The sequence below is a fragment of the Devosia sp. 67-54 genome (assembly GCF_001899075.1).
GTDB lineage: Bacteria > Pseudomonadota > Alphaproteobacteria > Rhizobiales > Devosiaceae > Devosia_A.
In genome coordinates this window covers 334437-386405 of sequence record NZ_MKVA01000003.1, presented here as the reverse complement: position 1 = coordinate 386405, position 51969 = coordinate 334437, and the positions used below count along the sequence as shown (strand labels likewise).

At 69.3% G+C, this 51969-nt stretch carries 68 protein-coding genes (2 of these 68 running past the window's edge); 16 read left to right on the top strand and 52 right to left on the bottom strand.

The annotated features are described in order from the left end of the window. The 3 genes in view from BGO82_RS04600 to ccmI are tightly spaced (at most 43 nt apart) and all read right to left on the bottom strand, a layout consistent with a single transcriptional unit that may run on beyond the window. Window positions 1-1870: the 5' portion of a heme lyase CcmF/NrfE family subunit gene (locus BGO82_RS04600; RefSeq protein WP_291304374.1), read on the bottom strand. Its footprint begins 104 nt before the window's first position; 1870 of the gene's 1974 nt are visible here — the first part of the coding sequence; its start codon is at window positions 1868-1870; its stop codon lies off the left edge, out of view. 43 nt (window positions 1871-1913) lie between these two features. Further along, on the bottom strand, window positions 1914-2357 hold the full coding sequence (ccmE, locus tag BGO82_RS04595; RefSeq protein ID WP_291304373.1) for a cytochrome c maturation protein CcmE: 444 nt from the start codon (window positions 2355-2357) through the stop codon (window positions 1914-1916). Beyond that, entirely contained in the window at window positions 2354-3457 is a 1104-nt protein-coding gene (ccmI, locus tag BGO82_RS04590) for a c-type cytochrome biogenesis protein CcmI (protein WP_291304372.1), read from the bottom strand. Before ccmI ends, ccmE begins: the two co-directional genes overlap by 4 nt. Window positions 3458-3573: 116 nt before the next feature. On the opposite strand from ccmI, the gene BGO82_RS04585 reads away from it, so the two are divergent. Continuing rightward, a complete protein-coding gene (locus tag BGO82_RS04585; RefSeq protein ID WP_291304371.1) occupies window positions 3574-4578 on the top strand; it encodes a hypothetical protein in 1005 nt (334 codons plus the stop codon). After that, complete coding sequence (locus tag BGO82_RS04580; RefSeq protein WP_291304370.1) at window positions 4575-6431, top strand: FAD-dependent oxidoreductase; 1857 nt, start codon at window positions 4575-4577, stop codon at window positions 6429-6431. Before BGO82_RS04585 ends, BGO82_RS04580 begins: the two co-directional genes overlap by 4 nt. Here the strand turns inward: BGO82_RS04580 and BGO82_RS04575 are convergent. From BGO82_RS04575 to BGO82_RS04500, 16 genes are all read right to left on the bottom strand, one after another. Then, on the bottom strand, window positions 6428-7642 hold the full coding sequence (locus tag BGO82_RS04575) for a hypothetical protein (RefSeq protein WP_291304369.1): 1215 nt from the start codon (window positions 7640-7642) through the stop codon (window positions 6428-6430). The genes BGO82_RS04580 and BGO82_RS04575 overlap by 4 nt on opposite strands. Window positions 7643-7718: 76 nt before the next feature. Further along, entirely contained in the window at window positions 7719-8189 is a 471-nt protein-coding gene (locus BGO82_RS04570; RefSeq protein WP_291304368.1) for a hypothetical protein, read from the bottom strand. 54 nt (window positions 8190-8243) lie between these two features. Next, the gene (locus BGO82_RS04565) at window positions 8244-9611 is read right to left on the bottom strand and encodes a HAMP domain-containing sensor histidine kinase (protein WP_291304367.1); all 1368 of its coding nucleotides are present in this window, start codon (window positions 9609-9611) and stop codon (window positions 8244-8246) included. Between the two features lie 6 nt (window positions 9612-9617). Beyond that, window positions 9618-10277 (bottom strand): response regulator transcription factor, encoded by a 660-nt coding sequence (locus BGO82_RS04560; RefSeq protein ID WP_291304366.1) that lies wholly within the window; start codon window positions 10275-10277, stop codon window positions 9618-9620. Between the two features lie 31 nt (window positions 10278-10308). Then, window positions 10309-10620 (bottom strand): hypothetical protein, encoded by a 312-nt coding sequence (locus BGO82_RS04555; protein ID WP_291304365.1) that lies wholly within the window; start codon window positions 10618-10620, stop codon window positions 10309-10311. Between the two features lie 68 nt (window positions 10621-10688). Further along, complete coding sequence (locus tag BGO82_RS04550) at window positions 10689-11123, bottom strand: type II toxin-antitoxin system HicB family antitoxin (protein WP_291304364.1); 435 nt, start codon at window positions 11121-11123, stop codon at window positions 10689-10691. 15 nt (window positions 11124-11138) lie between these two features. Continuing rightward, on the bottom strand, window positions 11139-11321 hold the full coding sequence (locus tag BGO82_RS04545; protein ID WP_291304363.1) for an addiction module toxin, HicA family: 183 nt from the start codon (window positions 11319-11321) through the stop codon (window positions 11139-11141). Window positions 11322-11375: 54 nt separating this feature from the next. After that, entirely contained in the window at window positions 11376-11846 is a 471-nt protein-coding gene (locus BGO82_RS04540; protein WP_291304362.1) for a peptidoglycan-binding protein, read from the bottom strand. After that, window positions 11836-12243 (bottom strand): M15 family metallopeptidase, encoded by a 408-nt coding sequence (locus BGO82_RS04535; RefSeq protein WP_291304361.1) that lies wholly within the window; start codon window positions 12241-12243, stop codon window positions 11836-11838. Before BGO82_RS04535 ends, BGO82_RS04540 begins: the two co-directional genes overlap by 11 nt. 16 nt (window positions 12244-12259) lie before the next feature. After that, entirely contained in the window at window positions 12260-15970 is a 3711-nt protein-coding gene (locus BGO82_RS04530; protein ID WP_291304360.1) for a glycoside hydrolase/phage tail family protein, read from the bottom strand. Then, complete coding sequence (locus tag BGO82_RS04525) at window positions 15970-16398, bottom strand: NlpC/P60 family protein (RefSeq protein WP_291304359.1); 429 nt, start codon at window positions 16396-16398, stop codon at window positions 15970-15972. Before BGO82_RS04525 ends, BGO82_RS04530 begins: the two co-directional genes overlap by 1 nt. Next, a complete protein-coding gene (locus tag BGO82_RS04520; protein ID WP_291304358.1) occupies window positions 16395-17054 on the bottom strand; it encodes a DUF2163 domain-containing protein in 660 nt (219 codons plus the stop codon). Before BGO82_RS04520 ends, BGO82_RS04525 begins: the two co-directional genes overlap by 4 nt. Next, window positions 17051-17674, bottom strand: a complete 624-nt coding sequence (locus BGO82_RS04515) for a DUF2460 domain-containing protein (RefSeq protein ID WP_291304357.1) — start codon at window positions 17672-17674, stop codon at window positions 17051-17053. The genes BGO82_RS04520 and BGO82_RS04515 overlap by 4 nt, the downstream gene beginning before the upstream one ends. A 13-nt stretch (window positions 17675-17687) precedes the next feature. After that, window positions 17688-18221: a phage tail tape measure protein gene (locus tag BGO82_RS04510; RefSeq protein ID WP_291304356.1), complete on the bottom strand. Its 534-nt coding sequence runs from the start codon at window positions 18219-18221 to the stop codon at window positions 17688-17690. Next, window positions 18211-18402: a rcc01693 family protein gene (locus BGO82_RS04505; RefSeq protein WP_291304355.1), complete on the bottom strand. Its 192-nt coding sequence runs from the start codon at window positions 18400-18402 to the stop codon at window positions 18211-18213. The genes BGO82_RS04510 and BGO82_RS04505 overlap by 11 nt, the downstream gene beginning before the upstream one ends. Continuing rightward, entirely contained in the window at window positions 18399-18713 is a 315-nt protein-coding gene (locus BGO82_RS04500) for a gene transfer agent family protein (protein WP_291304354.1), read from the bottom strand. Before BGO82_RS04500 ends, BGO82_RS04505 begins: the two co-directional genes overlap by 4 nt. A gap of 65 nt (window positions 18714-18778) precedes the next feature. Between BGO82_RS04500 and BGO82_RS04495 the strand changes: the two genes are divergently transcribed. Both BGO82_RS04495 and BGO82_RS04490 read left to right on the top strand, forming a co-directional pair. Continuing rightward, on the top strand, window positions 18779-19063 hold the full coding sequence (locus tag BGO82_RS04495) for a ribbon-helix-helix protein, CopG family (protein ID WP_291304353.1): 285 nt from the start codon (window positions 18779-18781) through the stop codon (window positions 19061-19063). Between the two features lie 5 nt (window positions 19064-19068). Then, a complete protein-coding gene (locus tag BGO82_RS04490; protein WP_291304352.1) occupies window positions 19069-19353 on the top strand; it encodes a type II toxin-antitoxin system RelE/ParE family toxin in 285 nt (94 codons plus the stop codon). Here the strand turns inward: BGO82_RS04490 and BGO82_RS04485 are convergent, their stop codons facing one another. The 16 genes from BGO82_RS04485 to BGO82_RS04410 form a co-directional block, all read right to left on the bottom strand. After that, window positions 19354-19767, bottom strand: coding sequence for a phage major tail protein, TP901-1 family (locus BGO82_RS04485; RefSeq protein ID WP_291304351.1), 414 nt, complete (start codon window positions 19765-19767; stop codon window positions 19354-19356). Between the two features lie 75 nt (window positions 19768-19842). Next, window positions 19843-20226 carry a DUF3168 domain-containing protein gene (locus tag BGO82_RS04480; RefSeq protein WP_291304350.1) on the bottom strand — a complete coding sequence of 128 codons (384 nt, stop codon included), beginning with the start codon at window positions 20224-20226 and terminating at the stop codon, window positions 19843-19845. After that, the gene (locus BGO82_RS04475; protein ID WP_291304349.1) at window positions 20223-20564 is read right to left on the bottom strand and encodes a phage head closure protein; all 342 of its coding nucleotides are present in this window, start codon (window positions 20562-20564) and stop codon (window positions 20223-20225) included. Before BGO82_RS04475 ends, BGO82_RS04480 begins: the two co-directional genes overlap by 4 nt. Then, the gene (locus tag BGO82_RS04470) at window positions 20561-21034 is read right to left on the bottom strand and encodes a head-tail connector protein (protein WP_291304348.1); all 474 of its coding nucleotides are present in this window, start codon (window positions 21032-21034) and stop codon (window positions 20561-20563) included. Before BGO82_RS04470 ends, BGO82_RS04475 begins: the two co-directional genes overlap by 4 nt. Before the next feature lie 212 nt (window positions 21035-21246). Further along, window positions 21247-22485 (bottom strand): phage major capsid protein, encoded by a 1239-nt coding sequence (locus BGO82_RS04465; protein WP_291304347.1) that lies wholly within the window; start codon window positions 22483-22485, stop codon window positions 21247-21249. A gap of 8 nt (window positions 22486-22493) precedes the next feature. Continuing rightward, on the bottom strand, window positions 22494-22991 hold the full coding sequence (locus tag BGO82_RS04460) for an HK97 family phage prohead protease (RefSeq protein ID WP_291304346.1): 498 nt from the start codon (window positions 22989-22991) through the stop codon (window positions 22494-22496). Continuing rightward, on the bottom strand, window positions 22991-23122 hold the full coding sequence (locus tag BGO82_RS04455; RefSeq protein ID WP_291304345.1) for a hypothetical protein: 132 nt from the start codon (window positions 23120-23122) through the stop codon (window positions 22991-22993). Before BGO82_RS04455 ends, BGO82_RS04460 begins: the two co-directional genes overlap by 1 nt. A 5-nt stretch (window positions 23123-23127) precedes the next feature. Further along, window positions 23128-23316 carry a hypothetical protein gene (locus tag BGO82_RS04450; protein WP_291304344.1) on the bottom strand — a complete coding sequence of 63 codons (189 nt, stop codon included), beginning with the start codon at window positions 23314-23316 and terminating at the stop codon, window positions 23128-23130. A 70-nt stretch (window positions 23317-23386) separates the two neighbouring features. Continuing rightward, window positions 23387-23653 (bottom strand): hypothetical protein, encoded by a 267-nt coding sequence (locus BGO82_RS04445; protein ID WP_291304343.1) that lies wholly within the window; start codon window positions 23651-23653, stop codon window positions 23387-23389. A 142-nt stretch (window positions 23654-23795) separates the two neighbouring features. Beyond that, on the bottom strand, window positions 23796-24191 hold the full coding sequence (locus BGO82_RS04440; RefSeq protein WP_291304342.1) for a hypothetical protein: 396 nt from the start codon (window positions 24189-24191) through the stop codon (window positions 23796-23798). Next, a complete protein-coding gene (locus BGO82_RS04435) occupies window positions 24188-24592 on the bottom strand; it encodes a hypothetical protein (protein WP_291304341.1) in 405 nt (134 codons plus the stop codon). Before BGO82_RS04435 ends, BGO82_RS04440 begins: the two co-directional genes overlap by 4 nt. Then, complete coding sequence (locus BGO82_RS04430; RefSeq protein WP_291304340.1) at window positions 24592-25749, bottom strand: phage portal protein; 1158 nt, start codon at window positions 25747-25749, stop codon at window positions 24592-24594. The genes BGO82_RS04435 and BGO82_RS04430 overlap by 1 nt, the downstream gene beginning before the upstream one ends. Before the next feature lie 33 nt (window positions 25750-25782). Continuing rightward, the gene (locus BGO82_RS04425) at window positions 25783-26118 is read right to left on the bottom strand and encodes a hypothetical protein (RefSeq protein ID WP_291304339.1); all 336 of its coding nucleotides are present in this window, start codon (window positions 26116-26118) and stop codon (window positions 25783-25785) included. Further along, window positions 26115-26420, bottom strand: coding sequence for a hypothetical protein (locus tag BGO82_RS04420; protein WP_291304338.1), 306 nt, complete (start codon window positions 26418-26420; stop codon window positions 26115-26117). Before BGO82_RS04420 ends, BGO82_RS04425 begins: the two co-directional genes overlap by 4 nt. Before the next feature lie 402 nt (window positions 26421-26822). After that, a complete protein-coding gene (locus BGO82_RS04415; protein WP_291304337.1) occupies window positions 26823-28061 on the bottom strand; it encodes a terminase family protein in 1239 nt (412 codons plus the stop codon). After that, window positions 28051-28500, bottom strand: coding sequence for a hypothetical protein (locus BGO82_RS04410; protein WP_291304336.1), 450 nt, complete (start codon window positions 28498-28500; stop codon window positions 28051-28053). The genes BGO82_RS04415 and BGO82_RS04410 overlap by 11 nt, the downstream gene beginning before the upstream one ends. A 268-nt stretch (window positions 28501-28768) precedes the next feature. Here BGO82_RS04410 and BGO82_RS04405 point away from each other — a divergent pair, with 268 nt between their 5' ends. Continuing rightward, the gene (locus tag BGO82_RS04405) at window positions 28769-29236 is read left to right on the top strand and encodes an AprI/Inh family metalloprotease inhibitor (protein WP_291304335.1); all 468 of its coding nucleotides are present in this window, start codon (window positions 28769-28771) and stop codon (window positions 29234-29236) included. 4 nt (window positions 29237-29240) lie between these two features. Here the strand turns inward: BGO82_RS04405 and BGO82_RS04400 are convergent, their stop codons facing one another. After that, window positions 29241-29690: a YcgN family cysteine cluster protein gene (locus tag BGO82_RS04400; RefSeq protein ID WP_291304442.1), complete on the bottom strand. Its 450-nt coding sequence runs from the start codon at window positions 29688-29690 to the stop codon at window positions 29241-29243. 162 nt (window positions 29691-29852) lie between these two features. On the opposite strand from BGO82_RS04400, the gene BGO82_RS04395 reads away from it, so the two are divergent. From BGO82_RS04395 to BGO82_RS04385, 3 genes are read left to right on the top strand one after another with little or no spacing between them, the layout of a single operon-like run. Continuing rightward, window positions 29853-32015: a PBP1A family penicillin-binding protein gene (locus BGO82_RS04395; protein WP_291304334.1), complete on the top strand. Its 2163-nt coding sequence runs from the start codon at window positions 29853-29855 to the stop codon at window positions 32013-32015. Between the two features lie 3 nt (window positions 32016-32018). Continuing rightward, the gene (locus BGO82_RS04390; protein WP_291304333.1) at window positions 32019-32591 is read left to right on the top strand and encodes a DUF1214 domain-containing protein; all 573 of its coding nucleotides are present in this window, start codon (window positions 32019-32021) and stop codon (window positions 32589-32591) included. Continuing rightward, window positions 32591-33139, top strand: coding sequence for a hypothetical protein (locus tag BGO82_RS04385; protein WP_291304332.1), 549 nt, complete (start codon window positions 32591-32593; stop codon window positions 33137-33139). Before BGO82_RS04390 ends, BGO82_RS04385 begins: the two co-directional genes overlap by 1 nt. Window positions 33140-33149: 10 nt before the next feature. Here BGO82_RS04385 and BGO82_RS04380 read toward each other — a convergent pair whose 3' ends face one another. Both BGO82_RS04380 and BGO82_RS04375 read right to left on the bottom strand, forming a co-directional pair. Next, window positions 33150-33932 carry a hypothetical protein gene (locus tag BGO82_RS04380; protein WP_291304331.1) on the bottom strand — a complete coding sequence of 261 codons (783 nt, stop codon included), beginning with the start codon at window positions 33930-33932 and terminating at the stop codon, window positions 33150-33152. A gap of 22 nt (window positions 33933-33954) precedes the next feature. Then, window positions 33955-34125, bottom strand: a complete 171-nt coding sequence (locus BGO82_RS04375) for a hypothetical protein (protein WP_291304330.1) — start codon at window positions 34123-34125, stop codon at window positions 33955-33957. A 167-nt stretch (window positions 34126-34292) separates the two neighbouring features. Here BGO82_RS04375 and BGO82_RS04370 point away from each other — a divergent pair, with 167 nt between their 5' ends. Further along, a complete protein-coding gene (locus tag BGO82_RS04370) occupies window positions 34293-35438 on the top strand; it encodes a DUF2336 domain-containing protein (RefSeq protein ID WP_291304329.1) in 1146 nt (381 codons plus the stop codon). Here the strand turns inward: BGO82_RS04370 and BGO82_RS04365 are convergent. From BGO82_RS04365 to BGO82_RS04350, 4 genes are all read right to left on the bottom strand, one after another. After that, a complete protein-coding gene (locus BGO82_RS04365; RefSeq protein ID WP_291304328.1) occupies window positions 35422-35769 on the bottom strand; it encodes a YciI family protein in 348 nt (115 codons plus the stop codon). The two genes, BGO82_RS04370 and BGO82_RS04365, sit on opposite strands and share 17 nt — an antisense overlap. A gap of 126 nt (window positions 35770-35895) precedes the next feature. Continuing rightward, window positions 35896-36231, bottom strand: a complete 336-nt coding sequence (locus BGO82_RS04360) for a DUF1491 family protein (protein ID WP_291304327.1) — start codon at window positions 36229-36231, stop codon at window positions 35896-35898. 44 nt (window positions 36232-36275) lie between these two features. After that, window positions 36276-37346 carry a peptidoglycan-binding domain-containing protein gene (locus BGO82_RS04355; RefSeq protein WP_291304326.1) on the bottom strand — a complete coding sequence of 357 codons (1071 nt, stop codon included), beginning with the start codon at window positions 37344-37346 and terminating at the stop codon, window positions 36276-36278. Then, complete coding sequence (locus BGO82_RS04350; protein ID WP_291304325.1) at window positions 37343-39157, bottom strand: PAS domain-containing sensor histidine kinase; 1815 nt, start codon at window positions 39155-39157, stop codon at window positions 37343-37345. The genes BGO82_RS04355 and BGO82_RS04350 overlap by 4 nt, the downstream gene beginning before the upstream one ends. Before the next feature lie 327 nt (window positions 39158-39484). Between BGO82_RS04350 and BGO82_RS04345 the strand changes: the two genes are divergently transcribed. The 5 genes from BGO82_RS04345 (at window position 39485) to BGO82_RS04325 (ending at window position 42203) form a co-directional block, all read left to right on the top strand. Then, window positions 39485-39787, top strand: coding sequence for a hypothetical protein (locus BGO82_RS04345; RefSeq protein WP_291304324.1), 303 nt, complete (start codon window positions 39485-39487; stop codon window positions 39785-39787). Between the two features lie 231 nt (window positions 39788-40018). Continuing rightward, window positions 40019-40738 (top strand): LuxR family transcriptional regulator, encoded by a 720-nt coding sequence (locus BGO82_RS04340; protein ID WP_291304323.1) that lies wholly within the window; start codon window positions 40019-40021, stop codon window positions 40736-40738. Between the two features lie 67 nt (window positions 40739-40805). Continuing rightward, window positions 40806-41471 (top strand): acyl-homoserine-lactone synthase, encoded by a 666-nt coding sequence (locus BGO82_RS04335; RefSeq protein ID WP_291304322.1) that lies wholly within the window; start codon window positions 40806-40808, stop codon window positions 41469-41471. Window positions 41472-41501: 30 nt separating this feature from the next. Continuing rightward, on the top strand, window positions 41502-41705 hold the full coding sequence (locus BGO82_RS04330) for a hypothetical protein (RefSeq protein ID WP_291304321.1): 204 nt from the start codon (window positions 41502-41504) through the stop codon (window positions 41703-41705). A gap of 78 nt (window positions 41706-41783) precedes the next feature. Continuing rightward, the gene (locus BGO82_RS04325) at window positions 41784-42203 is read left to right on the top strand and encodes a SufE family protein (protein WP_291304320.1); all 420 of its coding nucleotides are present in this window, start codon (window positions 41784-41786) and stop codon (window positions 42201-42203) included. 2 nt (window positions 42204-42205) lie between these two features. Here BGO82_RS04325 and BGO82_RS04320 read toward each other — a convergent pair whose 3' ends face one another. The 10 genes from BGO82_RS04320 to mbhE all read right to left on the bottom strand — a co-directional run bounded on the left by BGO82_RS04320 (window position 42206) and on the right by mbhE (window position 49585). Then, window positions 42206-42958 (bottom strand): DUF6456 domain-containing protein, encoded by a 753-nt coding sequence (locus tag BGO82_RS04320; protein ID WP_291304319.1) that lies wholly within the window; start codon window positions 42956-42958, stop codon window positions 42206-42208. Then, the gene (locus tag BGO82_RS04315) at window positions 42948-43367 is read right to left on the bottom strand and encodes a helix-turn-helix domain-containing protein (RefSeq protein ID WP_291304318.1); all 420 of its coding nucleotides are present in this window, start codon (window positions 43365-43367) and stop codon (window positions 42948-42950) included. The genes BGO82_RS04320 and BGO82_RS04315 overlap by 11 nt, the downstream gene beginning before the upstream one ends. A gap of 171 nt (window positions 43368-43538) precedes the next feature. Beyond that, window positions 43539-43964 carry a MucR family transcriptional regulator gene (locus BGO82_RS04310; RefSeq protein WP_291304317.1) on the bottom strand — a complete coding sequence of 142 codons (426 nt, stop codon included), beginning with the start codon at window positions 43962-43964 and terminating at the stop codon, window positions 43539-43541. Window positions 43965-44106: 142 nt separating this feature from the next. Next, entirely contained in the window at window positions 44107-44427 is a 321-nt protein-coding gene (gene mnhG / locus BGO82_RS04305) for a monovalent cation/H(+) antiporter subunit G (protein WP_291304316.1), read from the bottom strand. Then, window positions 44424-44690 carry a monovalent cation/H+ antiporter complex subunit F gene (locus BGO82_RS04300; RefSeq protein ID WP_291304315.1) on the bottom strand — a complete coding sequence of 89 codons (267 nt, stop codon included), beginning with the start codon at window positions 44688-44690 and terminating at the stop codon, window positions 44424-44426. The genes mnhG and BGO82_RS04300 overlap by 4 nt, the downstream gene beginning before the upstream one ends. Continuing rightward, window positions 44687-45001 (bottom strand): Na+/H+ antiporter subunit E, encoded by a 315-nt coding sequence (locus BGO82_RS04295; protein ID WP_291304314.1) that lies wholly within the window; start codon window positions 44999-45001, stop codon window positions 44687-44689. The genes BGO82_RS04300 and BGO82_RS04295 overlap by 4 nt, the downstream gene beginning before the upstream one ends. Continuing rightward, window positions 44998-46479: a proton-conducting transporter membrane subunit gene (locus BGO82_RS04290; RefSeq protein ID WP_291304313.1), complete on the bottom strand. Its 1482-nt coding sequence runs from the start codon at window positions 46477-46479 to the stop codon at window positions 44998-45000. Before BGO82_RS04290 ends, BGO82_RS04295 begins: the two co-directional genes overlap by 4 nt. Before the next feature lie 3 nt (window positions 46480-46482). Continuing rightward, window positions 46483-46860: a Na+/H+ antiporter subunit C gene (locus BGO82_RS04285; protein WP_291304441.1), complete on the bottom strand. Its 378-nt coding sequence runs from the start codon at window positions 46858-46860 to the stop codon at window positions 46483-46485. After that, window positions 46860-47264: an MnhB domain-containing protein gene (locus tag BGO82_RS04280; protein WP_291304312.1), complete on the bottom strand. Its 405-nt coding sequence runs from the start codon at window positions 47262-47264 to the stop codon at window positions 46860-46862. Before BGO82_RS04280 ends, BGO82_RS04285 begins: the two co-directional genes overlap by 1 nt. After that, entirely contained in the window at window positions 47261-49585 is a 2325-nt protein-coding gene (mbhE, locus tag BGO82_RS04275; RefSeq protein WP_291304311.1) for a hydrogen gas-evolving membrane-bound hydrogenase subunit E, read from the bottom strand. Before mbhE ends, BGO82_RS04280 begins: the two co-directional genes overlap by 4 nt. A 134-nt stretch (window positions 49586-49719) precedes the next feature. On the opposite strand from mbhE, the gene BGO82_RS04270 reads away from it, so the two are divergent. After that, on the top strand, window positions 49720-51801 hold the full coding sequence (locus tag BGO82_RS04270; RefSeq protein WP_291304310.1) for a S9 family peptidase: 2082 nt from the start codon (window positions 49720-49722) through the stop codon (window positions 51799-51801). A 101-nt stretch (window positions 51802-51902) separates the two neighbouring features. Then, a protein-coding gene (locus tag BGO82_RS04265; RefSeq protein WP_291304309.1) for a superoxide dismutase crosses the window boundary here: on the top strand, window positions 51903-51969 show its beginning. The gene runs 542 nt beyond the window's last position; only the first 67 of its 609 coding nucleotides appear in the window; the start codon lies at window positions 51903-51905; its stop codon lies beyond the right edge, outside the window.

The window sequence follows — 51969 nt, the reverse complement described above, 5'->3', positions numbered from 1 at the left end:
CGCCGAGCCAGATCAGCGTGACATAGGGCTTGTACCAGACGCGCACGGTGCGGCTGCCGTCGGCGCTCTGCTCGCCGAGCTGCACATAGAGCTGGCTGAAGCCGTAGGTCTCGATCGCCGCCTCGGTGGTCGGGGTGCCGCTGGCGGTATAGACGCGGCGCTCCGGCGTCAGGTGCCGTTCGTCGCCGCCCGCAGTCACGGTGAACTTGCCGACTTCGGCGGCGTAGTTCTCGACCCGCACGTCGTCGATGCCGTCGAAGCGCAGGGTATAGTCGCCGACGGTCCTGCTGGCCCCCGGCTGCATGGTGGTGATCAGCTCGAGCTGCCAGGCGCTGGCGGCGACGATGCCGATGACGCTGATGCCGAGACCGAAATGCGCCAGCGCCGTCGAGAAGGCCGAGCGCGGCAGCCCGACCAGCCGGTGCCAGCTGGTCCTGAGCGGCATGCGGCCGAGGCCGGAGCGGTCGACCAGCTCGGCGATGGCCCCGAACGCCGCCCAGAAGCCGAGCAGCAGGCCGAGCGGCGCCAGCGACACCTGCCCGCCGCTGAGCGCAAAGATCAGTACGGTCACGAACACGGCAAGGCCGGCCGCCCAGGCCAGCCGCTGCGTCACCGCCACGAGGTCGCCGCGCTTCCAGGCGAGGAACGGCCCGAACGGCAGCACGATCAGCAGCGGCGCCATCACCGTGCCGAAGGTCAGCGAGAAGAACGGCGCTCCGACCGAGATGGTCTTGCCGGTCGTCGCCTCGAGCAGCAGCGGATAGAGCGTGCCCACCAGCACCGCCACCAGCGCCGTCGACAGGAACAGATTGTTGAGGATCAGCGCGCCCTCGCGGCTGATCGGCGCGAACAGCCCGCCCACCCGCAGCGCCGAGGCGCGGAGCGCGAACAGCGCGAAGGCGCCGCCGATGAACAATGCGAGCAGCGCCAGGATCACCAGGCCGCGCGTCGGGTCGGTGGCGAAGCTGTGCACCGAGGTCAACACGCCCGAGCGCACCATGAAGGTGCCGAGCAGGCTCAGCGAGAAGGTGATGAGCGCAAGGAAGATGGTCCAGATCTTGAGCGCGTTGCGCTTTTCCATCACCAGCGCCGAATGCAACAGCGCGGTGCCGGCGAGCCAGGGCATGAAGCTCGCATTCTCGACCGGGTCCCAGAACCACCAGCCGCCCCAGCCGAGCTCGTAATAGGCCCAGTACGAGCCCATGGCGATGCCGAGCGTCAGAAAGCACCAGCTCAGCAGCGCCCACGGCCGCACCCAGCGGGCCCAGGCGGCATCGATGCGGCCCGAGATCAGCGCCGCCACGGCGAACGAAAAGCAGATCGAGAAGCCGACATAGCCGGTGTAGAGCAGCGGCGGATGGATGGCGAGGCCGATGTCCTGCAGGATGGGGTTCAGCTCCTGCCCTTCGAGCGGCGCCGGCGACAGGCGCAGGAACGGGTTCGAGGTGAACAGCGTGAAGCCGCCGAACGCCGCCGCCAGCAGGCTCTGCATGCTCAGCACCAGGGTCAGCAGGTCGCGCGGCAGGTTGCGGCCGAACAGGGCGACGGCGGCGCCCATCAGCACCAGGATCATCACCCAAAGGACCATCGAGCCCTCGTGGTTGCCCCACACGCTGGTCACCTTGAACAGCAGCGGCTGCAGCGAATGCGAATGTTCGTAGGCGAGCGCGAGCGAAAAATCCGAGGTGACGAAGGCCTGGATCAGCGCCACGAAGGCCGCCGCCACCAGCAGGAATTGCAGCACCGCGCCCTGCCTGAGGATCAGCGTGATCCGCTCGCTCCGCCGCCAGCCCCAGAAGCCGGCAAGCGCCGACACCGCGGCAATGGCGGTGGCAAGGATCAGCGCGAAATGGCCGAGTTCGATGTTCACGGCACGAGCCTCCAAGCCGGGGCAAAGGTGTCGAGTCCGTTCATCAGCCGCCGGCCTCGCCGCGCTGCCACTCGCCCTTGGCCTTGAGCTCGTCGACCACTTCCTTGGGCATGTACTTCTCGTCGTGCTTGGCGAGCACGTTTGTGGCGGCAAAGCTGCCGTCGCCGGCCACCGCCCCCTCCACCACCACGCCCTGCCCCTCGCGGAACAGGTCGGGCAGGATGCCGGTATAGTGCGCCAGCATGTCGGTGGTGCCGTCGGTGACGACGAAATCGTTCTTGTCGCCGTCCTTCTTCCAGGTGCCTTGCTTGACCAGGCCGCCGAGGCGTACGGGCGTGCCGGCGGCCACCGCCTTCTCGTGGATTTCGGTGGGCGAATAGAAGAACACGATCTGGTCGCGCAGCGCGAACAGGATCAGGCCCACGGCCAGCGCCAGCACCACACCCAGGCCGGCGATCACGCTGAGGCGGCGTTGCTTGCGCGTCACTTGGCCACCAGCCCGCTGTCGGCCGCCAGCACGTCGAGCTCGGTGCGCACCGCCGCATCCGGATACGCCTTGCGCGCCAGCTCGTAGTCGGCCTGCGCCGCGTCCATGCGGCCCTGCACCAGGCGCGAGCGCACCAATTGCGTCCACTCCTCGATGCTGCCGCCCTGCGCCTTGAGCCGCGCCTCGAGCCCGTCGACCATCGCCTGGATCTGCGGCGCGTTGGCGTCGAGCGCCGGCGGCGCGGCGCCTGTCTCCGGCGCGGATGGCGCCGCATTCGGGCTCAGTTGCTGCTGCGCGTAAGCGAGGCCGTTGCGCGCCGTCGCCATCCACGGCTCGTCGCCCTTGCCCAGCGCCAGAAGCGCGTTCCAGTCGCGCACGGCGGCGGTGTAGTCGCCGCTGCGCGTTTCTTCGCCGGCGATGTAATAGCGCGAGCGGATATGCTTGGGATCGAGCGCCGCCGCCTGGTGGAACAGCGCGAGCGGCTCGCCGGCGACGCTGCCCTGGTTCTGCATCATCAGCGCCTCGCCCAGATTGGTCAGGCTGTCGGCGGTCGGCGGGGCGAGCGCGTTGACCCGGCGCAGGGCATGCACCGCGTCGGCATAGCGGCCGAGCTGCATGTAGGCCGGGGCGATCACCTGCCAGCCGCGCAGATCGTCGGGCTCCTTGGCGAGCCGGGCCTCGATGGTCTTGATGGCCGCGTCGAGGTCGAGATTGGCGCCGGTCTCGGCCACCCGCTCGCTCAGCGGCTCGGCGGGCAGGTCGGGACGGCCGAGCACCCAATAGGTGCCGAGCGCCAGCACCGCGACGCAGCCGATGGCGACCCAGACGACCGCCTTCGACCCCGCCCCCATGGTCTCGACCGCTTCGCCCTTGAGCCGGATCAGCTCGCGCGCCAGCTCGCCCTTGGCGGCGACCGCCTCGGCGCTGCCCAGCCGGCCGGCGGCGAGGTCGCTTTCGATGGCCCCGAGCTGGGCCCGATAATGGCTGGTGGTTGCATCCAACACCGAGGCGCCGGCGTTGACCGGCCGTCCGGCGCCCGCGTAGTAAAGCGTGGCGCAGGCGATCGCGGTCAGAATTATGGCAAGCAACCAGATGGTCATGGCCCCGAGCGTCGGAAAAGCGGTGTCGGCCGCGGCATCTATAGAGACATTCAGGCAAAATATGCAGCACCCGCCCGCCGCAGGGCAGGCGCCGATTGCCGCAGCCGGGCGGCCCGATGACCTCCAGCTATGATTTCGCGATCTTCGGCGGCACCGCCCTGGCGGCGCTGTTGGCCGGCCTTCTGGCGCACGATCACGGCCGGCAGGTGCTGCTGATCGCCGATCCGGTGTCGCCGCAGCGCCTGCCGCGGGGGCTCGATCTGGCGCTGCCGCTGGCGACGCGGCCGCAAAGCTGGCGGCTGCTGGCACGCGCCGCGGCCGAGTTGCGGGCGCTGCTGGCGGGGCTCGAGGCCGCCGCGGCGCTCGAGCGGGTCGATGTCGGCGTGGTCGCCGATCTGCCGGCGACGGAGCACGCCCTCGCCCATTTGACGCAGGTCGCCGCCGGCTATGGCCTCGCCTCGCGCCGCGGCGTGTTCCGCGACGTGCCGCGCCTCGTCGGGCCGATCGAGCTCGGCGATTCGCGGGTGGCGGTGCTGCCGCGGCAGGCCGTGCAGCTGCGCTTCGCCCGCGGCGGCGCGGCCGAGCTCGTCGTCGCCGGCGAGGCCGCCGGCGTCGGCCAGATCGTCATCGCCGACGACGCCGCGCTGCTCGAATTCGTGCCGGAAGCGCAGCGGCCGCCGCTGCTCGCCGCAATTGCGATGACGGCGACGCTGACCAAACCGGCCAGGCGCCTCGCGGCGCCGGTGATGCTCTATCCCGATCGCGGCGTGACGCTGGTGCAGCGGCCGGATTTGTCGGTCCTCGGCCTCGTCGCCGGCGACGCCGAGATCGAGGCGCGCCTCGCCTCCACCCTCCCCGGCCCGTTCCCGCTGCGGCGGCTGGCCACCAGCCGCTTCCGCCGTGTCGTCACGCAGGACGGGGCGCCGCTGGTCGGCCGCATCCGGCCGACGAAGCTGCTGCTCGTCACCGGGCTCGGCAATGCCGGCGCCTTCCTCGCGCCGGCCATCGCCCGGCATCTGGCCGGCGTGCCGGCCGAGGGCGAAAAATCCTGGTTCGCCGCCCACGATCCGGCGCGGCCGAGCCGCGAGCCGGTCGCCGACCTCGTCGCAGGTGCCGCATGAGACTGGCGGCCGACGCCGCGCACGAGTTCGGCGGCATCGAGATCGACCGCGGCAGGCCGCTGAGCTTCCGGCTCGACGGCCGCCGCATCGCGGGCTTTGCCGGCGACACGGTGCTTTCGGCGGCGCTGGCCACCGGCATCGATACCTTCGGCACGCTGGCCAGCCAGCCGCTGGGGCTCGGCGAGCGCTTGGCGCCGCTGATCCGTATCGGCCAGAGCGAGCCGCTGCCGATGGAGCGCACGCCGGCGCTCGACGGCGCCGCCTTCACCAGCATCGGCCGGCGCCGCCGCTTCGGCCCGCCGCATTCGCTGCGCCACGTCGTCGGCGCGCTGGCCGATCCGCCCTGGCTGCGCGCCGCCCCCGAGGAGACCCGCACGGTCGAGCTGCTGGTGATCGGCGGCGGGGTGGCCGGCCTCGCCGCGGCCGATGCCGCCGCGGCCGCCGGCCGCAGCGTCCTTCTTGTCGAGCGCCGGCCCTGGCTGGGCGGCGGCGCGCGCTATTTCGGCGCCGTGGGCGACGACGAGACCCCCGACGCCGTGGTCGAGCGCCTGTCGCGCCAGCTCGCGGACCGTCCGGCGGCCACCCTGCTCACCCGCGCCGAGCTGTTCGCCATTTCGGGCAACACCGCGGTGCTGCATCAGGTCGATACCACCGGGCCCGCGCCGCGCGGCCGCGTCATCGCCGTCGTGGCGCAGCGCATGGTGCTCGCCACCGGGGCGCAGCAGCGGCTGCCGGTGTTTCCCGGCAATCGCCTGCCCGCGGTCAGCCGCGCCATCGACGCCTACCATCTCGCCAAGCGCTACGGCGTGGTGCGCGGCGCGAGCGCGGTGGTGGCGACGCAGGGCAACCACGCCTACCGGCTGGCGCTGCGCCTCCACGATGCCGGCGTCGCGCTGCGGCGCATCGTCGACACCCGCATCAATCCGCAGTCGCGCTTCATCGATTTCGCCAAGGCCAGCGGGCTGACGCTGGCGTCGGGACAGATCCCGCTCGCCGCCGGGCGCGACCGCTTCGTCTTCGCGCCGGTCGCCGGCAGCGGCGCCAGCGCCAGCTTCGAGGCCGCCGAGCTCGTCGTCGCCGGCGGCTGGCAGCCCGAGCTGACGCTATGGATGCGCGCCGGCGGCGGCGTGCGCTGGGATGCCGACCGCTCGGCGCTGCTGGCGCAGGGCCATGTCGAGCATCTGGCGCTCGCCGGCGCCGCCGCCGGCTACCGCTCGCTGCGGGCCTGCGTCGCGAGCGGCCGCGCCGCGCAGGCCGCGCTGTTCGGCGAGGCGCCCGAGCCGATCGAGGACGTCGAAGCCGGCACGCATCTCGAAACCCCCGACGCGCCGACGCCGATCGCACCGGCAGGCGACATGCCCGCCTTCCTCGACAGCGGCCCGACCCTCGCGCTGCGCCCGGTGCCAGGCCCCGCGCCCGAGCCAGCCCATGGGACGCACGCGCTCGGCCTCGGCGACGTCGCGGCCTCGGTGGAGCTCGGCCTCATCGCCGCGGCCGATGCCGGCGCCATCGCCGAGGAGCGCGGCTCGCCGGGCAACGATCTGCAGGCATCGGACTGGCGTCCGCTCGCCGCACCCATCGCCGCCCCCGACCTGCCTCCCTACCTGCGCAAGCGGTATGGCGACGACCCGCGGCGGCTGCACCTCGTCGTCGACGGCAAGCGCCGCTTTCCGATTGGAGCGCTGGTCTATGCGGTGACGGCGACGCGGCGGCCCGAGAACGCCGTCGGCAGCATCGTCGAGGCAGCGCCGGTGGGCGGCATCGCGCTGGTCACAAAGGCCGCCGCGAAACTCGACCGGTTCATCGTGGAGACCGACGCCGGCTCTTCGCCGGCGCGGATCGGCCGGGACTAGGCCCGGCGCTCGACGGCGGCGTCGCGCGAGCGGCGCAGCGTGTCGGCATAGTCCTGCCCGAAGCGGATTTCCGCCATCTTCAGCGCCGCATCGAGCCGCGCGGCGATCACCGCATCGTCCGGGCTGGCGCGGCCCTGCTGCAGCAGCCGTTCGAGGTGGATTTCCAGCGCCTGCCCGGTCTGCGCCCAGACCTGGTCGAAGGTGGCGTTGACGGCCAGCGAATCGCGCGACTCGCGCACCGTGGCCAGCAGATAGAGGCCGTTGAGCGCCATCAGGACCTGGTCGCTGTCGAGCCGGTCGTAGCCCTCGCGCCGGCGCAGCGCCTGGTTCATGTCGGGGCCGACATCCTTGAGCTTGGGCTCCACCCGGTTCGACGCCGCCTTGATCAGCGCGGCGCCGACCGTCGACCAGCGGCTGCCGCGGTTCAGCTCGACATAGCCGGTCACCGCCCGCATCAGCCGGTGGAAGCGATCCACCGAGCGGCAGACGAGGTCCATGTCGCCGAAGGTGCCCATCTGCGCCAATGCCGGGATCTGGTCCTGCGCGTGCGCCAGGATGGCCTCGACCAGCGGCGCGAAGCCGGCGCGCACGAGGGCCGGCTCGGTCGCGGCGCCGGCGATGCGGATCGCCGCCGTCACCAGCCTCGTCGGATTGGCCACCTGCCCCACCGCCGCCTGCAGCAGCAGCGCGGCGACCGGCTGGTCGCTCAGCGGCATCGACTGCAGCGCCAGCGCCAGGGCCGCTTCGTCGGCCATGCCGTTGGCGGCGCGGCCGAAGCCCTGCGCCTTCTCCAGCAGGCCGCGGCAGCGCAGCGCGTTGAGCACCGTCGGCAGCCGCGCGAACACCTCGTCGCCGCCCAGCGCCGTCTTCAGCCGGCGGGTGAGCTCGACACTGCTTTCGGCCGCCAGCAGCGCCTTGCGGGCGCGGGCCAGCAGCTCCGGCAGCAGCGATTCGACGGCGGCGTGGCTGATCGCCGAATCGTCGATGGCGGCGACATCGATGAGGTCGGGGGCGACGTCGCGCACCATCCAGGTCCACACGGCGGCGGCGTCGTCCGACGCCACGGCGCCGCTGAAGCTGAAATCGGCGGGGCCGTGTACGAGCACGGCGTCGATCATGCCGAGGAACGGCCGCAGGGCCTTGCGCTGCGCCGCGCTCGCGGCGCCCGTGCCCGACTTGGCTGAGGATGGCGGCATCTGGACCAGGAACAAAAGTCGATCGAACGCCGACTCTAGCCGAACCTGGTAAACAAAGATTTCCTCTCGGCTGCCGTAGTTTAGCGCGAGTCTAGCCGGCCTTGGCCGCCGTCACCGTCCAGCTGCCGTCGGCCTCGCGGCAGGCGGTGCCCTTCTTGACATAGCTCTGGCCGGAGATGGTCACCGTATTGGTGAAGTCGCGGCAGTCGATCAGGTTCACCCGCACATAGGGGCCGACGGTGATGCTGCCGGTCTGGCCCTTGTCGCCCTGCCAGGCGCGCGGCGCGCCGACGCGGCCGAACTGCAGCGCGTTGAACTGGGCGCCCGAGGCTTCCGCCTTCGACTTGGCGGACATCAGGCCGAAGGCCGTGGGGTCGACGAAGGCCGACACGTCTGTGGTCGCCGCTGCCGTCGAGATGGTCTGCGCCGGTGCGGTCAGCACCATCTGGTCGGCGGGCGCGGTGGTCGCGGGACCGGTCGCGATGTTGGTGACGGTCGGCGCCGTGGCGCAGGCGGCCAGGGCAAGGGCAGGAAGCAGGGACAGGGAGCGGGCGATCTTCATGCTGATCTCGTCGTTGACCCGGAAATCAGGGGCGATAACTGCGGCGGAGTTAAGTCAGTTCCGGACCAGCCCCACTTTGGCGGCCGGCAGTCGGAGCTCGCACAGCAGGCCCCCCAGAACCGAGCGCTTCAATTGCAGGCTGCCGCCATAGACGTCAACCAGTTCCTTGACGATATCGAGTCCCAATCCGCTGCCGGGCGTCTTCTCGTCGAGGCGGACGCCGCGGCGCAGCGCCTTCTGCGCCTCCTCCTCGGTCAGCCCCGGGCCGTCGTCCTCCACGCGGATCACCAGCATCTGCGCGCTCTCGGTGCGCTCGGCGCCCATGGTCACGGCGATCTGGCCCTTGCTCCATTTGCAGGCATTGTCGAGCAGGTTGCCGGCCATCTCCTCGAGGTCGCCCTCGTCGCCGCGGAACCAGGGCAGCGAGGCGTCCGGCCGCTTGAAGGCGATGGTGACGTTCTGGTTGAGCTTCTGCATCACCCGCACGAGGCGCAGCATCACCATGGTGGCGTCGGCCTTCTTGCCGACCACGGTGCTGCGCGCGGCGATGCGGGCGCGGTCGAGATAGGTGGTGACGAGCTGCGTCATCTTCTCCGATTCGGAGGCCACCACCCGGCTCAGCGGATTGTCCCTCGCGGCAGCGGCCTCGTTGCGCAGCACCGCCAGCGGCGTCTTCAGCCCGTGCGCCAGGTTGCCCACCTGGTTGCGGGCGCGCTCGAGGATCTGGGTGTTGGAGCGCAGCAGCTCGTTCACCTCCTCGGCGAGCGGCGCGATCTCGCGCGGATAGCTGCCGGTGATCGATTCGCTCTCGCCCTCGCGCACCCGCTCGATGGCCTTGCCCAGCCGGTCGATCGGCCTGAGCGCCAGGCGCGCCACGATGCCCGACATGATGGCGAGCGCGATGCCCACCGCGCTCAGCACGGTCAGCGTCTGGCCGCGGAACTGGCCGACCAGCGCCAGGCTGTCGTCGAGATTGCCGGTGACGGTGATGCGCAGCGGCCGGCCGTTGCTGGTGGTCGCGCGCTCGATGGCGCGGATGCGGTTGCCCGCCTCGTCGCCGAGGATGCCGGTGCGGTAATTGTCGGCGTCGAAATTGCCGGTCAGCGCCGGCGGCAGGCTGCCCACCGCCGAGCGCGAGGTCGCCAGCACGTCGCCGAATTCGTTGCGGATGATCCAGTACCAGCCGGTCGAGGCGCGGGTGAAGCGCGGATCGTTGACGCTGACGTCGCCGAAGGACGGGTCGGTGGAATCGAGGATGGCGCTCGACAGCGTGTCGATGTCGAATTTGAGCTGGTTGGTGAGGTTGGTGTCGAGCGCCCGCGAATAGAGGTCGGTCAACAGGAACGCCGTTCCGGCCAGCGCCAGGATCAGCCACCCCGCCGACAGCCAGAACAGGGAAAAGGCGATCGAGCCTTTCCGCATCTCGCGCTAGTCTTCGAGGATCTGGTAGCCCAGTCCGCGGACGGTGTGGATCACCTCTTCGGGCAGCTTCTTGCGCAGGCGGCCGACGAACACCTCGATGGTGTTGGAATCGCGGTCGAAATCCTGGTCGTAGAGATGCTCGGTGAGCTCGGTGCGGCTCACCACCTTGCCCTTGTGGTGCATGAGGTAGCTCAATAGCCGCAATTCGTGGCTGGTCAGCTTGATCGCCTGGCCGTCGACCGTCACCTTGCCGGCCTTGACGTCGAGCCGCACCGGGCCGGCGGTGATCTCGTTGCTGGCATGGCCGGCGGCGCGGCGGACCAGCGCCCTGAGCCGCGCCAGCAGCTCTTCCATGTGGAAGGGTTTTGCCACGTAGTCGTCGGCGCCGGCGTCGATGCCCTGCACCTTGTCGCTCCAGCGGTCGCGGGCGGTGAGCAGCAGCACCGGCATGGTCTTGCCGGCGCGGCGCCATTCCTCCAGCACCGACAGCCCGTCCATCTGCGGCAGGCCGATGTCGAGCACCACTGCATCATAGGGTTCGGTGTCGCCGAGGAAGTGCCCCTCCTCGCCATCGAAAGCCACGTCCACCGCGTAGCCGCCCTCGGTGAGGGCGTCCTTGATCTGGCGGTTCAGATTGGTGTCGTCTTCAACAACGAGGATGCGCATCGGAGCCGTCCCTTTTCCCGACTATAGCAAATCAGCCGCTGCCATCTACGGCGTTGAGGACGATTTTCTTCGCGGCGCCGCTCGATGAGACCAGGTTGACGTTGTAATACGGGACGCCATTGACCAGGCAGACTTTGACGTCCGAAACTTCCTGATAGTCGCTGGACAGTTGCGCCATCTTCTTGATGGTCGGCCAGCTCTTGATCTCGCCCGACTGGATCGCCGCCTGGATCTGCTGGTCCGTCAGGCAATCCTTGGAGGCCGCCGAAGCGGGCATGGCGGCGCCCAGCGACAAGCTCGCCGCCGCCGCCATCGTGAGGAGAATGGTGCGAATAATGTTCATGCGCCCACATTTAGGCGCGATCCGCTGAATGGGGAATGAATGGTTTCCGCGTCAGGTGGGCGCAGCGATCAGGCTGCCTGAGGAAACGAGACATCGAGGCGCAGCGGCGTCCCGACCGCGGCGAACGCCTTCTCGAGCTGGTCCAGGGTCGAATTGTGGTCCAGCCGGAACAGACGGTCGACCTGCTCGCGGTGCCAGCCCAGCATGCGCATGAGATCGGCCCGGGTCTTTCCCTGCTCGCGCAGGATCATGTACAGCGCCGCCTTGAGGAAAACCATTAGCGGCAACTGCGCAAAGATGCCTTTGCGCGGCGCATCGACCATCGGTGCAGGAACGGGCTCGCCATCGGCAATCCTCCCGGCAATCGCCTGCAGGATCGCATCCAGCCCATTGCGGCACGATTCCTCCTGATCGTCGCCAAACGTCGCGACCTCCTTGAATGCCGGTGCCGTCACCAGCCAGGTGTCGCCGTCCGGCTGCAGGCTCAGTTCGTACCAGGCCATACGCTACTCCCCACTTCAACCCGAGTTGCTTCCTGATCGCGTGGACCAGCCCGGGGCCCAACTCCTTGCCCCGCCGTGCATCGGAATCTGGCTCTTCTTGCCGTTCAAATAGACGGTGATATGTCCGCTGCCCCCCGGATGGGTGACAAAACTCGCGCCGAGCTTGGCCAGCTCTCGCTGCAATTCCTTGGCGTTCATACATGTAGGGTACTCCACACATCTGTTGAAGTCCACAGATGTGTGGAGCGGCTATCACCCCTTGCTGTCCATCTTCAGCTCGTGGCGCAGGAAGATGAAGGCGAGGGCCTGGATGATCAGGTCGCCCGGCACCTGGCCGGTGAAGCTCGGGATGTCGATGCCGAGGAAGCCGGCGACGCCGGTCAGCAGCATGATCAGGGCAATGATGTAGGTGCGGTAGCCGGCGAGGAAAGTCATCGGTAAGCGTCCTTTGAGGGTTGAGAGAAACAGCGCAACTGCCTGCCGCAGCAGGAAATCCTGGATCGGGTCGGCGCGTGCCGCGAGACCCAGCCGCCCGAGCAGCGCCGCGTCGACGCCGCCGGCGCCGAGCCCGAACGCCACTCGGGCGGCCACTACCGCCGCCTGCGTCTGGCGGCCGAAAATGCCGTCGGCCTCCCCCGCGTCGAAGCCCGCGGCCGCGAGCGCCGCCTGCAGCGCCCTGGTCGCGTCCGAGCGCGTGCCGAAGCGATAGGGGTCAGCCGGCATAGGGTGTCGCCTCCGCCGCGAAGCTCCGCCACGGGTCGAGCTCGTAATGCGGCATGTCGCGCAGCCGCACCCAGTCGCCGCCCCAGGCGAGCGGCACGCCGCGCGCCTTGGCCTCGGCCTTGACCAGCGCCGCCAGCGCCCGGAAGCGGTCGAGATCGGTCCAGTCGAGCGGCGCCGGCACCACGTCGAGCGCGATGGCGGGCGTCCAATTGTGCGCCGACTGGCCGAAATGCGCGCGGCTGTGGCCGAGCGCGAAGGCGCGCTCCTGCGCCGAGCGGCCGCGCTGGCTCTCCAGCACCTCGATCGCCGCCGTGCCGGCCACCGCGATGAACAGATCGCGCAGCAGCGGGTGCGCACCGGCAAGCCGCTGCCGCGAGGCAGTGCTGAGCTCAGGCATGAAACTCTCCGAATGATCAGGCGGTGAAGCTGGCCGTCGCCGCGTGCCCCGGCCCGTAGCGCGGGCTGAGCTGCGCCACGCTCCAGGCGAAGCTCGCCGGCAGCGTGCCGAAATCGGCGGTCTGCTCGGCGGCCGGATAATTGGCCGAAGGTGCGCCGGCGTCGATCGAGCGGATCGGCGTTCCAGCGTCGTAGATGGTGACCCGATACGCCTCGGGCGTCATGTCGAGCGGCGCGTCGTCGCCGGCCCAGCTGTCGGCGTCGGCGCGGCTGCGCCGCACCCAGCCGAGCGTCACGTCGCCGCTGCCGCCGCGCGCCGCCGCCAGGTGCACCGGCGCCAGCGGCAGCACCGGCCCGAGGCCGATCTGCACGCTGGCCGGCGTGCCCTCGGCATCGGCGGCGCCGGCATAGCTGCGCAATTGCAGCGTCGCATCCAGCCACGCCGCCTGCACCGGCAGCAGCCTGCTGCGCCCATCGAGCAGCAGCACGCGATTGCCGGCCGCCGCCGGGCCGATGGCGAAATCGCTGCCCCAGCGGCCGCGCAGCAGCCGGGTCAGCCGGTACTGTCCCGGCGCCACCAGCTCGGCATCGGCGAAGGCCACCACCTCCCAGTCGCCGGCATCGGTCTCGACCGCCAGATGGTTGGCGCCGGCGAGCACCTCCAGCTCGTCGCGCGACGCCAAATGCCCTGCGTACAGAGTCACTTCCAGCGCATTGGTCTCGTCCCAGGTGAAGATGCCGCCCGGATCGAAGGCCGCACTCAGCTCGCCCAGCGTTGCGGCGGTGCCGAGCGAGGCGACGGTCGCCGCGCTCAGCTCCTCGGTCACCGTCACCCGCCCTGGCCAGGGGCTGGCATAGGCGCCCGCCGCCAGCCGCGAGTGCTCGACATCGTCGGGGGCCGGCGGCAGATGCGCGTAATCGAGCACCGGCACCGACGCGCCGGCCGGAATGTCGGCGGCGCCACCCGCGCGGCCGCCGACCAGTGTCATCTCCACCAGCGGCGGCACGGCCTTCGCCGCGATGCGCCGCGCCGGCCCGTCGCGGATCTCGGTCACCTCGAACGTCGCGCCGTCGACCGCAATCGCGTCGCCTACTTCGAGCCCCATCTGCGACGGCGGCAGCGCCAGCTCCACGGTTTCGGCATGCGCCAGCCGCTCGCCCAGCAGCCGCTCGGCGGTCGAGCGCGCGCCCGCGAGGTCGAGCACCAGCCCGGCGCTCGCCGTCTCCAGCATGCCGCCGCTGGCGGCGATCACCGTCACCGAGCCCGACTGGTAGCTGCGCTCGCGGTCGAGATAGCCCAGCGCCACCTGCCCTACCGCCTCGCCCGGATCGGGGCGGCGGCGCGACAGCATCGGCCCGTCTTCGGCCACCACGTCAGTCACCGCCAGCGCGTCGCGCGCCGATGGCGCCACCAGCTCCAGCCCGTCCGGCCGGTCGCGCAGCGCCAGCCCGCTCGCCGCCAGCAGCGGCTCGAGCGCGGCGCGCGCCGCCTGCGGCGCCTCGACCACATAGCCGTGAACGAAGGGCGGCCGCACCGCGGCGCTGCCGAGCGTGACGCGATAGTCGGCGCCGATCGCCGCCGCCAGCTCGTCGCTCGCGAGGCCACCCAGCCGGCCGGTCAGCCAATGGCCGGTCAGGTGGTTCGGCCCGTCGCTCCACACATCGGTGCGCAGCGGAAACGCCGGATAGGGCCGCGCGTCCCAGGTCCACAGCGTCGTGCGCGCCAGCATGCGCCCGGCATAGACGTCCGACGCCGGATTGTTGGCCGCATCGGCCCAGTAGCCCAGCACCGCCCGCAGCGCCTGCCGCTGCGCCAGCGGATCGGCGGCCCCGGTCGAGAAATACGGCCGGCCGCTCTCGCTGCTCTTGGGATCGGAAAACAGATTCGGCTGGTTGGCGCCCTTGTCGACGGCGCCGCAGCCGAGCTCCGTGAACCAGATCGGCTTCCCCCTGGGCACCCACGCCGTCGCCGACGCCGCACGCACCCCGCCCGGCCGGTCGTGATGGGCATTGCTCCACCAGCCCACGAGGTCCTTGTATCGCCACACCCAGGGTTCGCCATAGGCGCCGTCGGTGATCGGCGTGCGCGTTCCCGCGCTGCGGTCCTCGTCGGAGGCGTAGTACCAGTCGAAGCCCTCGCCGCCGGCGATATTGGCGCGCAGATAGCCGAGATCGTACGGCCCGTCCCACGCCGCCGCGTCCGGCCCGTCCTCGCCGCGCCAGTCGGCGAGCGGCATGTAGTTGTCGATGCCCACCGCATCGATATCGGCCGAGGCCCACAGCGGATCGAGATGGAAGAATTTCTCGCCGCCGCCCGACTGCACGCCGGAATATTCGCTCCAGTCCGCGGCATAGGTCAGCATCGCCGCCGGCAGCAGCGTCCGCGCCTCGGCGGCGAGACTCACCAGCGCCGCAACGAACGGGAAAGTGTTCGCCGCCCCGCGCGAAAAACTCAGCCCGCGCAGCTCCGAGCCGATGATGAAGCCGTCGATCCCCGCCGCCGCGCCGAGCCCGGCATAGTGCAGCACGAAATCGCGATAGCGCGCCGCGAACGCCGCGACCTCGCTCGCCGCCGCGGCCGTCCCCTCCGAGGCCGGCAGTACCGCGATCCGCCCGCGCCACGGATAGGCCGGCTGGCCCAGCGCATTGTCCTCGGCAATATCCAGCAGCAGCAGCGGATAGAGCGTCACCCTGAGCCCGCGCGCCCTGAGGTCGGCGATCGCCGCCAGCACCGCGGCGTCGGACGGCGTGCCGCCATAGGCTGGGCCGCCATCGTGCGTCGACACCACGCCGACGTCGCCGCGCCCCAGCCCCGCCACCGACCATTCGGCGCCGACCACCTCGCGCACCGCCGCCTCCACCTTGGGCGCGATCGTGCAGGTGCCGCAGCGCAGATCGTCGCCGAACCAGGCGACCACCAGCGACACCTCCTCGAGGTTGGGGCAGAGCGCCGTCAGCTCGTCGAGCGACAGCGTCCAGTCGGAGACGCCCGCCGACTGGTGCGCATTCTCAGGCACCGTCGCGCCGGGCCCGAGCAGCCGCACGCGCGGCGCCGGGTCGTAGCCGAACTCCGTCGCGCCGGGGATCACCGTCACCGCCGTCACCAGCGGCTCGAGTTCGCCCACCACGCGGCAGAGCTCCACACTGATGTTGGGGATGCGGTTGCCGAAGGCGGTCAGCGGCAAGCGCTCGAACACCAGATAGCAGAGGCCCCGATAAGCCGGCGCATTGGCGCCCTGCTTGGCCTCGATCAGGCTGTCGGCCGCCTGCGTCTCGCTGCCGCGATAAAAGCGCCAGGTCACCCCGGTCAGGTCCATCAACTGGCCGTCGGCCCAGACGCGGCCGAGCCGCGCCACCTCGCCCTCGCACAGCCCGAGGGCGAAATTGGCGCAGATGGTCGGCTCGGCGTCCTCGCTGTCGTCGCCGCCACCGACGCCCTTGGCGCCGCGGCTCTCGGCCTCGATGCGCTCGAGTTCCGTGGCCCAGATGATGTTGCCGCTGAGCCGGGCCCAGCCATAAAGCTTGGGGATCGGCGCGCCCTCGCTCGAGCCGTGCAGCCTGAGGTCGGCGCCGGCCATCGGTGCCGGCTGCGGCCTGTCGGCAAAGATCGCGCTGTCGATGGCGCTGCCGGCGAGCGCGCCCAGCGCCCGCCCCACGGTGGCGCCGATCGGCCCGCCCACCGCACCGCCGACAAATTGTCCGGCCAGCGAAAGCGCCAGGGTCGCCATCAGATCGTCACTCCGGGAAAATCGTAGCGGCCGGCGATGCGTGTCGCCCAGCCCTCGGTGAGATTGGCCTCGACCACGCCCAGCCCCTCCTGCGCATGGATGAAGCGGTCGGCGGCAATCGCGATGCCGCAATGGCGCGGCACGGCGCTGCGCCCCAGCCGGAACAGCAGCACCTGCCCCGCTTGTAAGCTCCCGCCCGCCGGCCACAGCAGCCGTTCCGCCGCCAGCCGCAGCGTCTCGCGATGCGCCGCATCGCGCCAGTCGGCGCGATAGGGCGGCACCGCCAGCGGCTCGTCGCCGTAAAGCTGCCGCCACACGCCGCGCAGCAGGCCGAGGCAGTCGCAGCCCGCGCCGCGCGTCGCCGCCTGGTGCCGGTACGGCGTGCCGAGCCAGCCGCGCGCCGTGGCGACGATCTCGCCGCGCCTCATGGCAGCAGCGGCGCGCCGTTGAGCGCGCTCCCCGCCTGCGGATAGCGCAGCACGAAATCGTTGCCCGGGATATGTGGGAAGCCACGGAAGTTCGCGACATTGCCGAAGCGGTCGCGGCACGTCGCCAGCGCCCGGTCGCAGCCAAGCCCGAAATTCGGATGGCCGTGCGCCACCGTGCAGCGCGCATCGCCCAGCACCGCGTCGCAATAGACCGAATAGATGCGCCCGCGCACCTGGTTCAGCGCCTGCTGGCCGCTCCTGAGCTCGGCGCGATACTGCCCGTCCTCGCGCACGATCTCGCCGATGGTCGCCCGACGCTGCAGCAGCCGTTGCGTCACGTCGCGCCAGTTGACGCGCCAGGTCTCGACCGCGGCGCCGTCGTAGAGCCCGGCGACGATATCGGCCTCGCTGATCGCCGCCGAATGCAGGATGCCCACCACCTCGCCGGTATCGACCTGCGCCCCGAGCCGCGCCGGCACCTCGCCACCGTCGAGCCCGCGCATCGGCGCATAGTCGACGCCGTCGACGCGCAGCGTGCGGTCATGGTCGGTGAAGCCCAGCACCAGCGCATCGCGGCGCGTCAGCTTCCAGCAGGTCGCCAGCGTCGTCGCGCCGCTTTCGACATGCGCCTTGAAGCCCAGGTCCAGCGTTCTCATTCCAGCACCTCGATCAAGGGAATGGCCGGCGCTTCGGCCGCATCGAAACTACTGAGCTCGATGTCGAGCCGGTCGGTGTCGAAGCGCACCGGCACGTCGAATAGAAACCCCGCCGTCACCGCCGCATCGGCGGCCGGCGCCGCGGCCAGCGTCACCATTCCGGTCAGCGTATTGACGGTGAAGCCGCTGCCCGCCAGCTCGACGCCATCCACCGCCAGCCTCGCGCTGCCCTCCACCGGCTTGGTGATCGGGCGCACATAGGGGTCGAACGCCGCGCCGTAGGTCTTCGTCAACTGGAACGCCGTCGTACTGCCGTCGCCGGTGCCGATGATCTGGTCGAACGCGGTCGGCGTCTCGGCGCCGCTCGAATGGTCGAGCCCGTCGCGCCACAGGAACGAATGGAACCGTCCGCGCCGCTCCTCGAAGAACGCCAGCACCGCCTGCAAATCGGCGCGCGACTTGACGCCATAGCCGGCATTGTAGCGCCGGCGCGAGCCGGCCCAGCGGCTGTTGCGCTCCTCGCGGCCGCTGTGCAGCGTCACGATATCGGTCGCCCGCTCCGGCCCGCCGCGCGCCCCCAGCGCCACGTCGAGCGGAAAGCGGATCTGGTGAAATGCCATGTTGCCTGTCCCGTCAGCTCGCCCGCGTGCCGCGCTTCACGGCGCGCAGCAGCATGGCCGAGATCTCGGCCTCGCTCGCCGCAAAGCTGCGGGCATCCGTCGCCGTCACGTTGAACGTCACGTTCACGCCGCCCCCGCCGCCGGCGATGCCGAGCCGGCCGTCGCTGCCGCGGCGCAGCGGCACGATCGCCTCCGGTCCCGCCTCGCCCGCCAGCGCCATGCCGCCTTGCGTCGGAAAATAGCTCGGCGCCGCGATCACGCCGCCCTTGGCGAACCTGGTGACCGCCGGATCGGTCGCGGTGAACAGCCCTTCGAGCGCGGTCGACACCAGCGTGCCCACCGGCTTCAGCGCCGCCTTCAGCGCGAGATCGGCGAACGCCCTGGCGACGTCGCCCAGCACGGCCTTCAGCGACTTGCCGTCCATCACCGCGCCGCGCAGCGCCGTGCTCAGCGAGCGTCCGACGCCGGCCGCCAGATCGCCCACGCGCCGGAGCTCGGCATTCACGTCGCCCAGCTCGCGCACAAAGTCATGCGGATCATCGTCCATCGGGGAACCGCTCCATCATCTGCTTGAGCCGGTCGCGATCCGGCGCACCCGGCCGCGCGCCGCTCAGCGCCTCGAAGGCCGCCGCCAGCTCGCGCGGCGTCAGCCCCCAGAACTCCTTGCTCGACAGCCGCAGCACGCCGAAGCCGAGCCGCATCGCCGCGCTCCACGGAAAGGCGTTCATGCCGCTTCCCCGAAGGTGGCGCGCAGCAACCGTACGGCGATCTCCGCCGCGCCCTTCAGCCCACCCTCCACCGCCATCTGCGCCAGATCGTCGTCGGTGATGGCGTTGCCGCCGCCGCGCAGCCCGGCGCCGAGGATCGCCGTCAAATCGCGCGCCGACACCCGCCCGCCGGCAAAGCGCTCGCCCAGCCCGCTCAGATCGCCCGCCCCGAGCCGTGCCTCCAGCTCCGCCACCGCCCCCAGCGTCAGGCACAGCACCCGCTCCTCCCCGCCGATCACGGCGCTGATCTCGCCACGCTGCATATTGGCCATGTGTTCACCTGTGTTCGTTTGTGTTAGGATGTGTACAATTGCTGCTGCAGCACCGGAGGACGGCCATGGCCGAAACCACCACGATCACCGTGCGGGTGTCGCTCGACACCAAGGAAAAACTCGATCGCCTGGCCGGGATGACGGGGCGGAGCCGCTCCTATCTCGTCGCCGACGCGCTCGGCGCCTATGTCGCGGAAGAGATCGAAATCGTCGAAGGCATCCTTGAAGGCATAAAAGATGCCGACGAGGGCCGCGTCTTCACCAGCGAGCAGGTGAAGGCCCATATCGACGCGCTTTTCGAGATCCACCGGAGCGATGACCGCACCCACAAGAAAGTCGCCGCCCGATGAGGTCGGTGCGTTGGTCCAATCGGGCCGACAAATCCCTCGCCTCGATCTTCCTCTATCTTGCCAGGCGGAACCCCGAAGCCGCGCACGCGGTCACGCATCGAATCGTCGAGGCCGGCGACGCCCTTGGCCAACATTCCACAGGACGGCCGGGCCGGTTGCCGCACACCTACGTCAAGTCGCTGACCGACATCAGCTATATCCTCAGCTATCGGATCGAGGGCCGCGGCGCGGCGGAAACCATCGTCATCCTCGATGTGCTGCACAGCCGGCGCGGACGCCTGCCCGGATGATCAGCTCGCCGTAAAGCTCAGTTCCCCCGCGCTCTCGAGCGCCATCTCGAACGTCACCTCGCCGGCGTGGTCGGCGGAAAACTCCAGCGCGGTGATCTGGAACGGCCCCTGCACCACGCCGAAATCGGGCAGCACCAGCTGCCAGCTCCGCAGGGTGCCGGCAAAGAACAGCTCGCGGATCGCCGCATCCGACGCCTGGTCCTTGAAGATGCCGCTGCCGCTCAGTGCGGCGCGCCTGATGCCGCCGCCGGCCAGCAGTTCGCGCCAGCGCCCGGCGCTTTCGGTGTCGGTCACGTCGATCGACGCGGCGTTGAACGCCAGCGCCCGCGTGCGCAGCCCCGCCACCGTGAGAAAGCTGCCCGACCCGGTCTGGTCGAGCTTCAACAGCATGTCCTTGCCACTCTGGGCCGCCATGTCACAATTCCTTCATTGATGATGCAGTCAGGTCCCTTCTCCCGCTTGCGGGGGAAGGTGGCGCCAACTGCACATTCAGCTGTCTTGTTCCGTATAGAACGTCATGCTCACCGCCGCCCGCGCGCGCCCCGTCACGGCGTCGATCGCGGTGTCGGTGCGGTCGTGCCGCCTGAGCGTCACGCGCAGATCGCCGTCGAGCGCCGCCTCCAGCGCCGCGTCCACTGCGCTCCCCGCCAGCGCCACCACGGCTTTGCGGCTCGCGCCCTCCGCCCACACATGCAGCAGCAGCCGGTGCTCGTAGCCGGGCGCGGCGTCGCCGTCGCGCGGCAGCACATCGTGGCGGCCGATCACGACATAGGGCGGCACCGAGCCGGCCGGCGGCGCGTCGAACGCCGCGAGGCCGGCCTCGCGCCAGGCCGCGACCAGGCCCGCCTGCAGCACAACCAGGGGATGCGTCATCCGGTCACCACCCGCTCGCTGCACTGGCAGCTCAGATAGGCGCGGCGGCCGTTGAGGTCGCTCGCCGCCAGCACCTCGAGGTCGGTGCCGCGATAGGCGATGCGGTCGCCCGGCCTGAGGTCGGAGCGGAACCGCAGCACCACCGCATGCGTCAGCGTCTGTCCGCGGCCGTCGGCCTCCATCGCGGCGCGCGCGCCCAGCCGGCGCACCCGTGGCCACACCGTCGCCAGCGGCGAGAACAATGCGACCTCGCCGCCCTCGTCCTCGTCGGTCGTGGTGCGGCGCTTGAGCACGACGCGGTCGGTCAGCGTGCCGAGCGGCGGAATGGTCTCGCTCACAGCCGCACCCGCTTGTAGCCCGCCAGCAGCCGGTCGAAGCCGAGCGGCGGCGCGGTCAGCGCGTCGCGGTGTTCGTACCAATACGCCACCAGCGTCAGCACCGCCTGCCTGAGGTCGGCCGGCACGTCGGCGGCGGCGCCATAGCCGGCGGTATAGTCGATGCTGAGCGCGTCGACGGGCTCGGCCAGCAGCACCGCATCGCCCTGTAGCACCGCGCCGTCGGGCGCGACGAGCAGCGACGCCACCGGGAGCACCGGCAGCGCCACCAGGCGCGGCGCGCAATTGAGTGTCAGGCGCCAGGTCTGCGTCACCAGCGCGCGGCCGGTAAGGCTCTCGACCTGCAGCCGCGCCGCGACGATCAGCGCCGCGACCAGCGCATCCTCGTCGCTGCCGTCGATGCGGCAGAACGCCTTGGCCTCGGCCAGCGCCACCGGCTCCTCGCCGGGTCCGGCGATGAGGGTTGAAGTCATGATCGTCTCCGGGGGTCGAAAGAACAAGTGAATGGTGAATGGTGAATGGTGAGTGGTGAACCGTCGGCGTTGGAACAGCGTCCTACCCGAGAGACGCCCCTCCATTCACCATTCACCATTCACCATTCACCATTCACCATTCACCATTCACCATTCACCTCATTGCCCGGCGCGCCCGAGGGAGGGGCAGGCGCGCCGGGCCTCGGCGACGGCTAGGCCGTGCCGAATTTCAGCAGCTTGATGGCGTCGTAGTCCTGCACGCCGCCGCCGACGCGCTTGGTGGTGTAGAACAGCACATAGGGCTTGGCGCTGTAGGGGTCGCGCAGCACGTTGACGCCGGCGCGGTCCACCACCAGATAGCCGCGGCGGAAATCGCCGAAGGCGATGGACAGCGAGTTGGCGGCGATGTCGGGCATGTCCTCGGCCTCCACCAGCGGGAAGCCCATCAGCGTCGCCTTGCCGTCGGCGGTTGCCGCCGGCTGCCACAGATAATTGCCGGCGTCGTCCTTGAGCTTGCGCAGCACGCCTTGCGTCTTGCGGTTCATCACGAAGCTCGCATTCTGCCGGTAGCCCGCCTTCAGCGCATAGACCAGGTCGATCAGCACGTCCGACTGGTCGCTCGCCGGCAGCGCGCCGCTCACCCCGGTGGTGACGTAGCCGAGCTTGCCCCAGGCCCAGCTCGCCTCGGCCACCGTGGTCTCGGCGAGAAAGCCCTTGGGCTTGTTGGTGCCGTTGCCGGAAACGAAGGCCGTGCCCTCCTGCTGCGCGAACGCCGCATTCACCTCTTCGGCGATCCACTGGCCGACATCGACGGCCACGTCGTCGAGGAACTGCGCGGTGGCCGCCGGCATGGCGTAGAGCTCGGCCGTCGGAAAGTTCAGCGCATCGATGGTCTGGCTGTCGGTCTGCGGCCGGCTCGCGGTCTCGGCCACCCAGCCGGTCGCAAGGCCGGCGGTGGTCACCGGTTTCTTGTAGGTCGCGCTCGACACCTTGCGCACGCTGGCGAGCGAGCGGATCGGCGAGATCGCCGTCATCAGCCGGGTGATCTCGGTATCGGTCTCGACCGGCACCAGATAGCCGCCATCGGCATTGCTGCCCACCGACAGCGCCTTCTCCTCGCCGCGCTTCACATAGGCGGCGAAGGCATCCTTGTACTCGTCGCCGGCGCCGGCCCCGCCGGCGGGCCCGCCGGCCTCGAGCCGCGGCCGCGCCCGCTCCAGATTGGCGCGGTCGATGGCCGCCTTGGCGCCGTCGAGCGCCTGGTTCAGGCGGCCGAGCTTGTCCTCGGTCAGCGCATCGGCCGCGCCGCGGCGCTCGAGCTCGCCCAGGCGCCCCTCATTGGTGCGCTTGTACTCTTCGAACGCGCCCATCAGCTCGGCGACCAGCGCCTCGGTGTCGGCGCCGCCGCCGGTGCCGGCCTTGTTCTCAAGGCCGCTTGCAAGATCAGTCATCGGGATCCTCAATGTTTGAACACGGAAATGGCCGCCTCGAGCGACCGGTCGAGGCGCGCCTTGCGGCCGCCCGCTGTGCCCGGCGCAATCCGGGCGCGATCCATCATCGGAAAGGTGACGATGGAGATTTCCCACAAATCGATCTCCCACAGCCGGCGATGGCCGCTGCGAGGATCGCGCGTGGATTTGACGGTGCGAAAGCCGATCGACAGGCCGTCCACCGCCCCCTTGGCGATCAGCCGGCGCAGCGCGTCGGCGCGCGGCACCTCGCCGACCAGCCGGCCCTCGACCCACAGGCCGAAGCCGTCCTCGGCCACCTTGTCCCAGGTGCCGACCGGCTCCTTGGGGTCGTGCTGGAACAGCATTTTGACGCGGTGCCGGCCGCGCAGGCCGAGGCTCTTGCGGAAGGCGCCGGGCATGACGATGTCGCCGCCGTCGTCGACCTCGCCGAAGACGCTGGCATAGCCGGCAAAGCGGCCCTCGGCATCGATGGGGATGGGCTGCATCAGCGCTTCTCCCCGGCCGGACGCGCCGGCCGGCGTTGCGGCCGCGGCCGGGTCTTGGGCGCGACGAGGCTGCCGGCGAGGTTCCAGGCAAACTGCCTGAACACCTCGACCGCCTGGGTCTTGGTGGGCATGGGAGTCAGTCCTTGCGGTTGAACAATCGGTTGAGCGCGGCGATTTCCTTGACGAAATCCTCGAAGCGCCGGTTGGCCGCGGCGAGCTCGCGCAGCGTCCACACCAAGAGGCCGCTCGCCCCCGACGCCCACAAAAACAGCGCCAGATGCGCCAGGTCGCCGCGCTCGGCGATGGTGCGTGTCAGATCATCCATGTGTGGGGTCGAGCACGACTGTGCCCGCTCTCTTGGGTGTTATGATGCCGCCCCGCGACGGCGGCCTGCGTCAGTGCTTCACCAGCGCCAGAAGCAGCTTCGCAGTCTGCGCGGCGCGTTGCTCGTCACCCCGCAGCCCCATGCGATCTCTCTCAACGGCAAGCAGGTGGCTCGCCAGGGCCGCCTCGCTCACGTCCGCGGCAAGCATCCGGGCAATGGCCGGCGCGTAAGCATCATACTCATCCTGCGCCCGCGGCTCGTCGGCAATGCCGATAGGATCCCACGTCTTCAACAGGATGGGGCGCACGCGCCGCGTCAGAGCCGTCAGGTCGCTCATCTCGGTCACTCTGAGCTAGTCGCCCGGCAACGGCCGGGCCTTGTAGAACGCCTCCTTGCCGAGCAGCAGGTCGATCTCGGCCTTGCTCAATCGCCGGCGTCACACGAAGCACTTCATGTCGCGATCCGGACGTCTATCCGACTTACCGTTCCGGCAACAAATGCGCACGAAAGAAATCGCCCGAGGTGAGAAGGAGATCGATTTCAGCTTTGCTCAACACGAAGTCTGGATGCGCCTTGCCTGTCCGCATCTTGTGGTCGAGCCCGATGGCAATCTCGTGCCGGCTGGCAGGAAGAGCGGCGGTGGAGACGATCCTGCAGCTTCCGCCGCTTGGAATCGACTTGGTCTCTCCGTCGGCACGATCGAATCTAGCCGATGTTTGGGATGTAATGTGCCGCGCGAAAATGCTGTCATCGCTCACGTCGTAGACAAGCAGAAGCTTTTCATTTCCGGCTCCGGAGAGTCCGTAGATGACGTCGCCGATCCTGACCGCGCCAAGAGCGCGCTGTCTCGCTGATGTCATGTCAATCTCGCTCATTCCCCGATGGTTTTGTCGAAACCCTTGAGGGTGCTCAGTTGTTCATCGGCAGGTAACGCCTGAATACCCAGTTCCTTGATCGCGCAATCCCAACAGTATCGCTTGCCCTTGATGTGTATCCACCCCGAGGTGCCAAATGATCCACCACTTTGACATGACGTTCCTTGGCAGCGCGGGGCGCGGGATCGCACCGCCGCAACATGAACTCTGTCAGTTGTGACATGGCCAAGGTCCCTGATCCACTGTCCGCCTTCAGGTATTCCCCGCGGCGCGCGTGGTTGGTCCTCGCGATAGCGCAACTCGGTAGCAATCCGGCGCATTTGCAGGAACGCCAGATGGCCGAGCAGATCGAGAGTCGCGCTCCTGATCTCCGCCGTAAGCCGATCGACCCCGCCCCGCATCATCCCTTCCCTACCCCCAGCATCTCCCGCTTTTCAGCATCCGTCAGGAACGGCGCGCCGCCGATGCGGGCCCAGCGGCTCGCCTGGTCTTCGGCCAGCGCCTCGATGCCGTCGAAATCCGGCTCCAGAGTCACGCTTCCGCCGAAAGCCGGCGCCAGCCAGAAGCTCAGATCGTCGGTGACGCGCCGCACCAGCGGCACGATGGTGTGGCGCCACAGCGTGCGGTTGGCCTCGGCCATGTTGGCATAGGTGTTGTCGCCGGGGATGCCGAGCAGCATCGGCGGCACGCCGAAGGCGAGCGCGATCTCGCGCGCCGCCACGTGCTTGGCCTCGACGAAATCCATGTCGCGCGGCGAGATGCCGATGGCCTTCCAGTCGAGCCCGCCTTCCAGCACCATCGGCCGGCCGGCATTGGCGGCGCCCTGGAACGCCGTTTCCAGCTCCTCCTTCAGCCGCGTGAACTGGTCCTCCGTCAGTTGCCCGGTGCCGGCCGAATAGACCAGCGCGCCGGACGGCCGCGCCGAATTGTCGAGCAGCGCCTTGTTCCAGCGCGCCGCGGCATTGTGCAGGTCGAGGCTCTGCTGCGCCGCCGCCAGCGGCGCCAGCCCGTAATGGTCGTCGAGCGGATGAAACAGCGCCAGGTGCAGCACGCTCGAAACCGGCGCCGTATCCTGCCGCAGGGTCTGGGTGCGGCCGCCCGAGGTGTACGCATAGGCCTCGGGCCAGCCATCGGCGCCCGCCACCACCTGCATACGGTCGGGCCGCAAACAGAACAGCCCCTTCACCTCGCCGTCGGCGATCGCCGCGTTGAGGTAGGCGTTCCCCGCCGTCTGCAGATAGGCATACACCGCCTCGAGCAGCTCGCTGCCCGACTGGTGCGGGTTGGGCCGGCGCAGCAGCTTGAGCAGCGGATGCTGCGTCAGCCGCTTGCCGTCCTCGACCGCGACCAGCGGCACGCGATTGGCCGCCTCGGCGATCAGCCGCACGCAGCGATGCACCACGGGGTTGCGGGCGAACCCCTCCTGCGCCAGCGCCGGAAAGCTCCGCCGCGTCCAGTCGGGATCGCCGAGCTCGCGCAGCGACATCAGCACCCGCGCCGACTTGCTTTCGGGCGTGACGGATCGGCCGCCGGCAAGGCGGGTGAACAGATTGGGCATCGATATCTCCGGTGAAATGACCCGCGCCCCGCCTCAGCGGGCGGCCGGTCCGATCGAAAGTGTGTAGCCGCTCGCCCGGTCGAGCACGTAAGTCTCGTCAGGCCGCCACACGAATTTCGGCATGAACCGGAACGGCGTCCCATCGGGCAGATGCGCCAGCAGCCACCCATCGCCGAAGATGCGGTCGACGACGTAATCTATGGTGTAACCGGGCGCGAAGTCGGCGACCGTCGTGCCATCCGCATTGGTGAAGCTCGACATAAAATGCAGGGCAATCACCTCGCCCAGCCGCGGCCAATGCCGACGCTTCTCCAGCCGAAAGATTGCAGCCGCCCGCGGTGTTGTGACGATGTTGTCGACAGTCCTCACCGCACCACGATGTCCGTGCCGTCGAAGTCGATCAGCCGCCGCCCAGAGGCCGCATCCGCCGGCTTTGGCGAAAATGCCGGCAGGCCGACGCGAGCATCGGCAATCGCGACGAACCCTTGCTCGGCAATGTCGGCACGCTTGGCGATTCCGAGCTCATATCGGGGCGGTACAGCATGACGCCCGCCGCCGGCCTCGCGCAGTTCGCCGCCCAGGCTCCAGATCAGGATCGGGCAATACGGAAAATCCGGCTCCCCGACATTGGCCACATATTGCGCGACACCCTTGCTGACGAGAGCCGCCACGCTGTCGCTGATCGTCCATCTCTCACTCATAACGCCCCCTGTCGGCTCGGTAGTTTATACGCCCGTTGGGACAGTCGTTTCCCGGCTCCCAAATCGCAAAGACGTGCCCCGTCGCGAGGTCCCGATAAAAACACAATGTTCGGTCGCGACCTCGGTCATATTCCTGACGGACAAGCGGACCAGAGAATGTAACCCTGCCCGAGCTTGCAGCAACATGAGATACTGATGAGCCTGAACCACCATCATATGTCCACTGGCCACCTTCCGGCGTCCCCGCAGGTAAGCGCGGCTGGTCAGGTCGATATCGTCGCTCCAGCGCGTGCAGCGCCATTTCAAAGCGCATCTGCGCCGTTGCCGCATCCACACGTCACGTCAGCGTTCTGATCGTCTCTTCTCCACCCATCACATCCCCCGCACCCGCGGTCCGTCCCGCAGCATCAGCTCCGTCACCGCCCACACCAGCGCGTCGACGCGGTCAGGCGAATGGCCGCCGCTCGTCCCGTCCACCCCGAACGCACACATCTCGTCCTCGAGCGCGGTGAGGCCCGGCGCGTGCAGCACCCGGCCCTGCGCGTAGAGCGCCGCCACCGGCTCGGCGCGCAGCCATTTGCCGCGCGTCGCGTGCACCATGCGCACCGGCACGTTGGCGTCCACCTGCGCCAGCACGGCCTTGACCATCTCGCCGCCCTGGTTGGTCTCGGCGACGATGCAGTCGGCCTTGGCGGAGTCGCACAGCGCCACGGCGCGCCGCGCCCACGCCAATGGCGCCGCCGGTTGCAGCGTCCGGTCGGCGAGGACCACGGCGCCGTCGCCCACCCGCCCCGCCAGCACGATGCCGCAGGCGTCGGCGCCGGCGCCGCTGGTCGTGGGCGGGTCGACCGCCACCACCTTGCGGCCCACCACGCCGCCGGTGAACGGCCGGAACATGTCGCGCGTCCACAGCGCCCCCGGCAGATCCTCGATCAGCTCGCCCTCGAGCTCCTGCCGGCCGAGCAGCGTGCCGCGATAGCGCGCCACCACGGCGCCGAGGAAGCTCTGCGCCAGGTGTTTGCGGTTCTCCGCCGTCGTCATCCGCGTCACCACGGTGTGCGGATCGGCGAGCAGCCGCTTCAGCAGTTTCGTCGGTCGCGGCGTGGTGGTCGCCATCTGCCGCGGCCGGTCGCCGAGCCGCAGCCCGAACTGCAGCATGTCCCAGGCCGCCTCGGCGTCGGGCCATTTGCCGATCTCGTCGCTCCACGCCGCGGCGAATTGCGGCCCGCGGAAGCGCTCGGGATCGGCGGCGCCGAGGATCATGCCCTCGACGCCGTTGGGCCAGTGGAGCGCCGCTCCAGATAGCTTCGGCCGCTCGTCGGGCGGCGTCACCGCCATGAGCCCGCTCGGTCCCCTGACCATCACCGCGATCGCCTCGGTGATGGTTTCCCCCACCAGCGCGATCGGCCCGGTGCCGGCGGCGGCGAGCCCGCGCACCCATTCGGCTCCGGCCCGGGTCTTGCCCGAGCCGCGCCCACCCATGAGCAGCCAGGTGACCCAGTCGCCGGCCGGCGGCAGTTGCGACGGCCGGGCCCAGAGCGGCCAGTCGAGGGCAAGCGCCTCGATCTCGTCGTCGCTCAGCGCCTCGAGCGCGGACGCATCAAGCTTCATTCAGTTCGGCGATCCGCTCGGCAATCCGGCTGCGCAGCTCGGCGACCTTGGCCGAGGGCTTGCTGCGCCGCCGGTTGCGGCTGGCCTCGACCTCCTTGATTTCGATCAGCCGGTCGAGTGTCGCGACCAGTTTGCTCAGCATGCCCACCTGCACGCTGTTGGTGTCCGTCATGGTGCTCTCCAAATCGCGCATCTGCGCATCCAGCGCGGCAAACATCCGCATGATCAGGTCATTGGGGTCGATGCGGTGCGGGGCGCGGGGCGTCCAGCCGTGCTGCACCACGAGCCGGTGGATGGTCGACGCGCTCACCCGGTGCTTGATGGCCACCTGGACCACGGTGAGCGTATCGCCCTCGTAGTCGGGGCGTATCGCCTCGTGATCGATCTCCCCGCGCCGCAGGAACCGCCCATTCGCGCCACGGAGCCTGTAGGTCGCCACGTCGATCCATCCTTATGCGCGACCACACGTCGACGTTCCCCTCACGGGGAGACATCCGTCGATCGTGCTGTGTGAAACTGGTGTGCCGCCGCCGGGGGCCGGAGCCCCGGGCCCATTTCTGCGACCGTAGCTGAACTATACGCCCGGTGCGTCACACCGTGGATATCTTTTCTGCAAAAAGGCCGCAAAGCGCTGCAAAGACTGGCGCTTGCGGCGCAGGCCGCGTGTCGCCTAGACTCGGTTTCAGGCGCAGTTTGAGGAGAATCGCATGGCCGGATTCGCTTGGCGCGGCGCGCTCGCCGCAATTGCGCTGCTGGCGCTGGCCGCCGGCCCGGCGGCAGCGGCCGACAGCTCGTCGTCGGCGGCCTCGGACGAGCAGTCGACCGTCCCCGAGGAGCTGCAGTCCATGGTCGGCGATTTCGTGCTGGCGCAGGAAGACGAAACGCTGCCCACCTGCCCGATCCGCTTCACCGACCAGCAGGCCATCGGCGGCTGGGCGGTCGAGATGCCCGCGCCCTGCCCGGCGCCCTACCCCTCGGCCGACCAGATCGCGGCATGGAACGTCGACGAATCGGACGGCTCGGTGCTGCTGATGGACGCCACCCGCAAGGTGGTCATGCGGCTGTTCGAGGACGAAGACGGCTTGTTCGACACCGATCCCAATGTCGAGCCGCGCTTCTACCTCCTCGCCCCCTATGACGAGGACGGCTCGGGCGGCGAGGCCGACAGCGACTGAGCCGCTACTCCTTCGGCTCCCATTCCGGCCACTCGGCGATGTGGTCCTCCCACGTCCCGGGCTTCACCTCGGTCTCGGCGACGGTGCGCCCGCGCACCGAAATGCCGGCCTCGACCACCGTCCGCGGATCGCCCGACACCAGCGGGTGCCACCAGGCGAGGCCGCGGCCCTCGGCCAGCCGGCGATAGGCGCAGCTCCTGGGGATCCACTCGATGGTTCGCACGTTCTCGGGCGTCAGCTTGATGCAGTCGGGCACGACCTCGTGCCGGTTGGGGTAGTCCGAGCAGCGGCAGGAGCGGCCGTCGAGCAGCTTGCAGCGCACGTCCGAGCGGTAGAGCTCGCCGGTGTCCTCATCCTCGAGCTTCATCAGGCAGCACCGCCCGCAGCCGTCGCAGAGCGCTTCCCACTCCGTCTCGGTCATCTCCTCGAGCGTCTTGTCGTCCCAGAAGGCCATGGCGCCGATATAGAGCGTTTCCGGCGCGATTGCACGGTGGCGTGCCGGGTCCGGGCTCATTCCTCGCCGGCCGCGGCAGGCGCGCCGAACCGCCCTATATTCGCCGCGCTCGCAATGCGTTATCCTCGGGCGATTTCAGCGTCTTGAGCCAGAGCTGCCCCGTTGCAGGACCCATTTTACCACAAGGAGAAACGGCGCAAGACGTCGCGGGCGCTCGATGCCGACGCCTGGCTCGACTCGGCGCTGTACGAATTCTGGCAGGCGCTGGGCCGCGGCTACCGCCACATCGAGGATTTTTTCGCCAATTTCCGGGTGCGCGGCGTGCGCCGCTTCTTCGTCGAGATCTTCTCCGACGGCGCCACCTTCCTCGCCATCGGCTCGGTGCTGATGCTGGCGCTGGCGCTGCCCGCCTTCCAGGCGGTGCAGACCGGCAGCTTCAACAAGCCCGAGGACATCTCGGTCACCTTCCTCGACCGCTACGGCAACGAGATCGGCCGGCGCGGCATCCGCTCCGACGATTCCTACCCGCTCGACAAGCTGCCCGACTATTTCGTCAAGGCGGCGATCTCGACCGAGGACCGGCGCTTCTACGACCATTTCGGCGTCGACATCGTCGGCACGCTGCGCGCCCTGGTCAACAACGCCCAGGGCGACAACGGCACGCAGGGCGGCTCGTCGATCACCCAGCAGCTCGCCAAGAATCTGTTCCTTTCCCCGGAGCGCACCGTCGAGCGCAAGATCAAGGAAGCCTTCCTCGCCGTCTGGCTGGAGTGGCACTATTCCAAGGACGACATCCTCAAGCTCTACTTCGACCGCGCCTATATGGGCGGCGGCAATTTCGGCGCCGCGGCGGCGGCCGAGTATTATTTCGGCAAGAAGATCACCGACGTGAACCTGGCCGAGGCGGCGATGCTGGCCGGGCTGTTCAAGGCGCCGACCAAATACGCCCCCACCGTCGACCTCGCGGCCGCCCGCGCCCGCGCCAACCTCGTCCTCTCCAACATGGTCGATGCCGGCTACATGACCGAGGGCCAGGTCGCCGCGGCGCGGCGCAGCCCGGCGACGCCGATCGACCACACGGCCGAGATCAACTCGCCCAATTATTTCCTCGACTGGGCCTTCGACCGCGCCAAGCAGATCATCGCCGACTCCAAGACCACCGCCAACAGCTTCGTCGTGCGCACCACGATCGATCCGGTGCTGCAATCCTACGCCGAGGACGCCGTCACCTCGGTGATGCGCGACAATGGCGAGCGCTACAACGCCTCGCAGGCGGCGATGGTGGTCACCGAGCCCAACGGGCCGGTGCGCGCCATGGTCGGCGGCATGGATTACGGCAAGAGCCAGTTCAACCGCGCCGTGGCGGCGCTGCGCCAGCCCGGCTCGTCGTTCAAGGCGTTCGTCTATGCCCAGGCGTTCGAATCCACCAACATGACGCCAGTCACCCGCATCGACGACCGCTATGTGTGCATCGGCGACTGGTGCCCGCGCAATTACGAGGGCAACCTGTTCGGCAACATCACCCTCACCCAGGCGTTCGAGCATTCGGTCAACACCGCGGCGGTGGCGCTCTCCATCAAGACCGGCCGGCAGCCGATCGCCGACCTCGCGCACAAGATGGGCATCACCTCCGACTTCCCGGTCACCCGCTCGCTGGCGCTGGGCGTCGCCGAAGTCAGCGTCCTCGACATGACTTCGGCCTATTCGGTGTTCGCCTCGGGCGGGTACAAGACGCCGGCCTACGGCATCACCAAGATCACCACGCTGCGCGGCGACACGGTGTTCGACAAGGACGTCAACGCCCCGCGCGAGCGCATCCTCAGCGACAAGACCGTGGGCTACATGGATACGCTGATGCGCGCCGTGGTCACCGGCGGCACCGGCACGCGCGCCGCCGTCGACGGCGTCCCCGCCGTGGGCAAGACCGGCACCACCTCGGACTATCGCGACGCCTGGTTCGTCGGCTTCACCGGCAATTACGTCGCCGCCGTCTGGTACGGTAATGACGACTATCACCAGATGAACAAGATGACCGGCGGCACCCTGCCCGCCATGACCTGGCAGAAATTCATGGCCTATGCGCACACCAATATCGAGGTGAAGCCGATCCCGTTCCTCGACTTCACTCCGCGGCCGTTCGTGGTGCAGGCCAGCACCGACGGCTCGCCCTCGCCGAGCGCGCCGCAGCGCCCGCCGACGCTGAAGCCCGACGCGGCCGCCAAGCTGCTCGACATTGCCGACCAGCTCAACGCCGCGCTGCGCGGCGGCGACGAGCAGAACGTCGCTACACTCGCCGTCACGCCCGCCCCCGCCGGACGCGGCTGATCCTTGCGGTTCCTGCTCAATTTGCTGTTGCTGCTGGTGGTGGCGCTGGCCGTCGGCTTCGGCCTCTCCTGGTACGCGGTGACCGACGGACGGCTGGTCGGCGCGGCGCAGATCGGGCCGTGGACGGCGTGGCCGCGCGCCGGCTCGCCCGACCCCGATCCCTACACCCGGGCGTACCTGGCGCGCAGCGGCGCGCTGCAGCTCGGCCAGGGCGAGGGCATCCGCTTCGTCGCCACCGCCGACAGCGACGGCGTACCGCTCGACCGCAATTGCCGCTACCGCATCGACGGCAGCACCCCCACGGCGACCTTCTGGACCCTCGTGCCCACCGCTCCCGATGGCGCCACCATCGCCCGTCCGGACGGGCCGCCCGGCTTCAACAGCCGCCGCATCGCCCGCGCCAATGACGGCTCGGTGCAGCTCTATGTCAGCAAGACGCTGGCGCCGCTCAACTGGCTCGAAATCACCGGCAGCGGCGCCTTCTGGCTGGTGCTCGACCTCTACGACACCACGCTGTTCTCCGGCGTCGGCTCGAGCGATGCCAGCCTGCCCTCGATCATCCGCGAGGCGTGCTGATGGTGCGCACGCTGCTCTACATGTTCGGCGGCCTGCTGCTCGGCCTCGCCATCCATCTGGTGGTCATCCTGCTGCTGCCGGGCCTCGCCAGCAACACCGTCGGCGTGCAGCTCGCGGCGGTGGGGCAGGTCAACAAGGTGGTGACGCTCGATCCCGTGGCGCCCGGCGGCCCCAATCCGCTGCGGCTCGATCCGGAGCTCGCCTATGCGGTATGCCGGCTCGATCTCAGCAAGGGCCCCGGCGAGCTCACCGGCACGCTGCCGCTCAGCTACTGGTCGGTCTCGGTCTATGACCGCGCCGGAACCGTGCTCTACAGCACCACCAACCGCGACGGCATCGGCCAGACGCTCGACCTCGGCGTGTTCGACGCGGCGCAGACCCGCCTGCTCGCCGAGCAGAAGATCGACGTCGACGCCGGCCTGCTGATCGTCGAGACCAGGACCGACGACATCTTCGTCGTGGTCAAGCTGGAGCCGTCGCAGCCGGCCACCCGCGACCGCTACGCCGCGCAGCTGGGCCGGCTCGCCTGCCGGCCGCTGAAGACCTGAGGCCGGCGGGCTACGAGCCCTTCACCATCGCGTCCGAATGCAGATAGCGCGAGCGCAGCGCCGGCGCGCCGCGATTGTGGCCGCCGGGCAGCGCGCCGTTGCAGAAATCGCCGCGCTGCGCCGCCTCCACATAGACGTCGAGGTCGCTGAGCAGCCCGTTCACCGCCACGGCGTTGTCGTGCGGCGTCTCCACCAGCAGATGGTCGAGCGCGTAATTGTAGGCGCCGTAGCGCGCGCTCACCGCCCGCACGAACCAGTCGATCTGCGCCTGGTTCTCGGCCTGCCGCGCCGCGGCGTCGGCCCGCATCCTGTCCTCGAGCTGCGGCATGCCGTTGGCGGCGATGCCGCGCTGCCGGTCCACCTGCTGCACGGCGCAGATGGCGGCGAACGCCGCCGGCATCAGTGCGATGTCGGCGGTCACGTCGTCGCCCAGCCGCGAATAGCGCACGCGCGACGAGGCGAACGCCGTTCCATGCAGCCAGCGGTAATATCTGTCGGCCGGCGCCGTCTTGCCGCTGATCGGCAGGATGCGGGTGCGCTGCAGCTCCACCGCGGTGTCGCCGAACCAGTCATAGGCATGCGGCGCCACCAGATAGCGCCAGATGCGGTCACGCATCTCGCGTTCCTGGTCGGTGAGGTTGAACGACGACACCGGCTCGCGCGCCGCCATGGCGCGCGCCGTGCCCAGCGCCGGCATCACCCGGTCGTGCAGCGGATCGGTTTCGGCGCGGCCGAAATCGCCCACCGGGCGGGCGCAGCCGGTAAGCGCCGCCGTCAGGACGACGACGGCCATTGCGATTGCGTGACGGCGAAACCTATCCACGTTTGCGCTTGCTGCCGGACGAGGTGCTGGGTTTGGGAGGCGTGGCGTCCTGGCGCTCGTAGCGCACCCCGGTGAAGATCAGGATTTCGGCGCTGGCCGACGGGTCAGGCCGCGGCGCGCCGGGCTCCTTCCCCCGTCCTTCGAATTGCACGAGCTTTCCCACTTCCCACTCCGTCCGGCCGACGAGCCGATGCCCAAATCACAGCGACGCTTCTCCCCAGTGAATTCATTAAGGGATCGTCAAGGTTAACAGTCTGCTAACGAATTGCGGGAAATAGTCGCGCCACACGAATTCGCCCGGCGTTGCCGGGTCTGGCGGGCGCCTTTTCCATGCTTGGCTTTCAACCCTACGAAACCTTCCAGCTCCTGATCGAGACGGGCGGCATCGACCGCACCAACACGCTGCTGATCGCTGCCTGCGACGCCTATGCCCGGCGCGGCCGCGCCACGCAGCAGGAGACCGAGCAGTTCTTCGCGCTGGCGGCGCGGCTGTTCCCGGCCGCCGCCCCGTCGGCCCGGGCCAAGGCCGCGGCGGCGCTCGGCCGGTCGGAGAGCCTGTCGCCCGAGCTCGAAGAGCTGATCGTCACCAATATCGGCGACGACCTCGCCGAGTTCCTGATCAGCGCGCCGAAGCTCTCCGAAGGCACCATGCTCAAGGTGGTCAGCAGCAGCGACGTGGCCAGCGCCTCGGCCATCGCCCGCCGCTCCGACCTCAGCAATGTCGTGCTCGCCCGGCTGTTCCAGATGAACAGCCGCAAGGTCTACCGGGCGCTCGCCACCAACAGCAACATCGCGCCGCGCGGTCCCTATCTCGCGGCCCTCGCCCGCTCGGCGCAGATGGACCACCAGGTCGCCTGGTCGCTGGCGGCGCGTGACGATTTCGACGCGGCGCTGCTCGCCCCCGCCTTCTTCGACCTCAACGAGACCGACCGCATCAAGGTGATCCGCGCCTTCGCCATGCGCGCCACGCCCGCCGCGCCGATCAAGAAGACGCTGGAACAGCTTTCCGTCGCCACCGCCGAGCTCACCCGCGCGCTGATGAAGCTGTTTTCCGAGAATCGCCGGCCCGAGGTCACCCGCCTGCTGCACCAGATCACCGGCCTCGACGAAGTGCGCTGCGGACAGATCGCGCACGACACCTCGGGCGCGGCGCTGTTCGTGGTGCTGCGCGCCTTCGGCTGCAGCGCCTATGACGGGCTCAAGGTCTTGATCCATGCCACCTCGCACGACGAGGACCGCTCCGAGGCGCTGGGCACTTTCTCGAAGCTGTTCGAGGCGGTCAGCGTCGATGCCACCGCCTACCTGATGAGCGCCTGGCGCGGCGAGGTGAATCTGCTCGACCTCGGCAAGCCCGAATACCGCCCCTTCACCGAGACCCGCCGCTCCGCCGCGGCCGCCGCCGCGCAGCAGCCGAGCGAGCAGCTCAACAAGACCATCGAGGCCCTCGCCCGGCTTGGGCTCAGGCAGGCTGGTTGAACGCCCGTACCTCGACCGGGGCGCGGCAGGCGATGGCGGCCTTGCGGCCCCAGGCCAGCGCCTCGTCGCGGCTCGCGACCTCCAGCACCCAGAAGCCTCCGATGTGCTCCTTGGTCTCGAGATAGGGCCCGTCGGTCACCAGCACTCTGCCGTCGGCCGCCCGGCGCACCGACACCGCGCGCGGCGCCGGCTCGAGCCCGCCGACGAACACCCTGACACCCGCCTCCCGCATCTCCACATTGAGCGCCGTGATGTCGCGCCGCATCGCCGCGTCCTCGCGCGCGCCGTCGTAATCGTCGGGGTGATGGATGGCGACCAGATATTGCGTCATGCGTTTCTCCTTGCGCGCGAGGGCTTTCCCCATAGCCGAACGGCAGGGCCCCAATTCGACAGCCCGCCCGAAAAAATTCCCGGCAGCCGCGACTCCTTGGACCAACACCGCTTCGGCGTCGTGCCCCTACCCCGCCGCCAGCGTCACGCCGGGGTCGTCGCCGCGCATTTCGAGCGCCAGCACCCATAGATCCGGGTCGAAATCGGCCTCGCGGGCGATGCGGGCGCGCACCGTTTCGGAGTCGGCATGGTCGAAGCGGCGGACGAACAGCCGGTCCGCGTCGCCGTCGCGCCGCGCCGTCGAGGGCGCCGGGGTGAGCAGCGTCACGGTGCCGTTGAGATGGTCGATCTCGATGAAGATCTGGCCGGCGATGGGGTCGCCCCGGCGCGCGACCACGCAGATGTGGCCGATGTCGTTGTGGCGGCGCACGAAGGCCGAAGCCCAGAGGTCGGAACGAAGCATGCCCCGACCTAGAGCGCGCGCGCCGGGGTGGCAATGGTTTTCCGCTAGATCACGGCGCCGTTCTGCTCCAGCAGCTCGACCAGCTGCTTGGTCACCCGGCCGGTGACGTTGTAGTTGAAATAGACCTCGAAATTGCGGATCGCCTTGGCGGTCGCCTCGCCGGCGGTGCCGTCGACCGGCGCATGCAGGAAGCCGAGGCTGTTGAGGCCGCGCTGCACCGCCGCCACCGTCGCGCGGTCGACCGAGGGATCGACCGGGTCGGCGCCCGCCGGCGTTTCCGGCTGGCTCGGCTGCGCCGCGGGGGCCGGCGTGGGCTGGGTAGCGCGCACGGCAATGGTCTGCACCGTGCGCTTGGGCACCGTGGTGGTGTTGGTTTCGGCCAGCGCCAGGGCCGGCGTCGCCTGCTGCGGCTCCGCCGCCGCGACCTCGATGGCGGTGCGGGCGTCGGACGCGGCGGGCTCGGCCGAGGGCAGCAGCGGCGCCGGCGCCGGCAGCGCCGCGGCAGCCGGAGCCGTCGTCCTGGGCAGCAGCGGCGGCAGATCGGTCTTGGCCACCGCCACGCTGGACGCGACGCCGGGCAGCGGTGCGTCGCGCACCAGCGCCACGGCCTCGCCGTTGAGCTGGCCCGCGGCCGGGCGGCCGACGCTCGTCTCGAAGGCCTTCAGCGCCTTGGAGGTGCGCGGCCCGAAAATGCCGTCGACGCTGCCGGTGAAAAAGCCGAGCGAGGCCAGCTTGGTCTGCAGCGCCGCGACGTCTTCCTTGCCGAAGCTGGGCAGCACGCGCGCCGGCGTCTCGACGCTGCCGGTGGTCTCGTCGCTCACCGGCTCGTCGAGCACGTGCGGGCGCGCGGCCGGCATCACCGGCGCCACCTTCCTGGGCAGCACCGGCGCGGCGGTGTCGAACGAGCCGAACAGCGGCGCCGGGTGGTGATGCGCCTGCTTGTAGAGCGCGTTCGCGCCGGCGAGCGCGGAAAAACCCACCAGCGCCACCAGGGCCGTGTTGCGCAGCGGCTGGCGCATATAGGCGGAAATGGCCCAAAGCGCGGTCCGGCCGGCTGCCGCCGCTACCGCACCGCCCGCCTGCAACGGCAGGCTCGACATCGCTTCGACCGTCATAGCGCTCGTCTTTTTTCTTCGTGCCATTGGGACGTCTGTGCCACCTGGGGCTCGCGCACGAGCGGGGTGACTTCTGCAGTTTCCGCCCTTTTGGTTGCCGGACCGTTTAAGGGCAGCAACACCGTGATCGTGGTGCCCTCGCCGGGGCTCGAAATGGCCTTGAGCGTGCCGTCATGCAGATCGACCAGGCCCTTGACGATCGACAGGCCGAGGCCCGTGCCCTCGTAGCGGCGCGCGAGGCCATCCTGCACCTGGAAGAAAGGCTCGCCGATGCGGCTCACCGCGTCGCTGTCCATGCCGATGCCGCGGTCGGCCACCGAAATGTTGATGAGGCTGCCCTGCCGCTTGATCGACAGCGTCACGACGCCGCGCTCCTGGCTGAACTTGACGGCGTTGGAGAGCAGGTTGATGACGATCTGGCGCACCGCGCGCTCGTCGGCGGTGAGCTGCGGCAGCAGCTTGGGCAGGTCCGAAACGAGCTGCACCTGGCGGGCGCGGGCCATGGTCTCGACCATCTTGAAGCACGGCTCGACCAGCGCGGCGGGATCGAACGCCTCCGTCTGCAGCTCGAACTTGCCGGCCTCGAGCCGGCTCATGTCGAGCAGCATCTTGACCACGTCGAGCAGATGGTGGCCGCTCTGGTGGATGATGCCGGCGTATTCGCGATGCGCCGGCGACAGCTCGCCGACGACGCCGCTGGTCATCATCTCGGAGAAGCCGACGATGGCGTTGAGCGGCGTGCGCAGCTCGTGGCCGATGGTGGCGAGGAAGCGCGATTTGGCGCTCGAGGCGTCCTCGGCGGCGCGGCGCGCCTCGCGCATCTCGATCTCGTGCGCGTGCCGGTCGGTGACGTTGCGCAGCAGCGCCACCACTTCGTGCCGGTCCTCGCTGAGCTGCGGGTCGATCACCGGCGTCATCGAGATCTCGACCCAGATGAATTGCGGGATGCGCGACGGCTCGGCGGGGTCGTCGCGGCGCATGCGCACTTCCACCATGCGCGTGCGGCCGTCGCGGTTGGCGTCGGCGAAGGCGGTCATGTAGGCGGGGCGGTCGAGCACGTGCACGCGCTCGAGCACGCCCGAGCCGCCGAGCTCGTAGCGCTGGCAGCCGAACAGTTTTTCGGCCGAGCGCGAGGTGAACAGCACGCTGCCATCGGCGGAAAACCGCATCACCGCGTCCTGCACGTTCTCCACCAGGTGCCGGTAGGCATTCATCTGCCCGCGCTCATACACCGCAAACGCCGTATTCAACCGGCTCGTGGCATAGGCGACCATCAGGGCGGTGAGGGTGAAGGTGGCAATGGCGATCACGGCGTAGCTGCTGCGGTCGACCGCCGGCCAGCCGGCAAAGCCCAGGCTGCCGATGGCGCCGATGGCGACCACGGCGAGCAGCAGCACCCAGGCGCGCTTCTTGTTGGGCGAGCGCGACAGCAGCGACGCCTGCACCGGGGCCAGCAGCGCCACGGCGACGCCGAAATCCACCACCTGCGGATCGGCCAGCGTCAGCACCAGGCCGATCACCAGCGTCGCATAGACCTGCCCGAAGGCGGCGCGTTCATACTGGCCGCGCCGGTGCAGCGCCAGCGTGGCAAAGCCCGCGGCAAGGCCGATGACGCTCACCACGAACGGCAGCGACATGCCCTGCACCAGGTAGAACAGCGCGGCCGGCGCGGCGAGCACGCTGGCGACGATGATGATGCGGGCGTTGACGGCAATGGTGTCGCGGCGCAGCAGCTCCGGACGGCCGCGGACGGCTTCTCCCTGATCGGCACCGGTCTCCCTGCCGAACAGGGAGGACAAGAGGCTACGCATTACAAAAACCGCTTCCCGGAACGTCCGAAGTCTTGGGACTCACCCTTCCATCGAAGAGCTAAGACGAGCTTAAGGCGCTTGCCCGCTTGAGCCGCCGTGCCCTGATTCCACAGGGCTGATGCATTGCTTTTCGCCCGTAGCGTAAACAATGGATTGACCACATGGCGTCCGCCGGCCCCTGTGCCCGGAGTTCACAGGCGCAATCCCCGCTCCGCCGCTGCGCCGCCGATCGGTGCAATTTTATCGAATTGTCTCGCCGTGCCTTAATGCGGGCGCGCTAGCTTCCTCACGAACGGCAATCGCACTCGCCGTGGAAGGACACCCGAGATGTTCGTTCTGCGTTCGGCATTCTGGCTCACTGTCGGCTTCCTCCTGGTCGCACCGCACGGCACCGATTTCGGCGCCGCCGCGTCCGAGGCCAGGGATCAGGCCATCGCCGCCGGGACCCAGGCGGCCGAGCAGATCATCGTCTCGCAGGTGTTCAACCCGCCGATCGCCAGCGCCGTCGTCTCGAAGCTTTCCTCCTCCGTCCAGTCGACACTCGCTTCCCGGTCGCCTGCTCCCTCCATGCAGGAGCGGGCGTCCCAGCCGTTCGTGTTTCCCATGCCACGGCCGGCTGCCCTGGGCTGAAGTCAGGGGCCGCGTCACTCCCCCGACGCTACTCCACGCCAAGCGTCCCCTGGCTTTTGAGCCGCAAGTCCGCTGCCCCGGACTTGCGGCTTTCTTCTTGGCAGCAGCAGGCCGCCGCGGCTGCGCCCACCCGGTTTGGGGTTGTCCCCGGCGCACCGGCTGGCCATACTGGCCGGCGCAGACCGCCGGCCTCGCGGCCGCTGTCGTTGCTTTCACTCTTGGGGAAGTGAAATGCATGTCGATGAGAAATTCTTCGAGCTGCTCGAGAGCATAAACGCCGCTCCCGACCAGACCTCGATTCTCGAACGGATGCGGGGTGTTGCCGCCGACAACGGCTACAATCACTTCATCATCTCCGGCCTGCCGCCGCGCGGCGTCGGCGTCGAGCCGTTCGTGCTCGCGGCGCACTGGCCCGACAGCTGGTACTCCCGCTATTTCGAGCGCGACTACACGCAGTTCGATCCGGTCGCCCGCAACTGCTTCCGCACCATCCTGCCCTTCTACTGGTCGGAGGCGCAGTACGACCGCAGCGACGACCTCATGGCGCAGCGGGTGATGGACGAGGCCGGCGATTGCGGCCTCAAGGCCGGCTTCTGCGTTCCCATCCACACGCAGGACGGCATGCAGGGATGCGTGTCGTTCGGCGGCGATACCCGCGACCTCGATCCGAACTCGCGCAACGCCATCCACCTCGTCGCCACCTACGCCTTCGCGCGCCTGCGGTCGCTGCGCCGCCCGGCGCGGCTGACGATGCCCAAACTCACCGGCCGCGAGGTCGAGGTGCTGAAATGGATGTCGCACGGCAAGAGCAGCGAGGACATCGCCAATGTCCTCGGGCTCTCGCACCGCACGGTGGAATTCCACTACAACAATGCCAGCCGCAAGCTCGGGACCATGAACCGGACGCACGCGGTGGCCGAAGCGCTGCGCTACAATCTGATCCCCCTGTAAATTTTTACAGGTAGTTTGTCCTCGGTCCTTGTCGTCAGCTTTCTGGGTGTCTCAGGGAGTTGCGGCCATGGACGTACATGTGGTGACGCCGCTCAACGCCTCGCACTATGCCAGCGAGCTCGAGCAGAACTATCGCCTTCGCCATCGGATCTTCGTCGAGCGCATGCATTGGGAAGCGCTACGGCGCGCCGATGGCCGCGAGATCGACCAGTACGATGCGTGCGATGCCACGCATCTGCTGCTGGTTCGGAACGAGCAGGTTGTCGGCGGCCTGCGCTTCAACAGCCTCAGCGGTCCCAATCTGCTGACGGGGCAGTTTTCCCGGATGGTCAGCCGCCGGCTGCCCGACAGCGTGTGGCTCGGTGCGGACTGGACGCGGTTCTACGTCATCGAGCGGCCGCAGCCGCTCGGCCCGTCCAGCGCCGCGGGGGCGCTGTACTGCTCGGCGATGGAATACGCGCTGCTGCAGGGGTGGACCTATCTCACCTTCGTCAGCAAGCCGGCGATGGTCGAAATCCTCGTCTCCATCGGCTGGAGCGTCACGCCGCTGGGCATGCCGGAAGTGATCGAGGGCGATCTCGCGGTCGCCGCCTACATCGCCGTCAGCGAGGAGGCGCTGCTGCGCGCCAGGATGTTCTGCGGCCAGCCGGCGTCGCTGCTGCGCGATCGCAGCGGCGGCGCCGATCTGCCTCAGCGGCACGAGCCCGCGGCCCGCGCAGTGACGGTCCATTAGCCCGGCAGCCCGTTAATCCGGAGAACGCAGATGCTACGATTCGGAGACAAGCAGGTCGCGCAGCGCATCGACATGCTGATCATCGTCGAGGGGAGCGCCAGGCTCGCCTGCACGCCGGCGAGCCGTTGCGACGACCGGACGGCAAGCAGCAGCGATGCCGAGCAGCAGGCGCCGCACCCGCGGCGCGACATCGGCTTTCTCGGCCTCGACCAGCGCTGGTGGACGCCGCGCTGAGCGCGGCCGGCAGAGCCGTCGGCCCGCTCGCGCCGGCACGCCCTGTTCATCGCCGGCATCCTGCCCTACATAGCGGCCATGCCGCATCCCGCCGCCTTCACCGCCATCGCCGAAAACCTCGGCTTCCTAGACGATTGGGAAGACCGCTACAAATACATCATCGAGCTCGGCCAGGCGCTGCCGCCGCTGGCGGAGTCCGAGAAAACTTCCGCCACCAGGGTCAATGGCTGCGTGTCGCAGGTGTGGCTGGTGACCGAGCGCGCCGGCGACCTGCTCACCTATCGCGGCGAGTCCGACGCGATGATCGTGCGCGGCCTCGCCGCCATCCTCATCGCCCTCTATTCCGGCCGGACGCCACGGGAAATCGCCGACACCGACGCCATCGCCATCTTCGACGGGCTGGGGCTGCGCGAGCATCTGTCGACGCAGCGCTCCAACGGCCTGGTGGCGATGGTCAACCGCATCCGCTCGGAGGCGCGCGCGCTGGCCGCGGCCTGATCTCAGCCGAACTGCTCGGGGCGCGCGCCCTCCTCCATCCACCGGCGCTGCCGGCCCGTCTCCGGCCCGATCGCCGACGGCGCATAGCCGTAGTGGCGCGCCAGATGGTCGAGGCCGATGCGCAGCACCAGCTTGGCGCTGCGGCGCGGCCAGCCACGCTCGCGCTCCACGTCCTGCAGTCCCTTCAGCAGGCCGCACACATCCAGCACCACGCCGGCGCAGTCGCGCGGCAGCACGCGGTGCAGATCGGCCAGCGATCTGCGGGCATCGGCGGCGAGATCCGAGATGTCGCCCGCCGCATTGCCGGCGGTGCCCACCGAATGCGCGGCGGAATAGGCCATGGTCAGCCGCGGCTGCAGGCGGGCACGTTCGACCAGCCGGCGCACGCGTTCGCCGGCCTCGATCTGGTGTCGCTCGAGATAGCCGGCTTCGCCGCCGATCCCCGCCGCCAGCCGCGCCAGCGGACTCTCGGCGAGGTTGAGCTCGGCCCCGTCGGCGGCGCGCGCAACGATCCGATGCTGGCCGGCGAAGGCGTCGCGATCGAGTTGCGCCCGCCGCAGCCATGCGCCGGTCAGGGCGTTGGCCCGGCACGACGCCTCGTCGCCGTCGAGCACGCCGTCGCTGACCAGCTGCTTGACCGCCACCGCCGGCGCGCGGCGATTGTCGGCGGTCGCGAAGGCCCCGCCGCGCCGCCGGCCGGTTCTGCCCTGCAGCAGGGCGCGCACGAATTGCCGCAGTCCGGCGTCAATGGGCATCGAGCGCCTCCGCCGTTTCGCCCGCCGCCTGCGGCGTCCAGCCTTCGGCCTCGGTCAGCGCCAGTTCGGCATCGAGCACCAGGTCGCGCTCGCGCTGCAGCTCGATCTGCATGCACGCATGCGACACCGTCGTGCGGTCGCGCCCGAACAACTCGCCGACCACGTCCTGGGTGCGGCCGAGCAGCACGTGGCAGAGATACATCGCGATCTGCCGGGCGTGGCAGGCGCTGCCGGCGCCGCGCGATCCCTGCATCAGATCGCGCAGCGACACCCGGCGGCGGCGGGCGATGCGGACCACCAGAGCGTAGGCGAGCGGGTCCTGCCGCAGCCGTTCGAGCCGCACCCGGCTGCGCGGCGCAAGCCTGTCGACAGCCGGATCTGAAGCGAATTCGGATACGATGTGCTGCATGGTGTCGCCCCCATAAATAGGAATGTATTCCTATCATAGGGACGTGCGAAACCACCGTGGATATCTTTTTCGCATCCCTGCCGAAACAGCGATGCCGCTCAATCGGTTAGCTCAAAAACAGAACGGCCGCCCGGAGAGGCGGCCGCTGTGCTGACGTGCGACTCAAGCGGTCTATTTGGTGGCTTTCTTGCCCAGGCCATTGTCCTTGGCCAGACGCGACCGCGTGGCGGAATAGTTGGGGGCGACCATCGGGTAGTCGGCCGGAAGGCCCCACTTCTCCCGATATTCCTCGGGAGACATATCGTAATGCGTGCGAAGGTGCCGCTTCAGCGATTTGAATTTCTTGCCGTCTTCGAGACAGACAATGAAGTCCGGGGCCACCGATTTGCGCACCGGAACGGCCGGCCGCAATTCTTCGGACGGCTCGGCCGGCGCTGCACCCTGAAGGCCCTTCAGGGCGGAATGCACATCGGCGATTAGTTTGGGCAGATCAGTAACGCTAAGCGCATTGTGGCTGACATACGCGCTCACGATTTCAGTGCTGAGATCGATGAGATCGTTGTCAGACCCCGCTGCGCTGACATTTTGCTCAGTCATCGGGTATCCCTTTGTTTTGGGCCTGAGCAAGCTGGGCGCAAACTTGCTTGGCGACGAATCTCTATGGCCATCCAAAAGCGATTGCAACTTACGAATCAGACAACGCACCGCAACAAAGGACGCAATATTCGTCGTTGCACGATCAATGATTGCTTGTGAATTCGTTAATACTGGTCGACGTGCTGGAAGGAACGCCGGAGCGCAGCGCGGCGCGGGCCAGCAGGTGCGCGGCGATGGGGCTGACGAGGATCAGGAACAGCAGGCCGAGCAGCACCCGCAGCACGATCAGCGGCTCGCCGGAATGCAGTCCCGCCCCCACCAGAATCAGCCCGACGCCGAGCGGGCCGGCCTTCGAGGCGGCATGCAGCCGCGTATAGACATCGGGGAAGCGGAGCACGCCGAGCGCACCCAGCAGGGCGAACAGCGCGCCGATCAGGATGATGAGGTCTGCCGCGTAGCTCATTGGTGTCGCTGACTGATCAGGTAACGGGCGAAGGCGGCGCTGGCGACGAAGCCGACCAGCGCCAGGGCGATGGCGATGTCGAGATAGAGCCATTGCCGGACGGTTACGGCGAAGATGGCGATGAGCCCGACCGCGAGGGTCGTCGCCAGGTCGAGGCCGAGGATGCGGTCGGCCAGGGTCGGGCCGCGCAGCACGCGGATGACGGCCATCAGCATAGCCACCGCCAGCAGCACATAGGCGCCGTCGAGCACGAGATCGGTCATCTGATCGTCCTCAGGATCTGGGTTTCGAAGCCGGCGGCGATCTGGCCGATCACCGCCTCTCTGTCGGCGAGGTCGAGGACGTGGATGAACAGCGTCCGCCGGTCGTCCGACACGTCGATGCTGAGCGTCCCCGGCGTCAGCGTCACCATGTTGGCGAGCAGCGCGATCTGCCGGTCGCTGGTGACGCTCAGCGGATAAGCGATGATGCCCGGGCGCAGCGCCAGCCTGGGCTGCACCGCCAGCCAGGCGACGCGCAGCGCGCTGAGGATCAGCTCGCGTACGAACAGGCCGACGAGGCGCAGCCAGTTCATGGCGCAAGCCCCACGGCGACGACGTAGCGGGCGGGGTCGGCCAGGTCGTGCGCCGCCACCATGCCGATCCCGATCAGCAGGTTCGGCGCCACGCCGAGCAGCAGCACGGTGCCGACCAGCAGGATCGCCGGGGCGTAGCTCGGCGGCCGCAGCAGCGGCGCGTGGCGCGGATGCCAGAACACGAAGGACCACAGCCGCGCGCCGGCGATCAGCGTCAGCAGCGAGCTCAGCAGCAGGCTCAGCGCCAGCAGCCAGTCGCCCGCACCGATCAGTCCCTGCAGCAGCAGCAGCTTGGGCCAGAAGCCGAGAAACGGCGGCACGCCGGCGATCGCCAGCACCAGCGCGAAGAACATGATCGAGAGGCGAGAGCTCGCGGCATAGAGCCCGCCCATCTCGCGCGTGTCGGTCGTCCCCGTCGCCCGCTCGATGAGGCCGGCGACGAGGTAGAGCGCGGCCATCACCAGGATCGACTGCCCGACATAGACGATCGCGCCCGGCACCGCGCCCGCGGTCGCCGCGCCGGTGATCGCGATGCCGATGCCGCCGATCAGCAGGAAGCCGACGGCGCGGCGCAGATTGGTCTCGGCGATGGCCGAGAGCGGCCCGAGCAGCATGGTGGCGATGGCAACAGCGGTGATCGCGGGCGACAGCATGGCGCGTTCGGTCGGCAGCAGCGCCAGCACTCGCAGCAGCGCGTAGACGCCGACCTTGGTGAGCACGCCGCCGAGCAGCGCCGAGATCGGCGCGGGCGGCGTGTGATAGGAGGCCGGCAGCCAGGCGTTGACCGGAAACACCGCCGCCTTGATGGCGAAGGCGAGCGCGAACAGCCCGGCGATCACCGTCAGCACGAGCCGGTCGGCCTTGCCCGCGGCGCCGATGATGTCGGCCATGTTCAGCGTTCCGAGCGCCCCGTAGAGCAGCCCCAGCGCCATCAGGAACAGCGTGGTCGCGACGAGGTTGACGATGCCGTATTTGACTGCGGCGTCGAGCTGCAGCGGATTGCCGGCCAGCACAACCAGCCCGAACGAGGCGATCAGCATCACCTCGAACCACACATAGAGGTTGAAGAGATCGCCGGTCAGGAACGCGCCGCCGACGCCCGCCATCAGCAGCAGCAGCAAGGGATAGACGCCGTCGCGCACGGCGCTTTCGGGCGCCTCGCCGAGCAGCGACAGCACCACGGCGACCGCCACCAGCGCCGACATCGTGGCGAACAGCACGCCCATGGCGTCGGCGGTGAAGCTGATGCCGAAGGGCGGCAGCCAGCGGCCCATGGTCATCGACACCGGGCCGCTCGCGAGGATGCGCGCCAGCAGCAGGCCATCGACCGCCAGCACCCCGAAGAGGATCGCAAGGCACAGCCAGGGCTGCCACGCCGGCGCCCGCCGCAGCACCAGCAGCAGCGCCCCGCCGCCGAGGCACAGCAGCACCGGCAGGATGACGAGCCAATCGGCGAGCGGCGTTGCGTGCGTGGCCACCGGTCAATACTCCAGCGGCGGCTGCGGCTGCGCCTCGGGCTCGGCCAGCCGCATATGGTCGGTATCGTCGGCATCCATCGCCTGGTAGGCGCGGAAGGCGAGCACCGCGAGGAACGCGAACAGCGCAAAGCCGATGACGATGGCGGTGAGGATCAGCGCCTGCGGCAGCGGATTGGCGAACGCCCCGGCCGGCACGTTCGCGCCCTTCGGCACGATCGGCGGCGCGCCGCGCGTCAGCCGCCCGGCGACGAAGATCAGGAGGTTCACGCCGTTGCCGAGCAGCACGATGCCGAGCAGCACGCGCACCAGCGCCCGCGACAGGATGAGATAGATCGCGGAAGCGACGAACAGCCCGACGAGCAGCGACAGCGCGGCCTCCATCACGCCCCCTCCCCGCCATCCTCGAGCGCCAGCGCGATGGCCGTCACCGTGCCGAAGACCGTCAGGTAGACGCCGATGTCGAACAGCCCCGGCGTGCCGAACACGTGCAGCGGCAGCCACAGGCCGGTGAGGTACGGCGCGCCGGCGAAGGCCGACACGGCGCCGCTCGCCGCCGCCAGCAGCACGCCCGCGCCGGCGATGGCGATCGGGTTGACGCGCAGCAGGCGGCGCACCGTCCCCACCCCCAGCGCCATGCCCAAGACGATGGCGGCGGAGGCGGCGAGGAGGCCGGCGATGAAGCCGCCGCCGGGGTCATTGTGGCCGCGCAACAGCAGGATAAGCGAGAACGTGCATGTCACGACGGCGATGATTGGCGCGGTTGTCCGGAAGATGAGCGTGTTCATTGCGACCCTTTCCGGCGGCGGAGCAGCGCCAGGACGGCGATGCCGGCGGTCATGACCACGGTGATCTCGCCCAGCGTGTCGAGGCCGCGATAGTCGACGAGGATGACGTTGACGATGTTGCGGCCATGGGCGAGCGCGACGCTGGCCGAGGCGAAGAAATCGCCGAGGCGGCTGTCGAAGCGGCCCTCGAGCACGCGCAGCAGCACCAGCGCGATGCCGGCGCCGCAGACCAGGGCGAGCGTGCCGTCGCGCAGCCAGTCCTCGAGCGGCCGCGGATCGCGCGGGCCGAGCCGCAGGCGGGTCATCACCAGCGCCAGCACCACCACCGACAGCACCTCGACCAGGAGCTGGGTGAAGCCGAGGTCGGGCGCGCCGAAATAGAGGAACAGCAGCGCCAGAGCCAGCCCCTGCAGGCCGAGCGCCAGGATGGCGGCAAGGCGGGTCGGCGCGATGACCACCGCGACGATGCCGGCAATGGCGAGCGCCATGCCGCCCCCTTCGTACGGCGTCAGCGCGGCGAAGGCGGGCGCGCCGGGCCAGGCGCCGAGGGTGCTGAGCGGCACGAAGAGCGTCAGCGCCAGGGCGGCGAACAGCAGCACCAGATAGAGCTCGAGGCGGCCGTGCTGCAGCAGCCGCGTGCAGTCACCGGCAAAGCGGATGAGGCCGAACATCAGCGCATCGAAGCCGCGGTCGATGCTCCAGGTAAAACGCCGCTCCAGCGCCGCGATGGCCGTGCGGACCGAGTCCGCGCGCCAGTAGAGCAGGCCGGCGCCGGCCCAGGTCGCGAGCGACAGCCAGAGGGGCAGGCCGAGCGGATCGACGGCGAGCGACAGGTGCGCCTCGACCGGATGGCCGACGATGGCCGCGGCCATGGGCGCGACGATCTGGTCGCCATAGGCCGACACGCCGAAGAGCACGGCCAGCCCGCAAAGGCCGAAGAGCGCCGGGCCGATCCACAGCGCGAAGCCGCCTTCATGCGGCGCCTCGGGCGTGACGACCAGCGGGCCCATGAACGGCTTGAGCCCCAGCGTCAGCGCGCTCGCCCCCATCAGCATGTTGCCGACGACCAGAACGACCAGCCCGACGGTCGCCGCGAAATCGTGCACATGCAGGTCGGCATAGATCTCCTCCTTGGCGAACCAGCCGAGGAAGGGCGGCAGGCCGAACATCGAGAGCGCCGCCAGCGCCGCGCAGATGAAGCTGATGGTCAGGTGGTCGCGCAGGCCGCCGAGCCGCGTGACGTCGCGGGTGCCGGTGCCGTGGTCGATGATGCCGGCGACGAGGAACAGGCCGGCCTTGTACAGCGCGTGGGCGACGAAATAGGCGGCGACCGCCATTGCCGCGACGGCGTCGCCGAAGCCGAGCAGCACCATCATCAGGCCGAGCGAGGCGATGGTGGTCTGGGCGAGGATCTGCTTGAGGTCGGTCTGCCCGAGTGCCCGGAACGCCCCCCACAGCAGCGTCGCGCCGCCGAACAGGCACAGCGTCCCCTGCCAGATCCAGGTGTCCGACATCAGCGGGCTGAAGCGGGCGAGGAGGTAGATGCCGGCCTGCACCATGGCCGCCGAATGGAGGAACGCCGACACGGGCGTCGGCGCCTCCATGGCGTTGGGCAGCCAGACATGGAACGGCAGCTGCGCCGATTTGGTGAAGGCCGCCAGCGCGAGGCAGGCAAAGACGATCGGGTACGACCAGACGGCGTCCAGCAGCGCCCGCGAATCGGCGAGGCGCGAAATGTCCCAGGTGCCGGCGAGTGTGCTCAGCAGCACGCCGCCGGCCAGCAGGGCCAGCCCGCCAATCGCCGTGACGATCAGCGCCTGCAGCGCCGCGCGGCGCGCGGCCGGCCGCTCGTGCTCGAAGCCGATCAGCAGATAGGAGGCGACCGCCGTCAGCTCCCAGAACACGAACAGCGCCACGAGGCTGTCGGACAGCACCAGGCCGAGCATGGAGCCGGTGAAGGCCAGAAGGATCGCCATGAAGCGGCCGAGCTGGCGGTGCGTCTTCAGGTAGCTGCCGGCATAGATCAGGATGAAGGCGCCGATGCCGGAGACGACCAGGCAGAAGGTGAGGCTCAAGCCGTCGATCAGGAAGTCGAAGCGCAGATCGAGCGCCGGTACCCAGCCGATGCCGAAGCGCACGATGCGGCCGCCGGCCACCTCGCCGATCATGGTGGCAAGCGCGGCAAAGATGCCGGCCGGCACGATGGCGAGGATCCAGCCGGCGGCGGCCCCGGTCTCCCGCACGATCAGCGGCGCCAGCAGCGCCATGAGGAACGGCGCCAGCAGCAAGGCCACGGCGAAGGCGTCGAAATCGAGTGCCATCTCTTGCCGGACGCCCCAGATAGATTCGGTCCCGCGAAGCTTAGCCGCGTCCGGGGCGATTGCCAGCGGCGCCGGCCGGTCGCCCACCGCTTCCGGGTTGGCGGCCCGGCGGCGCTTCCTATATGAGCCTCAGCATGAGCAAAACCCCGCCTTTTCCGCCACTTGCCGAGCGCCGGCAGCACGCCATCACGCAGTTCGGGGTGACGCGCGACGATCCCTATGCCTGGCTCAGAGCCGACAACTGGCAGGAGGTCATGCAGGCGCCCGAGACGCTGCCGGGCGATATCCGGGCCTATCTCGAAGCCGAAAACGCCTATTTCGCCGAAGCCTTCGAGGCCGGCCACGCCGAGCTGACCGAGACGATCTTCCGCGAGATCCGCGGCCGCATCAAGGAGGACGACAGCGGCATTCCCAGCCCCGACGGGCCGTGGGCCTACAATACGCGGATGCTGGAGGGCAAGCAGTACCCGCTGGTGGTGCGCACGCCGCGCGAGGGCGGCGCCGAAACCGTGCTGCTCGACTGCAATGTGGAGGCGGGCGAGGCGTATTTCGGCTTCGGCGGGGCCGACCATTCGCCCAACCACGAGCTGCTCGCCTGGTCTGCCGACCGGCAGGGCTCGGAGTACTACAGCATCGCCATCCGCGACCTCGCGACCGGCAAGGACACCGGCGAGGTGATCGCCGACACCGCCGACGGCGGCGTGTGGTCGCTCGACGGGCGCGCCCTCTACTACACCGAGTTCGACGAGAACCACCGGCCGTACCGGGTGCGCCGGCACCAGCTCGGCACGCCGCAGGCCGCCGACGAGATCGTGTTCGAGGAAGACGATCCGGGCTTTTTCATCAGCGTCGGCGAAACCCAGAGCCGGCGCTTCACCGTGATCGACGTGCACGACCACCAGACCTCGGAGGTGTGGCTGATCGACCGCGACACGCCGACGCCGCGGCTGGTGGCGCCGCGCCTGGCCGAGCGCGAATACGACGTCGAGGAGCGCAACGGGCTGCTCTACATCCTCACCAATGCCGACGGGGCCGAGGACTTCAAGATCGTCACCGCGCCGGCGGACGATCCGGGCAGCGACAACTGGACCGATCTCGTGCCGCACACGCCGGGCGTGCTGATCCTCGACATGGCGCTGCTCAGCAACCACATGGCGCGGCTCGAGCGCGTCGAGGGCCTGCCGCGCATTGTCGTCCGCGATCTGCGGACCGATGCCGAGTGGACGGTGAAGTTCGACGAAGAGGCCTATTCGCTGGGGGTGATGCCCGGCTACGAGTTCGACACCAACATGCTGCATATCGGCTACTCGTCGCCGACGACGCCGCACCGCACCTACGATCTCAATCTCGACACCGGGGCGCGCACTCTGCTCAAGCAGCAGGAGGTGCCGAGCGGGCACAATCCCGACGACTACGTCACGCGCCGCATCTTCGCGACGGCGCCCGACGGCGAGCGGGTGCCGGTCACCCTGCTGCATCGCAGGACGACGCCGATCGACGGCACCGCCCCCGCTTTGCTCTACGGCTACGGCGCCTATGGCATGGCGCTGCCGGCGAGCTTTTCGACCTCGGTGCTGTCGCTGGTCGATCGCGGCATCGTGTACGCCATCGCCCATGTCCGCGGCGGCACCGAAAAGGGCTATCGCTGGTACAAGGACGGCCGGCGCGAGCACAAGCACAACAGCTTCACCGACTTCATCGCCGCGGCCGAAACGCTGGTGGCCGAGGGCTATGCGGCGCCGGGCCGGATCGTGGCGGAAGGCGGCTCGGCCGGCGGGCTGCTGATGGGCGCCGTCGCCAATCTGCGGCCAGACCTGTGGGCCGGGGTGCTGGCCGAGGTGCCGTTCGTCGACGTGCTCAACACGATGAGCGACGACACCCTGCCGCTGACCCCGCCGGAATGGCCGGAATGGGGCAACCCGCTCGACTCGGAGGAGGATTTCCGGCGCATCGCCGGCTATTCGCCCTACGACCGGATCCAGGCGCAGGACTATCCGCCGATCTTCGCGCTGGCCGGGCTCACCGACCCGCGGGTGACCTATTGGGAGCCGGCGAAATGGGTGGCGAAGCTGCGCGCCAGCAAGACCGGCACGGCGCCGCTCTACCTCAAGACCCATATGGGCGCCGGCCACCAGGGCGCCTCCGGCCGCTTCGACCAGCTCAAGGAAACGGCGCTGTGCTACAGCTTCGCGCTGAGCTGCGTCGGATTGGCATAATCGTCCAATCCAGCGATTGGCCTCAACCGGCAAAAGGCCTATATCCATCGGCGAAGGCCGATAGAGCCCGACCAAGACATCCAGAAACTGGAGCAATCCTCATGGCACTCACCCTCCCCCCACTGCCTTACGCGTATGACGCCCTGCAGCCGTACATGTCCAAGGAAA

Bases quoted from the DNA above. Each gene is read 5' to 3' on its own strand.
- ccmI (WP_291304372.1), bottom strand. From the start codon at position 3,457: ATGACCATCTGGTTGCTTGCCATAATTCTGACCGCGATCGCCTGCGCC.
- BGO82_RS04585 (WP_291304371.1), top strand. From the start codon at position 3,574: ATGACCTCCAGCTATGATTTCGCGATCTTCGGCGGCACCGCCCTGGCG.
- BGO82_RS04580 (WP_291304370.1), top strand. From the start codon at position 4,575: ATGAGACTGGCGGCCGACGCCGCGCACGAGTTCGGCGGCATCGAGATC.
- BGO82_RS04570 (WP_291304368.1), bottom strand. From the start codon at position 8,189: ATGAAGATCGCCCGCTCCCTGTCCCTGCTTCCTGCCCTTGCCCTGGCC.
- BGO82_RS04565 (WP_291304367.1), bottom strand. From the start codon at position 9,611: ATGCGGAAAGGCTCGATCGCCTTTTCCCTGTTCTGGCTGTCGGCGGGG.
- BGO82_RS04560 (WP_291304366.1), bottom strand. From the start codon at position 10,277: ATGCGCATCCTCGTTGTTGAAGACGACACCAATCTGAACCGCCAGATC.
- BGO82_RS04555 (WP_291304365.1), bottom strand. From the start codon at position 10,620: ATGAACATTATTCGCACCATTCTCCTCACGATGGCGGCGGCGGCGAGC.
- BGO82_RS04550 (WP_291304364.1), bottom strand. From the start codon at position 11,123: ATGGCCTGGTACGAACTGAGCCTGCAGCCGGACGGCGACACCTGGCTG.
- BGO82_RS04545 (WP_291304363.1), bottom strand. From the start codon at position 11,321: ATGAACGCCAAGGAATTGCAGCGAGAGCTGGCCAAGCTCGGCGCGAGT.
- BGO82_RS04540 (WP_291304362.1), bottom strand. From the start codon at position 11,846: ATGCCGGCTGACCCCTATCGCTTCGGCACGCGCTCGGACGCGACCAGG.
- BGO82_RS04535 (WP_291304361.1), bottom strand. From the start codon at position 12,243: ATGCCTGAGCTCAGCACTGCCTCGCGGCAGCGGCTTGCCGGTGCGCAC.
- BGO82_RS04530 (WP_291304360.1), bottom strand. From the start codon at position 15,970: ATGGCGACCCTGGCGCTTTCGCTGGCCGGACAATTTGTCGGCGGTGCG.
- BGO82_RS04525 (WP_291304359.1), bottom strand. From the start codon at position 16,398: ATGAGGCGCGGCGAGATCGTCGCCACGGCGCGCGGCTGGCTCGGCACG.
- BGO82_RS04520 (WP_291304358.1), bottom strand. From the start codon at position 17,054: ATGAGAACGCTGGACCTGGGCTTCAAGGCGCATGTCGAAAGCGGCGCG.
- BGO82_RS04515 (WP_291304357.1), bottom strand. From the start codon at position 17,674: ATGGCATTTCACCAGATCCGCTTTCCGCTCGACGTGGCGCTGGGGGCG.
- BGO82_RS04510 (WP_291304356.1), bottom strand. From the start codon at position 18,221: ATGGACGATGATCCGCATGACTTTGTGCGCGAGCTGGGCGACGTGAAT.
- BGO82_RS04505 (WP_291304355.1), bottom strand. From the start codon at position 18,402: ATGAACGCCTTTCCGTGGAGCGCGGCGATGCGGCTCGGCTTCGGCGTG.
- BGO82_RS04500 (WP_291304354.1), bottom strand. From the start codon at position 18,713: ATGGCCAATATGCAGCGTGGCGAGATCAGCGCCGTGATCGGCGGGGAG.
- BGO82_RS04495 (WP_291304353.1), top strand. From the start codon at position 18,779: ATGGCCGAAACCACCACGATCACCGTGCGGGTGTCGCTCGACACCAAG.
- BGO82_RS04485 (WP_291304351.1), bottom strand. From the start codon at position 19,767: ATGGCGGCCCAGAGTGGCAAGGACATGCTGTTGAAGCTCGACCAGACC.
- BGO82_RS04480 (WP_291304350.1), bottom strand. From the start codon at position 20,226: ATGACGCATCCCCTGGTTGTGCTGCAGGCGGGCCTGGTCGCGGCCTGG.
- BGO82_RS04470 (WP_291304348.1), bottom strand. From the start codon at position 21,034: ATGACTTCAACCCTCATCGCCGGACCCGGCGAGGAGCCGGTGGCGCTG.
- BGO82_RS04465 (WP_291304347.1), bottom strand. From the start codon at position 22,485: ATGACTGATCTTGCAAGCGGCCTTGAGAACAAGGCCGGCACCGGCGGC.
- BGO82_RS04460 (WP_291304346.1), bottom strand. From the start codon at position 22,991: ATGCAGCCCATCCCCATCGATGCCGAGGGCCGCTTTGCCGGCTATGCC.
- BGO82_RS04455 (WP_291304345.1), bottom strand. From the start codon at position 23,122: ATGCCCACCAAGACCCAGGCGGTCGAGGTGTTCAGGCAGTTTGCCTGG.
- BGO82_RS04450 (WP_291304344.1), bottom strand. From the start codon at position 23,316: ATGGATGATCTGACACGCACCATCGCCGAGCGCGGCGACCTGGCGCAT.
- BGO82_RS04445 (WP_291304343.1), bottom strand. From the start codon at position 23,653: ATGAGCGACCTGACGGCTCTGACGCGGCGCGTGCGCCCCATCCTGTTG.
- BGO82_RS04440 (WP_291304342.1), bottom strand. From the start codon at position 24,191: ATGAGCGAGATTGACATGACATCAGCGAGACAGCGCGCTCTTGGCGCG.
- BGO82_RS04435 (WP_291304341.1), bottom strand. From the start codon at position 24,592: ATGCGGGGCGGGGTCGATCGGCTTACGGCGGAGATCAGGAGCGCGACT.
- BGO82_RS04430 (WP_291304340.1), bottom strand. From the start codon at position 25,749: ATGCCCAATCTGTTCACCCGCCTTGCCGGCGGCCGATCCGTCACGCCC.
- BGO82_RS04415 (WP_291304337.1), bottom strand. From the start codon at position 28,061: ATGAAGCTTGATGCGTCCGCGCTCGAGGCGCTGAGCGACGACGAGATC.
- BGO82_RS04405 (WP_291304335.1), top strand. From the start codon at position 28,769: ATGGCCGGATTCGCTTGGCGCGGCGCGCTCGCCGCAATTGCGCTGCTG.
- BGO82_RS04400 (WP_291304442.1), bottom strand. From the start codon at position 29,690: ATGGCCTTCTGGGACGACAAGACGCTCGAGGAGATGACCGAGACGGAG.
- BGO82_RS04385 (WP_291304332.1), top strand. From the start codon at position 32,591: ATGGTGCGCACGCTGCTCTACATGTTCGGCGGCCTGCTGCTCGGCCTC.
- BGO82_RS04380 (WP_291304331.1), bottom strand. From the start codon at position 33,932: ATGGCCGTCGTCGTCCTGACGGCGGCGCTTACCGGCTGCGCCCGCCCG.
- BGO82_RS04370 (WP_291304329.1), top strand. From the start codon at position 34,293: ATGCTTGGCTTTCAACCCTACGAAACCTTCCAGCTCCTGATCGAGACG.
- BGO82_RS04365 (WP_291304328.1), bottom strand. From the start codon at position 35,769: ATGACGCAATATCTGGTCGCCATCCATCACCCCGACGATTACGACGGC.
- BGO82_RS04360 (WP_291304327.1), bottom strand. From the start codon at position 36,231: ATGCTTCGTTCCGACCTCTGGGCTTCGGCCTTCGTGCGCCGCCACAAC.
- BGO82_RS04355 (WP_291304326.1), bottom strand. From the start codon at position 37,346: ATGACGGTCGAAGCGATGTCGAGCCTGCCGTTGCAGGCGGGCGGTGCG.
- BGO82_RS04350 (WP_291304325.1), bottom strand. From the start codon at position 39,157: ATGCGTAGCCTCTTGTCCTCCCTGTTCGGCAGGGAGACCGGTGCCGAT.
- BGO82_RS04345 (WP_291304324.1), top strand. From the start codon at position 39,485: ATGTTCGTTCTGCGTTCGGCATTCTGGCTCACTGTCGGCTTCCTCCTG.
- BGO82_RS04340 (WP_291304323.1), top strand. From the start codon at position 40,019: ATGCATGTCGATGAGAAATTCTTCGAGCTGCTCGAGAGCATAAACGCC.
- BGO82_RS04335 (WP_291304322.1), top strand. From the start codon at position 40,806: ATGGACGTACATGTGGTGACGCCGCTCAACGCCTCGCACTATGCCAGC.
- BGO82_RS04330 (WP_291304321.1), top strand. From the start codon at position 41,502: ATGCTACGATTCGGAGACAAGCAGGTCGCGCAGCGCATCGACATGCTG.
- BGO82_RS04325 (WP_291304320.1), top strand. From the start codon at position 41,784: ATGCCGCATCCCGCCGCCTTCACCGCCATCGCCGAAAACCTCGGCTTC.
- BGO82_RS04320 (WP_291304319.1), bottom strand. From the start codon at position 42,958: ATGCCCATTGACGCCGGACTGCGGCAATTCGTGCGCGCCCTGCTGCAG.
- BGO82_RS04315 (WP_291304318.1), bottom strand. From the start codon at position 43,367: ATGCAGCACATCGTATCCGAATTCGCTTCAGATCCGGCTGTCGACAGG.
- BGO82_RS04310 (WP_291304317.1), bottom strand. From the start codon at position 43,964: ATGACTGAGCAAAATGTCAGCGCAGCGGGGTCTGACAACGATCTCATC.
- mnhG (WP_291304316.1), bottom strand. From the start codon at position 44,427: ATGAGCTACGCGGCAGACCTCATCATCCTGATCGGCGCGCTGTTCGCC.
- BGO82_RS04300 (WP_291304315.1), bottom strand. From the start codon at position 44,690: ATGACCGATCTCGTGCTCGACGGCGCCTATGTGCTGCTGGCGGTGGCT.
- BGO82_RS04295 (WP_291304314.1), bottom strand. From the start codon at position 45,001: ATGAACTGGCTGCGCCTCGTCGGCCTGTTCGTACGCGAGCTGATCCTC.
- BGO82_RS04285 (WP_291304441.1), bottom strand. From the start codon at position 46,860: ATGGAGGCCGCGCTGTCGCTGCTCGTCGGGCTGTTCGTCGCTTCCGCG.
- BGO82_RS04280 (WP_291304312.1), bottom strand. From the start codon at position 47,264: ATGAACACGCTCATCTTCCGGACAACCGCGCCAATCATCGCCGTCGTG.
- mbhE (WP_291304311.1), bottom strand. From the start codon at position 49,585: ATGGCACTCGATTTCGACGCCTTCGCCGTGGCCTTGCTGCTGGCGCCG.
- BGO82_RS04270 (WP_291304310.1), top strand. From the start codon at position 49,720: ATGAGCAAAACCCCGCCTTTTCCGCCACTTGCCGAGCGCCGGCAGCAC.